This is a genomic window from Bacteroidota bacterium (genome assembly GCA_020161395.1).
Lineage (GTDB): Bacteria > Bacteroidota > Ignavibacteria > Ignavibacteriales > Ignavibacteriaceae > UTCHB3.
This window is the reverse complement of the sequence record JAIUOE010000006.1, coordinates 115,344-173,014: the sequence shown is the minus strand read 5'-3', so window position 1 is coordinate 173,014 and position 57,671 is coordinate 115,344. Positions and strand designations below refer to the sequence as shown.

At 42.9% G+C, this 57,671-nt stretch carries 45 protein-coding genes (1 of these 45 only partly in view); 15 read left to right on the top strand and 30 right to left on the bottom strand.

Annotated features, from left to right (window positions below; translation table 11 throughout):
- Positions 1-222: 222 nt before the first annotated feature.
- The 11 genes from LCH52_11575 to LCH52_11525 all read right to left on the bottom strand — a co-directional run bounded on the left by LCH52_11575 (position 223) and on the right by LCH52_11525 (position 15,981).
- Complete coding sequence (locus LCH52_11575) at positions 223-1,593, bottom strand: sigma-54 dependent transcriptional regulator (protein MCA0389121.1); 1,371 nt, start codon at positions 1,591-1,593, stop codon at positions 223-225.
- The gene (locus LCH52_11570; protein MCA0389120.1) at positions 1,590-5,144 is read right to left on the bottom strand and encodes an FG-GAP-like repeat-containing protein; all 3,555 of its coding nucleotides are present in this window, start codon (positions 5,142-5,144) and stop codon (positions 1,590-1,592) included. Before LCH52_11570 ends, LCH52_11575 begins: the two co-directional genes overlap by 4 nt.
- Before the next feature lie 627 nt (positions 5,145-5,771).
- Positions 5,772-6,956: an ABC transporter permease gene (locus LCH52_11565; protein MCA0389119.1), complete on the bottom strand. Its 1,185-nt coding sequence runs from the start codon at positions 6,954-6,956 to the stop codon at positions 5,772-5,774.
- Positions 6,953-8,125, bottom strand: a complete 1,173-nt coding sequence (locus tag LCH52_11560; GenBank protein MCA0389118.1) for an ABC transporter permease — start codon at positions 8,123-8,125, stop codon at positions 6,953-6,955. The genes LCH52_11565 and LCH52_11560 overlap by 4 nt, the downstream gene beginning before the upstream one ends.
- A 10-nt stretch (positions 8,126-8,135) precedes the next feature.
- Complete coding sequence (locus LCH52_11555) at positions 8,136-9,116, bottom strand: efflux RND transporter periplasmic adaptor subunit (GenBank protein ID MCA0389117.1); 981 nt, start codon at positions 9,114-9,116, stop codon at positions 8,136-8,138.
- Positions 9,113-10,600, bottom strand: coding sequence for a TolC family protein (locus LCH52_11550; GenBank protein ID MCA0389116.1), 1,488 nt, complete (start codon positions 10,598-10,600; stop codon positions 9,113-9,115). The genes LCH52_11555 and LCH52_11550 overlap by 4 nt, the downstream gene beginning before the upstream one ends.
- Before the next feature lie 84 nt (positions 10,601-10,684).
- Positions 10,685-11,269, bottom strand: a complete 585-nt coding sequence (locus LCH52_11545) for a TetR/AcrR family transcriptional regulator (protein MCA0389115.1) — start codon at positions 11,267-11,269, stop codon at positions 10,685-10,687.
- Between the two features lie 457 nt (positions 11,270-11,726).
- Complete coding sequence (locus LCH52_11540) at positions 11,727-12,791, bottom strand: agmatine deiminase family protein (protein MCA0389114.1); 1,065 nt, start codon at positions 12,789-12,791, stop codon at positions 11,727-11,729.
- A 31-nt stretch (positions 12,792-12,822) separates the two neighbouring features.
- Complete coding sequence (locus LCH52_11535) at positions 12,823-13,713, bottom strand: carbon-nitrogen hydrolase (GenBank protein MCA0389113.1); 891 nt, start codon at positions 13,711-13,713, stop codon at positions 12,823-12,825.
- Between the two features lie 51 nt (positions 13,714-13,764).
- The gene (locus LCH52_11530) at positions 13,765-14,667 is read right to left on the bottom strand and encodes a toxin-antitoxin system YwqK family antitoxin (GenBank protein MCA0389112.1); all 903 of its coding nucleotides are present in this window, start codon (positions 14,665-14,667) and stop codon (positions 13,765-13,767) included.
- Positions 14,668-15,981 (bottom strand): toxin-antitoxin system YwqK family antitoxin, encoded by a 1,314-nt coding sequence (locus LCH52_11525; protein MCA0389111.1) that lies wholly within the window; start codon positions 15,979-15,981, stop codon positions 14,668-14,670.
- Positions 15,982-16,973: 992 nt separating this feature from the next.
- On the opposite strand from LCH52_11525, the gene LCH52_11520 reads away from it, so the two are divergent.
- A complete protein-coding gene (locus tag LCH52_11520) occupies positions 16,974-17,708 on the top strand; it encodes a class I SAM-dependent methyltransferase (GenBank protein ID MCA0389110.1) in 735 nt (244 codons plus the stop codon).
- A gap of 118 nt (positions 17,709-17,826) precedes the next feature.
- Positions 17,827-20,211 carry a T9SS type A sorting domain-containing protein gene (locus LCH52_11515; GenBank protein ID MCA0389109.1) on the top strand — a complete coding sequence of 795 codons (2,385 nt, stop codon included), beginning with the start codon at positions 17,827-17,829 and terminating at the stop codon, positions 20,209-20,211.
- A gap of 298 nt (positions 20,212-20,509) precedes the next feature.
- Here LCH52_11515 and LCH52_11510 read toward each other — a convergent pair whose 3' ends face one another.
- Positions 20,510-20,653, bottom strand: coding sequence for a hypothetical protein (locus LCH52_11510; GenBank protein MCA0389108.1), 144 nt, complete (start codon positions 20,651-20,653; stop codon positions 20,510-20,512).
- A 1,529-nt stretch (positions 20,654-22,182) separates the two neighbouring features.
- Between LCH52_11510 and LCH52_11505 the strand changes: the two genes are divergently transcribed.
- The 9 genes from LCH52_11505 to LCH52_11465 are packed head-to-tail and all read left to right on the top strand — an operon-like array spanning position 22,183 to position 32,315.
- Complete coding sequence (locus tag LCH52_11505) at positions 22,183-23,130, top strand: glycosyltransferase family 2 protein (GenBank protein MCA0389107.1); 948 nt, start codon at positions 22,183-22,185, stop codon at positions 23,128-23,130.
- A gap of 5 nt (positions 23,131-23,135) precedes the next feature.
- The gene (locus LCH52_11500; GenBank protein ID MCA0389106.1) at positions 23,136-23,951 is read left to right on the top strand and encodes a class I SAM-dependent methyltransferase; all 816 of its coding nucleotides are present in this window, start codon (positions 23,136-23,138) and stop codon (positions 23,949-23,951) included.
- 21 nt (positions 23,952-23,972) lie between these two features.
- Positions 23,973-26,543 (top strand): YfhO family protein, encoded by a 2,571-nt coding sequence (locus LCH52_11495; protein ID MCA0389105.1) that lies wholly within the window; start codon positions 23,973-23,975, stop codon positions 26,541-26,543.
- Positions 26,533-27,876, top strand: a complete 1,344-nt coding sequence (locus tag LCH52_11490) for a flippase (protein ID MCA0389104.1) — start codon at positions 26,533-26,535, stop codon at positions 27,874-27,876. The genes LCH52_11495 and LCH52_11490 overlap by 11 nt, the downstream gene beginning before the upstream one ends.
- Complete coding sequence (locus LCH52_11485; GenBank protein MCA0389103.1) at positions 27,849-28,508, top strand: class I SAM-dependent methyltransferase; 660 nt, start codon at positions 27,849-27,851, stop codon at positions 28,506-28,508. Before LCH52_11490 ends, LCH52_11485 begins: the two co-directional genes overlap by 28 nt.
- A 3-nt stretch (positions 28,509-28,511) precedes the next feature.
- Complete coding sequence (locus tag LCH52_11480) at positions 28,512-29,141, top strand: hypothetical protein (GenBank protein MCA0389102.1); 630 nt, start codon at positions 28,512-28,514, stop codon at positions 29,139-29,141.
- Positions 29,138-30,049: a glycosyltransferase family 2 protein gene (locus LCH52_11475; GenBank protein ID MCA0389101.1), complete on the top strand. Its 912-nt coding sequence runs from the start codon at positions 29,138-29,140 to the stop codon at positions 30,047-30,049. Before LCH52_11480 ends, LCH52_11475 begins: the two co-directional genes overlap by 4 nt.
- A gap of 4 nt (positions 30,050-30,053) precedes the next feature.
- Entirely contained in the window at positions 30,054-31,034 is a 981-nt protein-coding gene (locus LCH52_11470) for a glycosyltransferase family 9 protein (protein ID MCA0389100.1), read from the top strand.
- A 3-nt stretch (positions 31,035-31,037) separates the two neighbouring features.
- Positions 31,038-32,315, top strand: coding sequence for a 3-deoxy-D-manno-octulosonic acid transferase (locus LCH52_11465; GenBank protein MCA0389099.1), 1,278 nt, complete (start codon positions 31,038-31,040; stop codon positions 32,313-32,315).
- Here LCH52_11465 and LCH52_11460 read toward each other — a convergent pair.
- The 5 genes from LCH52_11460 to LCH52_11440 are packed head-to-tail and all read right to left on the bottom strand — an operon-like array spanning position 32,299 to position 35,708.
- On the bottom strand, positions 32,299-32,844 hold the full coding sequence (locus LCH52_11460; protein ID MCA0389098.1) for a DinB family protein: 546 nt from the start codon (positions 32,842-32,844) through the stop codon (positions 32,299-32,301). The genes LCH52_11465 and LCH52_11460 overlap by 17 nt on opposite strands.
- The gene (locus tag LCH52_11455; protein ID MCA0389097.1) at positions 32,829-33,803 is read right to left on the bottom strand and encodes an isoaspartyl peptidase/L-asparaginase; all 975 of its coding nucleotides are present in this window, start codon (positions 33,801-33,803) and stop codon (positions 32,829-32,831) included. Before LCH52_11455 ends, LCH52_11460 begins: the two co-directional genes overlap by 16 nt.
- Positions 33,790-34,593 carry a hypothetical protein gene (locus LCH52_11450; GenBank protein ID MCA0389096.1) on the bottom strand — a complete coding sequence of 268 codons (804 nt, stop codon included), beginning with the start codon at positions 34,591-34,593 and terminating at the stop codon, positions 33,790-33,792. Before LCH52_11450 ends, LCH52_11455 begins: the two co-directional genes overlap by 14 nt.
- Positions 34,590-35,360 (bottom strand): RNA methyltransferase, encoded by a 771-nt coding sequence (locus LCH52_11445; GenBank protein MCA0389095.1) that lies wholly within the window; start codon positions 35,358-35,360, stop codon positions 34,590-34,592. Before LCH52_11445 ends, LCH52_11450 begins: the two co-directional genes overlap by 4 nt.
- A gap of 24 nt (positions 35,361-35,384) precedes the next feature.
- A complete protein-coding gene (locus LCH52_11440; protein ID MCA0389094.1) occupies positions 35,385-35,708 on the bottom strand; it encodes a DUF971 domain-containing protein in 324 nt (107 codons plus the stop codon).
- 108 nt (positions 35,709-35,816) lie between these two features.
- On the opposite strand from LCH52_11440, the gene LCH52_11435 reads away from it, so the two are divergent.
- A complete protein-coding gene (locus LCH52_11435) occupies positions 35,817-37,478 on the top strand; it encodes a phosphodiester glycosidase family protein (GenBank protein MCA0389093.1) in 1,662 nt (553 codons plus the stop codon).
- Positions 37,479-37,629: 151 nt separating this feature from the next.
- Here LCH52_11435 and LCH52_11430 read toward each other — a convergent pair whose 3' ends face one another.
- Both LCH52_11430 and LCH52_11425 read right to left on the bottom strand, forming a co-directional pair.
- Positions 37,630-38,847, bottom strand: coding sequence for an ectonucleotide pyrophosphatase/phosphodiesterase (locus tag LCH52_11430; protein ID MCA0389092.1), 1,218 nt, complete (start codon positions 38,845-38,847; stop codon positions 37,630-37,632).
- A 103-nt stretch (positions 38,848-38,950) separates the two neighbouring features.
- Positions 38,951-39,349, bottom strand: coding sequence for a hypothetical protein (locus LCH52_11425; protein ID MCA0389091.1), 399 nt, complete (start codon positions 39,347-39,349; stop codon positions 38,951-38,953).
- A 136-nt stretch (positions 39,350-39,485) separates the two neighbouring features.
- Here LCH52_11425 and LCH52_11420 point away from each other — a divergent pair, with 136 nt between their 5' ends.
- Entirely contained in the window at positions 39,486-40,328 is an 843-nt protein-coding gene (locus tag LCH52_11420) for a GMP synthase (protein ID MCA0389090.1), read from the top strand.
- 87 nt (positions 40,329-40,415) lie between these two features.
- Positions 40,416-43,685 carry a PDZ domain-containing protein gene (locus tag LCH52_11415; GenBank protein MCA0389089.1) on the top strand — a complete coding sequence of 1,090 codons (3,270 nt, stop codon included), beginning with the start codon at positions 40,416-40,418 and terminating at the stop codon, positions 43,683-43,685.
- Positions 43,686-43,751: 66 nt separating this feature from the next.
- On the opposite strand, the gene LCH52_11410 is transcribed toward LCH52_11415, so the two are convergent.
- The 8 genes from LCH52_11410 to LCH52_11375 form a co-directional block, all read right to left on the bottom strand.
- A complete protein-coding gene (locus LCH52_11410) occupies positions 43,752-44,273 on the bottom strand; it encodes a heme-binding domain-containing protein (GenBank protein ID MCA0389088.1) in 522 nt (173 codons plus the stop codon).
- A 20-nt stretch (positions 44,274-44,293) separates the two neighbouring features.
- The gene (locus tag LCH52_11405; protein ID MCA0389087.1) at positions 44,294-44,668 is read right to left on the bottom strand and encodes a hypothetical protein; all 375 of its coding nucleotides are present in this window, start codon (positions 44,666-44,668) and stop codon (positions 44,294-44,296) included.
- 145 nt (positions 44,669-44,813) lie between these two features.
- Complete coding sequence (locus LCH52_11400; protein MCA0389086.1) at positions 44,814-46,343, bottom strand: DUF6029 family protein; 1,530 nt, start codon at positions 46,341-46,343, stop codon at positions 44,814-44,816.
- Positions 46,340-46,831 (bottom strand): TlpA family protein disulfide reductase, encoded by a 492-nt coding sequence (locus LCH52_11395; GenBank protein MCA0389085.1) that lies wholly within the window; start codon positions 46,829-46,831, stop codon positions 46,340-46,342. The genes LCH52_11400 and LCH52_11395 overlap by 4 nt, the downstream gene beginning before the upstream one ends.
- The gene (locus tag LCH52_11390; protein ID MCA0389084.1) at positions 46,831-47,559 is read right to left on the bottom strand and encodes a T9SS type A sorting domain-containing protein; all 729 of its coding nucleotides are present in this window, start codon (positions 47,557-47,559) and stop codon (positions 46,831-46,833) included. Before LCH52_11390 ends, LCH52_11395 begins: the two co-directional genes overlap by 1 nt.
- 8 nt (positions 47,560-47,567) lie before the next feature.
- Positions 47,568-48,563, bottom strand: a complete 996-nt coding sequence (locus LCH52_11385) for a PEGA domain-containing protein (GenBank protein ID MCA0389083.1) — start codon at positions 48,561-48,563, stop codon at positions 47,568-47,570.
- A gap of 49 nt (positions 48,564-48,612) precedes the next feature.
- Positions 48,613-51,435, bottom strand: coding sequence for a T9SS type A sorting domain-containing protein (locus LCH52_11380; protein MCA0389082.1), 2,823 nt, complete (start codon positions 51,433-51,435; stop codon positions 48,613-48,615).
- A gap of 62 nt (positions 51,436-51,497) precedes the next feature.
- Entirely contained in the window at positions 51,498-51,932 is a 435-nt protein-coding gene (locus LCH52_11375; GenBank protein MCA0389081.1) for a secondary thiamine-phosphate synthase enzyme YjbQ, read from the bottom strand.
- Between the two features lie 285 nt (positions 51,933-52,217).
- On the opposite strand from LCH52_11375, the gene LCH52_11370 reads away from it, so the two are divergent.
- A complete protein-coding gene (locus LCH52_11370; protein MCA0389080.1) occupies positions 52,218-52,601 on the top strand; it encodes a hypothetical protein in 384 nt (127 codons plus the stop codon).
- A 767-nt stretch (positions 52,602-53,368) separates the two neighbouring features.
- On the opposite strand, the gene LCH52_11365 is transcribed toward LCH52_11370, so the two are convergent.
- The 3 genes in view from LCH52_11365 to LCH52_11355 are tightly spaced (each overlapping or abutting the next) and all read right to left on the bottom strand, a layout consistent with a single transcriptional unit that may run on beyond the window.
- A complete protein-coding gene (locus tag LCH52_11365; protein MCA0389079.1) occupies positions 53,369-54,970 on the bottom strand; it encodes a hypothetical protein in 1,602 nt (533 codons plus the stop codon).
- The gene (locus tag LCH52_11360) at positions 54,970-57,321 is read right to left on the bottom strand and encodes a hypothetical protein (GenBank protein MCA0389078.1); all 2,352 of its coding nucleotides are present in this window, start codon (positions 57,319-57,321) and stop codon (positions 54,970-54,972) included. The genes LCH52_11365 and LCH52_11360 overlap by 1 nt, the downstream gene beginning before the upstream one ends.
- Positions 57,300-57,671, bottom strand: partial view of a cytochrome C gene (locus tag LCH52_11355; protein MCA0389077.1) — the 3' portion only. 1,200 nt of this gene lie beyond the right edge of the window; 372 of the gene's 1,572 nt are visible here — the last part of the coding sequence; its start codon lies off the right edge, out of view; it ends in the stop codon at positions 57,300-57,302. The genes LCH52_11360 and LCH52_11355 overlap by 22 nt, the downstream gene beginning before the upstream one ends.

The window sequence follows — 57,671 nt, the reverse complement described above, 5'->3', positions numbered from 1 at the left end:
TTTAACGCGAAGAATTTTGTGTAAACAAACCGAAATAGGCATAAATGTCCTCCGAATGCGAAACAATTGGAGATTTTGATGAGGTAAAATAAAATACAATTTTACCGGAGTAAAGCAGGATTTTACAATTATTTCAGTTTTGTCAGAATTGAACAAAGCGGAATATGCAAGACTTAACTCCAGGCTTCAAAGGCAGGGTGAAGAATTATACTTTTTGGAGTATCAACCTTTTGAGCTGTGAAAATGAAAGTTTTGTTTGCTCATGCCTGCAAGCAGAGCAGCTTTGGTTTTATTTCCGTCACATATTTTGATAAGTTCTGAAAAATATGACTGTTCAAACAATTTTTTAGCATCTTCAAACGGAGGCAATTCGCCATGAAACTGGATTCTCAATTTTTCTTCATTCCTCGAGTTTGAAAAAAACGGGCTGAAGTTTTCCACCTGAATGACATCCGGATCAGGATTGTCGAACGCTTCCACCATCGCTGAGATTATAGCATTCTCTAATTCTCTCACATTTCGATTCCATTGCAGGCTCTTCAAAAAGGGGATTACATCTTTCGAAAAGGTCAATCGATCTCTTCCATCTTCTAACCCGTGAAGCCGTAAAAAGTAAGGTGCAAGTTTTTCGATATCTTCCAATCTGTCTCTAAGTGGAGGCACAATCATGGTGTTGACCTTTATCCGACTGATAAGGTCTTCCCTGAAATTCCCATTCGAGGACAGTTTTTCCGGGTCTTCCAATGTCGAAAGAATTATTCGTACATCAACGCGTCTGGGTTTAACCCGTGCATCTTCGCCCACTTTTCTGATTGTCCTGAATTGCATAAATTCAAGCAGTTTTATCTGAAGAGCAGGTGATATTGAGGAAAACTCAGAAATATGCAGAGTACCCCCATTGCATATCTCGAGTAAACCGGTTCTCGATTTTCCCGCTCCTGTAAATGCACCCTCTGCATATCCAAATAATTCAGACTCCAGTAATGATTCGCTAAGCGTCTGCAGATTTATGCTTCTGAAGATATTGTTCTTTCTTATGCTGTTTTTATGTATTTGATAAGCAATAATATCCTTACCCGTTCCCGTCTCGCCCAGAAGTAAAAGTGTGTGGTCATGTTTTGAGTGTTTTATTATATCAGAATATATCTTGCTTCCTGTTTCCGAGTTATGGATAAAATTCTCAAAGAAGTGATATTCCCTCTCAATTGCCTGTTTTCTCAGATCCGCTCTACGAATTTCCAATGCCCTGTCTATCTTAAGAACCAATTCGTCCAAGTCAAATACTTTGGGGACAAAGTCATTTGCACCTGATTTCATACACTTCAAGACCGATTGAACATCATTTTGTTCAGATACCACAATTATCGGAATCAGCTGATCAAATTCTTCCCGGATTTTTTTAATGAGTTGAAACCCGGATACTTTGGGTAACTTTAGATCAACCAGAATTGCAGAATAAAATGATGTTTCAATTTTATTTAAACATTCCTGTGAATTTATTGCACACTCTACATCAAATTTATCATTCAATAGTGTGCTGACCAGCCTTAAATATTGTAAATCGTCGTCTACAATCAGTATTCTATCCTTCAAGATAGCTCCTTTTTATCGTAATTTAGCTTTATTTTTATCGTGGTGCCTTGGAACTCTTTCGAAGTAATATCGAGTTCAGCACCCAACTCCATTAAAAGTCTTTTCGCGTAAATCAGACCCAAACCGCGTTTTTCCCCTTTGGTCGAGAAACCTTTTTGGAAAATTTTCTCCATGTGGGCTTCTGATATTCCTATCCCGTTATCTTCTATAATTATTTCTAATTCATCAGCCGTAAATTCAACCTTGATTAGAATTTGTCGTGGAAAATTGCGTGAATCATAGAATGACTCAATTGAATTTTTAATAAATATATTAATACATTCCGAGAGTTTTGTCGAATCGGTGTATAGATAAATATCTTCCTTAATCCTCACGAATTTTACTTCAATCCCGTTAGCCTTCGTTTTTTCGTATGATTTTTCGATTTTACCAAGATAACTGTTTAATATTATCTTGCTCTGGTCGACTGACCTGATCTTAATTTTATTCATAACTTTTCCCAAACGGTCAATAAGTCCGGTCATATTGATGGCTTCTGATGCTATCAGTTTGTACTCACCTCTGGCAATCGCTTTGCCAAGATTCTCGGCAGACTTTGTCATCAATATATAAGTACGATTCAACAACTGAAAATCTTTTCGGTCAAACTGAACTTCGGCAAACATTCTTAAAGAACTTAAGGAAAGCAAAATTTCCTTAATTGCCGGCAGAGTTAATAATTTAAATTCGGAAAGCATTTCATTTAATTGCTCCATGATATAGTTGTTCCTGGAGCCCGTTTCTGAAAGATAAAATCTGACATTTGTCAGTAAAAGTGCAATCGATGAAAGATTGGATTTTCGCCCTTCACCGTGGTTAAACAGATACAACTGTTGAGTTAACTTCGCGACATCAGGCTTGTAGTTCATCCCCTTCTGAGAAAAAATGTCCTGTATTTTTAAAGATGCCAAAACCAGACCCGCTGACAACACGACTGGCAAAATGAACATTCCAAAGGAACCTGCCGTTTGGTCTCGCCATTGAGAGTTGTACAAATCTTCACTCGTGAACAGGTTGACCAAAACTTGAGAGATCACAAAAGTGATACTCACGATGAATAATGATTGTCTAAACGAGAGTTCCAAATTCCTAAAGAATAATTTGTAGTTATTTACATCGTAGTGGACATACCAGAAAAATACGATCGCCAAGAATGTGATTAGCATAATTTTGATGTAGAAGTCTGCCTGCAAGATCATTCTGCGAATTTTTTCAAACATTCTTTTCGAATTACTTATCAGGCTTGAATGCTCGAAAACATCCAGATATGAACTTTCGAGAATATCGACTGTGACGGTATCTCCCGAAACGGGGAAGAAAATCTTAATTTTCGACTTATCCCCTAAAGGAGAGACTTGTATATTCAATTCAGATGATATTTGAGAGCAGTACCCCTCGCCGGTACCTATCTCCTTGAAGAAATAGACAGAATCCTCACTAATTCCCCAGACTTTTACTCCGGCCAAACTGGAATTAGTTTCGACAGGATGAATCTTCAAATTCACCTGACTCACCTCCTTTCTGTTATTTTCAACATACATGTTCTCGTACAACATGGTTAATCCTTTGAATTGACCGACAATCAGATCCAAGTCGCCATCCCTGTTGGCATCAATCACACCGAGTCCGGTACCATAACCTTTAAGTGGATTGATACTTGATCTACTCAGGCTTAATGGTTTCTTGATGAAACTGAATCCTGTGACAGACGAAGAATCCTGATAGTTAAAATATATGAAAGCATTGTCTGTGCAATTAATTGCAATATCAACAAACGAATCACTATTAAAATCAGCCGCAACTGAACCATAAATCGTTGAAGGGTCTTTTTCTTTTAATAAATCAGAAACTTTGCGAAAAACATGTCCCCCCTGGTTTAAATATAACTTTGGAATACTGCCACGGTAACTAACAAAGATATCAAGGAATGCATCATTGTTGAAATCTGCAAAAAGTGCTGAATTTGTGAGAAGTGTGGTGTCTGAATCCAGTCCTAATTCTTCAGCCACATCTGTAAAACCTCCGTTTCTATTTAAGTATAATTTGCTCTTGCTGTTCCAACCAACGACCAGTAAATCTGTCAGTCCGTCATTATTTATATCACCAACTGTGGCATGTATAGAGTTCCCGGCGGAAAGGAGTCCGTACTCTTTAGTTTGATCTTCAAATTCCAAACCATTTTTATTAATCAACAATTTATTGCTCGCGAAAAAATTTGATACGAATATGTCAATCCAACCATCATTATTAAAGTCAGCGAATGTAACAGATTCCGATCTTGAAAAAACAGAGTCCAAATGATATTCTTTTGTGACATTTTGAAAGTAGCCGTTTCCATTATTTAAGAATAATCCACCTCCACTATCCATCGTTGACAGGATTAAATCAGGATGACTGTCATTGTTGATATCAACGAATTTTCCTGAAATATCACTATGGACATTGCCATAAGAATCCCTGGGAAATCTATCTTTGATTTCAATATAATCCTCTGACTTCGAGTCAAATTTTAACAGTCTGTTCGTTCCAAAAGGCTCGACAAACAGTATTTCCTCTTTTTCGTCATTATCGATATCACCAACGGCAATTCCGTAGGTATACCCTAAATTAACAACTTTGCCAATATCAAAATCAGTTGTACTGAGCGTTTTGGAAACGGTATTGGTAGGATATCCATCTTTCTTTAAAGTCCTGAAGAATACCTCTCCGGATGCATAAAGTATCTGAGTCTCTGAGTCCGCTCTTAAAAATTGGTAGGGATGGAATGGTAAGTTGAATCTCCTCGATGTAAACTTATTTTGATCAACCAAATAGAGTTTGAATATTATTCCATCTTCTCTCCATATTTCTAAAATACCAATGGAGCTATAGTCGAAAATAAGACTAAAATTGTCTTTACCCGGGAACAATTTGAATTTTTCTATATCGAAGGTAGTAACCTCATAGTTCTTTCCCTTCACCTGCATTCTAAATCCACTGCCATTTTGAGAGATTATCAGAAAATCATCGTTGTTTGCGTTGATAACTGTCAGTTTACTCCTTTGATCTTCGCCAATATATTTATTTTGAATCAGGTAGCCGGTGACATCTTCAATTTGATCCAAACCAATTCTATATAATAATATCGCTTTGTCACACACAATCAACAATTTGTCAGTGTTGTATTTCAACTGTGAAGGATACACCACTTTCACTCCATCCACTGTATAAGGATTTGACAGACTTTTTTCCTTTACAGTACAGTTTTCACCGGAATTGGTTATTTTAATTCTGTATAATAGCATAAACGAGCAGGCGATAAACTCGTTTTCACTAACGGGATAGAATTGATAGATGGTATTTCGGAATTGATTTTTATCTATCCTGACCAAATCATACAGAACAATCCTGTTATTAACTATTTTGTATTTTGAGAAACATATTTCCCTCGGATCATGAAAATCTCCACCTTGCACAATCTGAAAAAAGGCAAATTTTTTACTGAAGGAAAGGTTTTTAACATTCCAGTTCAATGAAAACAACCTATTGTCTTTATCTTGCAATACCAGATTTTTCCCCTGTATAAAAATATTCTCTGTGTTGATAAAAGGCAGATATTTTTCTATTAGGGATATTGAGTCCAATTCATGATATATAAAATTTGCTGCGGAGTCATAGAGTAAGAATTGAGAATTTCCGGATTGAGTAGTATTGAAGGATGATTCAGTTTTATCGAGAATTGTTCCAGTGGACAGAAGAAACAAGAACAAATTCACAAAAAAGGTTGTACCAATTATCATTTAATCAAAACTTTAATTTTTTTAAGTCCATTGATAAAAGTATATTTTGGATTACGACCTGATTGTCATCGATATTGAGATAAAAGAGTGTCTCGTATACCTGCTATTTTTTTTAACCCGGCATAAATCGGAATCAATTTCGTAAACTACCAAAATAAATTTGGTTTAATACTGATTATTATCTTAAATCGTAAAAACGAGTTGTCCCTTTGAAATTTATTGAAACCTAAACATTTTTAAAGGGTATTTTTTCGCCCCCATTTAATTAAAAAAAGCCCGGCAATTTTCACTGTCGGGCTTTTTTATTTTATCCGTTAGGACTGTGTTTTTTCCCATAGGGAAGGAGGTAAATGTTTATGGTCAGGGGGTTCCTTCCGCCTTTGATACTCGGGCGAAGAGATATTTCATTCTGACATATGTGAGGATTGAATAAGCAACTCCAAGCACTGCAAGATGTTTCAGTTCGGGAATTATGAGCGACACATCCCCGCCCATCCTGAAGGTCTTCATAAAGGCTGATAAAAACGGTTTTAACGGCAGAATATCACCCAGAATTATCAACGGCTCGGGGAATGCAATTTCGGGCCATGCAAATCCGGTCAAAAAGAAAAAGGGATATGAAGTGAATGCAATTATCTGCAATACACCCAGCTTCGACTTAAAAAACGAACCAATCAACACTGTGAACGATATGCTCACGAACAGAAAAAACAGTGTAAGAATCATTGTGTTGAAAACGGGTGCATACGATGGTACTTCAAAGAGCCAATAATGAAATGTTATAAAGAAGAAAGCGTAGACCGCAAAAAAACAGAAGTAGATCAGGGTTTTTCCTGCGATGGCTGCCGAAGTACTGCCGTTTGCATCTCTGTACCACTTCATTACTGTTTTTTCCTCCCTCTCTTTCGCCAGTGACTGAGCAAGCCCGAGTATCAGCGTTTGCTGTAAAATGAGCATCAGCACACCCGGAATAAGGAAATCACCATATGTAAGCATCGGATTGTACATGAACCTGACATCTTCCTTCACGGGTTCCACCAGTTCCTCTGCCTGCTTCCTTCCGACACCTTTTTGATTAAAAACTTTCATTCTGCTCTCAACAGCGTATGCAAATCCAATATCGTTCACTGCTTTGTTAATATCATTCGAGTGAAGAAACCGCTGTGTATTGAGCAGCACTTTTACCGTGTTATGTCTGCCTGATCGAGAATTGGCATCAAAATCCTTAGGTATTACGATCATCCCCTGCACTTCGTCATTCTTCAAAAGTGATTCAGCTTCGTTTATTTCGGAAGAATTGTAAGTTACTCTCAAGAGTTGACCGGCATCAAGATCGTTGATAAACTTTCGGGAGGAAGTGGTGCCATCCTGATCTACCACAACTACCGGGATATCGGTTTCGGTCTTGTTGAAATAGAGTGATGCATAGAAAATCGAGTAAAACAACGGGGCAATCAGCACAAGAATCCGGATATCCGTATCGTGTGACAGATTTACAATTTCCCGTTTAATGATCGCAAAAAAGCCGTTTATCTTCAGTTTCATACTGCAACACCCGCTTTTCTTCGTGCCACTGTCCCCTTTATTCCTGCAATCACCACGATCAAAACAGCCGGTATCAGGATACCAGCTATCTGCATGTTCAATTGATTGCCAATGTCTGACAAATTCTCGCCCATCAGGTATAACCTTATAAATCCATCGAGAAACTGCGTATAGGGGATAAAACGGGCAAACAACTGGTGAGCTTCAGGCATTGCCCAAAGAGGGTAGGTAAGTCCGCTGAAAACAAATGCCGGTGTTGTAAAAAACAAAATTATCTGAGTTGAAAGCATTATATTTTTTATCACAACCGAGACAAGCATCCCAAGCATCAGGCTCGACAAACCAAATAAAAATGTGTAAAAGAACAGTTCCCCTGCACTTCCGCGGAGCGTGATAGAGAAGAGAGGAAAGATGACCCCCAACAGAATCATTACATCCGCTGCACATATTATAATGTATGGAAGTGTCTTGCCAATCAGTCCTGAAACTGAATTGAGAAAAGAATTTCCCTCCTCCACAAAATTGATTTCTTTGTGATTATAAACTGTAGTTCCTGCAAGTGACAGACTCATGAAAATTACAAATACGCATAAGCCCGGCAGGAGGAAATCGACATAGCTGTAGTTTGAATTGTAGAGAATCTGCATGTCAAATCTCACGGGACTGATCACATCCATTGCCTGGGCTTCCGTCATTCCCCCTGATCTGAATTTCTTCAGAAGAACACCACCCGAAATGGTTTTGAATATTTTCGTTGCATCGCTCAAAATGTAATTGCTTTTTATCACATTCAGCCCGTTGGCAAACACAACGGGATGAACCTGCTTCCCTTTTTTGATCTCCCTTTCCATATCCCTGGGCAATGAAATGATCGCATCTATCTCCCCTTTTATCATTCCGGCTTCAGCTTCCTTCAAGGATGCGTAGCCACTCACAATTTTGAAAGATGGCGAGGAGGCAAAATAGGAGACAGCGGTTCTGGAGATTACGCTGTTGTCCGCATCAAGAATTGCAACAGGTATCCCCCTGACCAAGGCACTTTGATAGAGAAAGCCAAAGAACAAAAAGAGAACCGGCGGCAGAATTACCGTAATCACAAACAGTGACCTCGTGTCGCCGATCCTTTTGATCTCGTTTAAAAATGCTTCAACAGTTTTCCACTTTTTCATTCTGCTCATATTACATTTCGAAGTTAACGCTCATTCCGGGTCTAAGTTTTATCGATTTATCCTTCGGTCTTACTCTTACTTCAAAAGTTCTTATCTCAAAATCCGCTTTTTGATTTGTTGGTCTCCAGTTGGCAAATTCTCCCATCGCAGAAATATAGAAAACCTCGAATTCATACTCCTTATTACCCAGAGCAGGAATTTTCCCTTTCATCACTCCCCCTTTTTTCACTCCCTCAAGCATTGTTTCCTTAAGTTGAAGTGTAACCCACACATCACTCAAATCGAGAATAGTGAATACCGGATATCCTGCCGAAGCAATTTCGCCAACATCCACAATTTTCTTTTTCAGTTCTCCTGAAACGGGAGCTTTAATATTCAGCTCTTCCTTGTAGGCGAGCACTTCACTTACTCCACTTTCCGCCTGCATAAAACTGCTTTTTGCCATCTCCTGCTCCTCGGGTCGTGCACCGGCAAGGACGAGGTCATATTTCGCTTTGGCTGCGAGCATTTGCTCTTCAGCAGCTTTGTACTGGAACTCATAAACATCCCTCTCCTGTGCGGAAATCAACTGTTCACCGTAGAGGTTTTGCATCCTGGTCCATGTCTTCGTGGCAAGATCAAACTGAAGTCGTGCCTGGTTATACAGTTTTTCGACTGCTTCCTTCTCCTCGGGTCTCGCACCATTCAAAGCCATTTTATATTTTGCTCTGGCGGCATTTTTAAGATTTTCCGCCTGACCTGCTTTTGCATCGAGTTCCTTGCTTTTAATAGTTGCCAGAAGATCCCCCTCTTTAACGATGGCTCCCTCCTCAAAGTAAATTTCACTTATTCTGCCTGCGATTTTTGAAGCCACATCGATGTCCCTGGCTTCCACCATTCCTGAAATTACGGTCTTCTTTGCTGATTCATACGATTTGTTCAGAAATATCGCTCCTGAAATTATCAATAGAGCAGGAATAAGAAGAACCAGGAAATACTTTATCTTTTTCATTTAATCACCTCACCCGGGTTTGTCCAAATTTTCAAAAAATCTTCCGGCTTTCCGGCAGCCGAGAGGAGTAAGTTACAGTTTTTGTAAAATTCAAATAATGAAGTTTTAAGGTCAATCTCGCTTTTCTCGAGCATCATCTCAGCATCCACTACTTCGATCGAAGTCCCAAGTCCCGTTTCAAATCTCTTCTCGTTGAGGCGGAGATTCTCCTTTGCGAGATCAATTGCCGGGATTCCTTTTTCATATCTTTCCACAGAATTGATCACCGAAGTATAGTGTTTGCTCACGAGCAGTCTGATCTTGGATTGAGCATCCTTTTCGATGTATCCAATCTCCTTGTTCAACAGTTTACTGTTTTGAAGGTTTGTGTAGTCCTGCATTCCGTTGAAAAGATTGAGATTCAGCGACACTCCCACTGCCCACCTTGGTTCTATCGCTGACAGATACTCGGGGTAAAGTTCATACTTTCCGAATGCTGCAATAACCGGCATAAACTTCGACCTCTCCAAAGCAATCTTCTCTTCAGAAAGCTTTTTCTTCAAGTCAATCAGTTTCAGGATTGTATTGTTTTGTCCGGCAAGAAGATGAAAATATTCAGCCTCTCCCTGAAAACCCTTAAAAACGAGACTGTCAGCAACAATTATTTCACTGTTTTCGTCGATTGCCATTGAATTTTTCAGGGCAAGAATTGCAAGTTCAAGCTTTTTTGTATCATCAAAGAGATTTCTCTCTGCGTCAGATACCGCAACTTTCGCCCGCAAATAATTATAGTTGGCAATTAACCCCTCAGCGAGCATTTTCTTTGCCCGCACTTCATGTTTTTGCATTCCTGCGAGGATGTCACGCCTCACCTTTACCAGATCAGAGAGAAAAACCACATTCAGCCAGTTTGCCGTTACCTCGGAAGTAATCTCGTTTCTTACTCTCTTCAGTTCCAATTCCGCAACCTGATATTCGAGTTCCGCGGCGTTGTTGGCTGCTATTATCTTTCCTCCTGTAAAAAGGGGCTGTACTCCGGTGATTGTTGCCGTCCAGTAGTCCTGTTTTTTGAGAGTGCTCTTAAATTCCGGAAGCAACGAATTCAACTGACCCGCATATTTTTGAGTTAATGCCAGTTTTTGTGCATCAGTCAAAGGTGCCTGACCCCCGAGAATCGTGTAAATATTGGCAAACTCAGCCTGATTTTTCGACTGGAGTGTAATCATCGCTTCCCTGATGGGATTCAGGTCAATGGCAATCGGGTCATTAATGTGTGTGAATGAATATCCCAGATTTATTTTGGGGAGATAATTTCCAAAAGCCTCTGTTTTACCGTTTTCTCTTTGCAGAAGTGCGGTTTCCATCTGCTTAATCAACGGATGATTTTTCACTGCAGTTGAAAGTGCACCGGGCAGATCGATTTTTTGTGCTACTTCCTGCGAACTGGCTCTAAAAATCAAAATCAGGGAAAGCAGGAATGTCTGCATTGATCTTTTTATATACATTTCTTGTTTCATTACTTTATAATAATACATAAATCATTATTCATTTATAAACAAGAAGTGCATGGCACTTCTTCATTTCAATTGTTAGTTTTGAATACCTTTTTTGATGAAGGTTTTCACATTTATTCTGATTGCGCTAAGCGGGACGATTCTGGGTTCTCTCGCCCAAATCTCGAGCAACAGTCTGATTCCGCCAAGAATATAGAATCTGAGCACCTTCACATTCAGATTGGGATTGATGCTTTTGTTCTTGATCCCGTCCTGAATTATGAGCTCTGCCTTTGACATGAAATCATGGTAATACATCACTTCCGTTTCAGCGTTTCTCATTACATGGTGCTGTTCATGGACGAATACCATAGCGAGGTCAGGATTATTCGAAAAATTGTCGAAAAAGAGGTCTATCAAATAATCCAGTTTGTCGTTAACAGTAAGGTCCTCTCTGTGAGCGAGTACATCAACTTCCTGATACAGTTTTTTCCAAAGGTTCTCAAAAACCTTAAAGAGAAGGTCTTCTTTGTTTACATAATAGAGGTAAAGTGTACCAATCGATACATTGGCAACTTCAGCAATCTTCGCCATCTTCGCACCATGATATCCCTCTTTTGCAAAGACCTTAATAGCGGCTTCAAGGATGTCTTTCTCCTTGTTTCCTTCTTTTACTCTCATCTTTTCTCCCGAATTCAGAAAATTTATGAATCACTATTCAAATATAATCAGTATAAATACCTCTTGCAACAGTTTAACGGGCATTTTGCAAAATTTATTTATGAATGGTGATTCAGTTATGTGAACGGTTTTTAATTGAAGTTTGAAGTCAGAGGTTTGAAGTTTGAGGGCTGAAAATAAATAGACCCGGGTTTTAACCCGGGGGAACGAATTGCGAAGGCTGAAGGCTGAAAACCAATAGCCCTGGGTTTAATCCGTTAAATTCGTCTCATCCGTGTTCCGTTTTCGTCCATGCTAATACAAAAACGAGAAGAGATAGAGCGGAATCCTTCTGCCGAATCCTGTTTCAATGCCATCGGAAACAATAAATCTTAGGAATGCAATACTAATTTTTCCTGAAAAACCGGGAATGCAATACTAATTTCTATCGAAATATTAGTAATGCATTCCCAATTTGCTACAAATCCAGGTTCTTTCCGAAGGGAATTTCGTGAGTGAGGCAGTGGAGGGTGCCGAGACCCCAGACAAGATCGACAGCACTGATTCCGACAACTTTGCGGCTGGGGAAAAGCTCTGCCAGAATTCCGAGGGCAATCCTGTCGTTTGGATCGTTAAAAGTCGGGACGAGTACAATACCGTTTGCAATGTAAAAATTTGCGTAACTTGCGGGAAGCCTCAGTCCGTCGAAAATTACAGGTTCCGGCATCGGGAGAGAAACGACTTCGAGCTTCGAACCGTTTTCAAGGACTGCCGACTGCAGTCTCTCCCTGTTCTCTTTCAGAAGCCTGTAATTGTCATCTCTCCGGTTTTTCTCTTCACACAGAACCACGGTGGTTGGAGTGACAAATCTGCAGAGGTCATCCACATGACCGTGGGTGTCATCCCCGGCAATTCCGTTTCCGAGCCAGATAACATTTGTGATACCAAGATATTTTCTGAAGGCAAATTCGTAATCATATTTGGTAAAACCCGGGTTGCGTGTCTGGACTACGGGATCGAGCAGACATTCTTCAGTTGTGAGAAGTGTCCCTTTCCCGTTGGTGTCTATGGCACCCCCCTCAAGCACTATCGGCGTATCATTATAGGAGGGTACCTCCCAGGGAATCGCCAGCAAATCCAGTACTTTTTTCGACGAACGGGCATCCTTTTTGTAGTTGTCGTATTTAGCCCAGGCATTAAAAACAAAATCGAATGCATAAACACTCCCCTCTTTTTTTACAAATGTTCCCATGGAATCGCGGGTCCAGTTTCTGTCCATTTGGGTTTTGATGAACACAATTGCCTCGTCATCAACTTCAGCCATCTTAAGTTTTGCCTTGATGGATGCAAGTTGTGTATCGGAAGTGTAAAGCAAAACCACAGTCTCATGAGGCATCAACTTTTTTACTATTTCGGTATAAACCCACGGAATTGGCTCAAACTTCCCGGGCCAGTCTTCCCTGTTGAAGGGCCAGCCGAGAATGGTTGCGGAGTGTTTTTCGAATTCCGCCGGCATCAGGTATTCAGGTCTCTTCTTTGTCATCGTTTATGCTTTTTTGATAAGGGATGGTTATTCAATTTTCAAGAAATCTTCTGGTAATATCGCCATAGGCATCTGTTCTCCTGTCACGGAAGAATGGCCAGTTTCTTCTTATGTATTCGATCCTTTCGAGATCAATCTCAGCCACCAAAATCGCTTCCTTGTCCACGGGAGCTTCGGCAATAATGACTCCCTGTGGATCGGCAAGGAAAGATGATCCCCAGAATTGGATCCCGGGTTGTTCGGGAACGGGATGTTCAAATCCAACACGGTTAACCGCTGCCACATAAATTCCATTTGCGATTGCGTGTCCCCTCTGCACCGTCATCCAGGCATCCCTCTGCTGTTTTCCGTGCTCTTCAATTTCATAAGGGTGCCAGCCGATTGCAGTAGGATAAAAAAGAATTGAAGCCCCAAGCATTGAAGTGAGCCTTGCTCCTTCAGGGAACCACTGATCCCAGCATATCAGAGTGCCAACCTTGCCGTATTTTGTTTTGAAGGCTTTAAATCCAAGATCCCCGGGGGTAAAATAGAACTTTTCGTAATAAGCAGGATCATCGGGAATATGCATCTTGCGATAAATCCCCTGCACCTCACCATCATCGTCGATAAACACCAGACTGTTGTGATAAACCCCTGCAGACCTTTTTTCAAATATCGGGACAACAATATAAGTGCCCGTCTCTTTGGCAAGTTTCGTAAATGTTTCAGTTGAAACACCGGGAATTGTCTCCGCCAGATCATAGAGGTCAATATCTTCCTTTTGACAGAAGTATTGCGATCTGTAAATTTCCGGCAGACAGATCACATTCGCCCCTTTGGTTGCAGCTTCTCTTACAGCATCAACTGCATTTTTAACATTATTTTCAAGGTCTTCACCAATTTTTAACTGTAAAAGACCGACATTAAACTTGCTTGAGTTCAACTCTTTCTCCTTCTCAAAATTTCATTTTCAGAGGTAACGGTTTCGCAACAACTAATAAGACTTTTCGGAAATAAGTTTTCCGGCTTCGTCATACTCTTTTGTACTCTTCAAAACCCCTTTTTCATACGAATCAACCGACCAAAGGGTGCCGTTTTCACGGAATATTTTTGAATCTCCATGCAGACGGTTGTTTACCCACGACTGTTCTGTCCAAAGCTTTCCCGACTCATACCATGTCTTTGCAGGACCTTCCTTCAGGCTGTTTTTGAATGTTATCTCACTCAGTTTATTTCCGTTCTCAAACCAGGTGACATGAACTCCCTCGGCTTTGCTTCCGACATAGTTTTTTTCAGCTTTCTTTTTGCCGGATGGATAGTACTCCTTCACCATGCCGTGTATTTTGCTTCCACTGTAGGGGTATTCACCCTGCAGTTCTCCTGTCTCGTAATACCATTTTGTAATCCCTTCCTGCACACCATTTGCATACAGCAACTCACCCTTCAGTACTCCCGTATCATAATACTCGGAGGAAATGCCATCGAGTTTACCGTAAACAAAATTTGACACGGATTTTATTCTCCCGTTCAAATGAAATGAAAGATAACTTCCTGAAAAAACACCGTCTGTGTAGGAGCCCTCTTCCCGGATTCTGCCATCTGCATAAAATGTTGAGAAATTACCGTTTAACTTGTTATTTGAATAGATAAAAGATTCCTTGAGTATGCCTGAAGAATCATAGTTGAAAGCCGGTCCTTCGATGGAGCCGTTTTTCCAGGTCATCACAGATGCAAGAATACCTGTCGGGTAGTATTTTCTTACAACTCCGTCCAGTTTTCCATTGAAATAATTGGCTGTTTCTTTCGGAATACCGTCGGAATATCTCGAAACCTTCTCTCCGTTTTGTGCGAAAACCGGAAGTGAAATTAATAATAAAAAGATGAAATATCTGCTCATTTAATATCCAAATATGTATGTCAAATTGCCTTTGGTATCGTATTCGCGGGCTGTCTTGAGTATTCCGCCTTCATAAAACTCCTCTTTTTTTACCATCCCTTCGGGATAAAACTCCTTCAGGGACCCCTCAAGCTTTCCATCCTTGTAAAATGCCTCCCGCCAAAGAACCCCGTCCTCAAGATATGAAAGCTGTCTGCCGCTGAGAACCCCGTCAAAGTAATTTTCTATGACACGGGTAAGTCCGTTTTTGTGGAATCCCTTGTATTCGCCGTTCAATTTATCATAAAGATAGGTAGCCCTGTATCTAAGTGAACCGTCCTCATCATAAACGAGCATATTTCCGTTTTTTTCACCGTTGGCGTAAACAGCATCAGAGAGAAGTGCACCCGACTTATAAAAATTCTTGACTGAACCTGTAATTTTTCCATTGAAAAGCTCCGCCTCCTCCTGCAGCACTCCATTTTCGTGATACTTATATATCCACCCCGTTAGTTCCCCGCGCGAATAGGTGTTTTCTTCTTTCAGGAACCCGCTCAGATAGTATGACCGGAATTTCCCTTCCCGAAAACCGTTTTTAAGCGGAACTTCGTCCTGCATCACTCCGTTTGGGTAGAAATTCCTTTCAACCCGCTCTTCTTCGGAAAACTTGCCGTCCTTGTCATAACGGATTCTTGATACGAGGAGGTCGGCTTCATAAAGTTCGCGAACTCTTAGTTTCCCCACAATATCATAATAGTATGCATATCCGTGTTTTTTCCCAAACTTGTAATCTGCCATGGCAGACATTTGTCCACCTTCAAAATAGACAATGGTCTTCCCTTCCTGCAGTCCGTTTACGAAAGGTCGCACCACTTCTTTTTTACCGCTTTCATAATATACCGTCGAGACCCCTTCGAGTTTACCGTCCTTGTAATACCACTCGCCCTGAAGTTTGCCGGACTTGTAGTAAGTGAGGACGAGACCCTCCACTTTATCGTTCTGATAGTTTTCCCTCGCCCACAGTTCACCTGTTTCGTAGTACCAAAGTCCCTCACCTTCTCTTTTTCCATTTACATAATTCCAGGTGCGGTTCAGAACGCCGTTTTCGAAGTACCAGTTCGACTTCCCTTTCTCGACTCCGTCCTTGAATACCCACTCTTTCCAAAGAACTCCGGTTGGATAAAACTCATGGAAATAACCGTCAAGTTTTCCGTTCAGGTACTCGCCTTCTGTCTGTATTTTGCCGTTTGGGTAGAGTGTCTTCTTTACCTCCTTTTGGGGCTGTGCCGCAATGAGAAAAGGGAGAAGAGATATCAATAAAAGTATTTTTTGCATCTAATCGGGATTTTTATAAAATAGCCGTGCAAAATAACCATTAATGAGAAGAATATAAATTCATAATTAAATGACTGTAGGAGGGAGTGATCCGGACTGAGGCAGGGTGGCAAAACCAGAACGAAAGGGTATCTGCGAAAAGGCTATAAGCTTTTTTCGTTCATTTAGTTGTTCCTTGGTATTTGGTTACCGGAATTGTAGTTGGAATTGGATATGATGCGGAGGGATACAACCCGTTTTTAAATAAATATATTTTCTGCTTTCAATAAGGTAGAGTGTGCAAAATTCCTTTTTTCCGAAAACTCTGTAAAATTTTTCAAAATTTTGTTTATTACAGATTTTATTCGTAAAATTGAGTTGACAATCTAAATTAATGAAAGGCCCAAACTGGAATCGACTAACCTGTTGAAAACCAATCATTAAAGTTAAAAAGCTGCCTTTTCAAACGAGCATTTTATTTACATTCCCCACAGCCCAATGCTGTCCAAATCTGAATGAAGGTCGCATTAAGTTCGATTCTTGTTATATATTGCCAGTTTTGTCCGTCTTGGGATAAGCTTCTCTATTCCCATATGATCATAGTCTCCCAGAGTGATGTGCATTCCAAGTTCAATCCTTTATCGTCAGTTCGACTTCGAAAATATTAAAATACCATGCTCACCACTTGTACTTATGTTGTAATTCCTTTGCTATAGTTGTTGAATTATGTTTATTGACCAAATTTATTACTGTGTGAGATGGGATTAGCTTTCGTACTTGCTTGTAAAAACTTATGTTTTCCAAGATTCGGCTTCCTTTTTCGATTTTTTTTAGGCTTTTTTCATAACAAAAATCGTTTTTTCGCTTTCCGGGAAGCGTCTTTTTAGTCTTCATCTTTTGGACAGGTTTGGTTTGGACTCCTTTAAGACCGAATATCAGCCTACCCGATTTGCCAGGTCTGAATTAATATTCTTAAATTGTATATTGTTTTTATTTAAATTTTTGGAATTCGTATGAAATCACTTCTTATCAAATTATATTTCATCAGAAAAATCAAGGGTCTCTTCATGAGATTCCGCTTGGATTTCATTTTTAATCCTTTAACCGGAATTGTGTTGTTTGTTTCATATCTTGCGAAGCTTTCCAGATGGAGAGCAGCAAACAAAAACTTGCCATTTAATGATTTTTATAACGGTAGTGTGAAGTATCAGGAAAGATTTAAGCTTCATGACTTTGTCTTCGAGAATCAAAAACTGAACCGGCCAATCGCTTATCTGGAATTTGGTGTGGCAGACGGTATTTCTCTCGAATGGTGGTGCAAGAAGAACAACCACCCTAACTCCGTATTCTATGGTTTTGATACATTCACCGGTCTTCCTGAAGATTTCGGTGTTATCAAAAAAGCCGATTACGACCGATCGGGTGCATTCCCCAATATCAACGATGAAAGAATTACATACATTGCAGGTTTGTTTCAGTCAACCCTCCCTTCCTTTCTTAAAGAATTTCGTTTTGATGACAAGCAGATTGTATTGCATTTGGATGCTGATCTATACTCATCAACTCTTTATGTGATGACAATGCTTGCCCTCCTGCTTAAGCCTGGGGACTTAATTATTTTCGACGAGTTCGGCGTTCCTCTCCATGAGTTTAGAGCTTTTATCGATTTTACGGAAGCATATCCAATAAAATTCAAACCAATTGGTGCCGTGAATAACTATTTGCAGGTTGCGTTCATTATCGAATAATTAAAAAAATATAAATAGTTGGTTAAAAACTGTTGTTTTTAATAACACATCTAATTATGTTGAAATATCATTTTTTTCTTTTTTGAGATGATCACTTTAAAACTTAATGGGAGGTGTTATGAGAAACATCGTTATGTTTCTTTTTATTCTTTTTACAACATGCTATCCACAAGGTTGGATAAGACAAGACAATGGAATTACCGCAGATATTAATTCCGTATACTTCGAGAATGCTTTAGATGGTTTTATAGCAGGTACTTCATGCAAAATTTATAAAACTTCAGACGGTGGTTCATCTTGGATCAGTACCGTCACAGGCCAAAGTGAAACTATAAATGGTCTCAGTTCAAATTCCAAGGGAATTTGGGCGGCAGGCAACAATGCACTCCTTTTGCTTTCTACAGATAACGGTTCCTCATGGGTTCGTCAGAACCTCCCCTCAAATAACAGACTCAATTCGATTGCTTTCTCCGGAAACACAGGATTAATTGCAGCCGACAGTGGCAAAATCTTCAGAACCACCGATGGCGGCGAGTCGTGGGATCTGATCAATCTCCCGTTAGCTGCTTTACGATCGGTTTCCATTAATGGTACCCGGGCGGTTGTAGTTGGAGGCGAGGTTTCACCGAGTCAAACAATGTTTGTTGCGATCTCGACTGATTCCGGGCTGAACTGGCAGGTTGTCTATAACACAAGCAGCTATACCCTGACAAGTGTTCAAATGGTCAGCCAAAGTGTCGTGTACGCGGTTGGAATCCGGGGAACAGTCCTCAAATCAACTGACGGCGGGAATACATGGAGTGGATTGCCTACCTATACCACTCAATGGTTATACGGTCTCCATTTCCTTGATGCGAATAATGGTTATATTTGCGGTGGGAATGTAAATTCCGGCCTCATTCTGAAAACCACTGATGGGGGTACTTCTTTTGAGAATGACATCCCTTCTGGAAGCAAGTGGCTCTATTCAATATATATGCTCAAAGAGACAGAAGGATTCTGTGTTGGTGCTTCAGGAGGAAAGTTGTACCGAAAGACGACCAGTGAATCGACATGGGGTCAACTTGACACCAAAACCCCTTCAACTCTAAATGATGTCTCATTTTATAACGGCTATATCGGACTCTCGGTTGGAGATACGGGTGTGGTGGTTACAACCTCAAATGGTGGTGACTCTTGGAATTTTGCATCGGTTCCAACTTATAACGACTTGAACTCCGTTGACAGATATGACACAGCTGTAGTGGTAGTTGGCGATTCCGGTCTCGTTCTTCGATCGTTCGGGAACGGGGCAATTTGGATGAAAGCAAACTCGCCGGTCGGACCTGATTTACTGGCAGTTGATCTGGTGTCTTCCGGTGTCGGTTATGCCGGCGGACGGAATGGCAGTTTGATAAAAACTCTGGATGGTGGTTTGAGCTGGCAGACTTTGGTTTCACCTACAACCATGCCAATCAGAGGCATCAGTTTTGTTGATGAGTCCGTCGGCTATATTGCCGGAGGTGATTTTGTAGGCGGACCCGAAGGAACAGGATTCCTCTATCGGACTACTGATGGCGGTCAGTCATGGCAATCAATGCTTAGTAACATACCAATAATTAACGCGGTTAACACCGTCGGAAACCTCAAAATCTTTGTAGTGGGTCTGAAAGGCTTCGCTGCTTCCTCACCTAATGGTGGGTTATCATGGAATCTTATGAATCTGAATACACAGCATTGGCTTTACGCCATTGACTTCCTTAATGAAAGCATCGGTTATGTTTCTGGCGGAAATGTGAATACGGGTATGGTTTGGATGACAATTGATGGCGGAGTCTCATGGCTGGAATATTCTTTAGCATCAGCCCAGTGGCTTTACGGTATAGATGTCATACCGACAAAAGTTTATACCTGTGGATTTAAAGGCAAAATGCTCAGAGCAACTGTTGGACTTGTACCTGTTGAACTTACCTCATTCGTCGCAGATGTTTCAGATCAAAATGAAATAGTCCTCTCATGGATCACCCAGACCGAAACAAATAATCTCGGATTCAATATTGAGAGAGACAAAGGAGCCGGTTGGGAGAAGATCGGATTCATCTCAGGTAACGGGACTTCAACCTCTCCGCATGTTTATCAATTTTCTGATCGCGGGATTCGATCTGCAGATGTGACACGTCTTAAGTACAGGCTGGTTCAGATGGATTATGATGGACAAATGAAATATAGTGATGTAATCGAAGTAAATCTACCAGGTACAGAATCCTTCTCTTTACTGCAGAACTACCCGAATCCTTTTAATCCGGAAACCAGTATTAACTTCAGCATTCCCGTAAGGTCTCATGTCAAAATGACGCTTTATGATATTCTTGGAACTAAAATCGCCGAGATTGCTGACCGTGAATATGGTCCCGGATTACACTCTCTTCAGTTTAATGCAACTGACCTCCCGAGTGGAATATATTTCTACGAGATGAAGGCAGGGAACTTTAGAGAAGTGAAAAGAATGAATCTTTTGAAGTAACAGATCCATTCTCTCTCTACATTATTTTAGAATTTCAGTACCACGGGAGCTCCCGGGTACTGAAGTTCTGAATTTCTGAGGATTTGAGGTTCCGGTGTACTGAAGTTCCGAATCTCTCCATCCCCTATTAAAGCCGTCCAAAAGAAAACCAAGTAATCGATAAATATTATAAATAAACATCGCGGACTGACAATATCTAATTAATCCGATTTGGAACCTCACTTTAACCACTCAATCCGGAAAATATAGTAAGCCAGTCCTTGGGTTTTCTCTCCATCCCTCTTAATGGGTTATCCAATCATTGATAAATATCAGACTTCGCAAATTGACAAAATACTATACTCACCATTTGAACATAGGTTGGCATTCCTTTGCTATTATGGTCTGAATTATGCTTTTTGATTGAATTTATTGCGATATGAGACGGGATTAAATTTAGTATTTGCTTGTTAAAAATTAAATTTAATAGGGTTCGCCTTTCTTTTTTTGTAATTTTTTGATTTTTTTACTAATATTGCGTTTTTTCTCTTTCACAGCCAGACTTTGTATTTCTCATCTTTTGGGAAGGCTTGGGGACAGAGGGTCATTTCCCCATTTTCCTTTTCGTCACTAAATCTTTATTTCGTAAATTGTTAGGTTGAATAATTTTTATTTTACATAAAGACAAATTGTAGTAATAACATAGGACACAGATAGTTCGTGGAAAAGGAAAAAGAAGAACAAAAGAATGAATTGCTGAACGAACAGAAACCTGATGCTGCCAAAGAGCAGACTAAAGAGGAAAAGGTTTCAACTGTCAGTGGGGAAGAAAATATTAAGAGTGAAGTAAAGGGTGAAGAAAATATTGGAGCAAAGCTCAACAAAAGAAGTCAGAAAGAGGAGAATGAATCCGCGAAATCAGAAACTCCGGCTCCAAAAGAGATTCCGGTTATTGTTTCAACTGAAAAAGTGATTCTGCAGGAAGAAAACAGCCATGTTTACAGAATAAAACCCCGCACTGAAAGTGATCCTCTCCCGGTGAAAACTGCACCAAAACAGGAGGAAATTCGCGAGATTAAGATGGCACAGAAGAGTGAAGCTCCTGCTGAGGTTTCTGAAACTGTAAAACCGGAAGCACAGCCAAAGGAAGAATCGATTTCTGATTCAAAAGAGACTTCTGCAACAGCGATTGAAAATGAACCTGTAATTGTTCCAAAACCGGAAGTTGAAAAACACGCTGTAATGCGTGGAACAGCTTATGTTGAAACACCGGCTGCTCAGGAAGCACCATCTCCCATGGGAAATGAATTCCCCTTTCAGGAGGAGCTCGATAAGGTCGAGAAGGCTCTCGAAAACAAGGAATCCGTGGAACCGGCTACACCTGCTGCAACTGAAGAGGCAACCCCTGATGAAGAGCCTAAAGTTGCCACAAATCAGAGAAACGACCGCAGACAGGATAACAGAAACCGCTCTGGAAACAACCGCGACAACCTGAGAAATCCTCAACGCAACCAGCCAAGGCAGCCTCTTGAGAAGAAAGAAGTGGTACCCGACCCGACCATCGTGAAACTGAAAGTTGACAAAGGACTGGTAAAAACTCCGATTGAAATCGAAACCTCTGTTACTGCCAAGGAAACACCCGAGAAAAAAGAAGTGGTTCACACCCACGACCGGAAACAACCTGTCAGAAGAGACAACAGGGACAGAGAACCCGTGGTTCGTCAGGACAACAAAGATAAGGAACAACCGGTACAAAAACAGGAGAGAGTCGAACGGGAACCTGTGGTTAGAACCGAAAGAGTTGATCGGGAACCAGTCGCAAGACAGGATAATAAGGAAAAAGAACAGCCTGTCCGCCAGGAACCAAAGGAAAGAGAACCCGTTGTCAGACAGGATAACAGGGATCGCGACAGAACCATGAACAGGAGAAATCCACGGGAACCCTACAGAACCGGACAGCAGCAACAACAACAGCCTCCTCAGAAACCAAGAATGAGAACCACATTTACCAAAATTTCTGTGGTCATCCCCCTTTATAACGAGGACGAGTCACTCATACATCTGGCAAACGAGTTGAAAGCTGTGTTCAGAGATCTGCCTATTCCGGGCGAAGTGATTTTTGTTGATGACGGTTCAACCGACAAGTCACTCAGAATCATCAAAGACATTTGCAGGACTGATCAAAGATTCAAGTATATCAGTTTCCAGCAGAATTTCGGAAAATCCGCCGCTCTTAATGTCGGATTCAAGGCTGCCAAAGGCGATGTAGTTATCACCATGGATGCCGATCTTCAGGATGATCCACACGAGATTCCAAACCTTCTCAAAAAACTTGAAGAAGGTCACGACATGGTCTCGGGATGGAAAAAGAAGAGACATGATCCGTTCATCAAGAAATACACTTCACGGCTCTTTAACTTTGTAACCGCTAAAATGAGTGGAATAAAAATCCATGACTTCAACTGCGGTCTGAAAGCCTACAAAAAAACTGTGGTCGAAAACCTCAATATTTACGGCGAGATGCACCGTTACATACCAATCCTGGCTAAATGGAAAGGTTTTACCGTGACCGAACTCCCCGTAAAACACAGCCCGAGAAAATTCGGCGTCACCAAATTCGGCGCTTCAAGATTCTTCAAAGGATTTGTGGATCTGATCACGGTTACTTTTATCACACGGTACATTAAACGCCCGATGCATCTTTTTGGATTCTTCGGAGCACTCGCTTTTATGTTCGGTTTTGTGATAAATGGCTACCTTTCATATGAATGGCTGTTCGAAAATCAGTCGTTGAGCAACAGACCGTTGCTGCAGCTCGGTATGCTTCTCATGATCGTTGGTGTACAGTTCTTCACAACCGGACTTCTGGGTGAAATGATGGTACACAACTTCCAGACAGAGAAGGAATATTCGATCAAAGATTCAAATGTTCGCGGTTAAGAATCATGCATTACGATCCGGTAAAAAATGTATTCGCAGCCATAATCAAAAAAATCCCTTTCACGAGAGTCTTGTTCTACAAGACTCTCGACCTTATGTTCCTCCGTTCCTGGTATGTAAGAAGAGAACTTAAAAAACTTCGTGACAGTGCCGGAAGCAAACAACTGAACATCTACGATGCCGGAAGTGGCTTCGGCCAGTACACCTGGTTTATGTCGAAAAACATGACCCCCTGCAACATATACTCTGTTGATGTGAAAGAGGAGTGGATGGAAGACTGCCGGCAGTTCTTCAAGAGTGCCGAGGTGAAAAATGTTTCTTTTGGAGTTGAAGATCTCACTAAAATAGCGCATAAGGAAAAATTCGACCTGATTGTCTGCGTTGATGTAATGGAACATATCGCCGATGATGTCACGGTGTTCAAAAACTTCTACAATGCCCTTAAGCCGGGTGGTTTCGTGCTCATCAATTCTCCCTCCATTTACGGCGGAAGTGATGTCCACGAAGACGATGACGAAAGTTTTATCGGAGAACACGCCAGAGACGGCTATTCAAAGGAAGAACTGACTGAAAAGATGTCACCACTGGGATTCGAACTGTATCAGTCAAAATATACCTATGGTTTCTGGGGCGACAAAGCCTGGCGACTCGGTATCAAGTATCCCATGATCATGCTGAATGCATCAAAAGTATTTTTTATACTTCTGCCGTTCTACTATCTTTTTACCCTCCTGCCCGTTCTTTTCATGATGTATGCCGATTATTCATCGGATAACGAAAAGGGCTCGGGTATAAATTACATTGCGACTAAAAAGAAATAAAGTTTCCCAACCGGAGTTTTAATGGCAAAAAAGACACAATCCGTAAAAGAATTACGAAAAAAAGAAAAAGAAATCACAGGCTTCGATCTCGATTCACAGGTACCCGCCAAATACTTGAATGCGGCTGTTATCGGACTTGTGGTCGTTATATTCCTGATCTTCCTTTCCCCTCTCTTTTTTCAGGGAAAGATATTTCAGTCGGGTGATATCATCGCCTCCGAGAGTGCAACTTCCTATCTGCAGAAAGACAGGGAAGGTTTTACTCTTTGGAATCCATATATATTCACGGGTATGCCTGCCTATGCTTTGTCAGTGGGATACACATGGTTTAACCTGATATATGTTGCCCTCACCTCGGTTCGTGAATCGTTTACGGCAATTTTTGGTAATGACTTCGTCCGCTGGGCTTTCTACCTTATAGTTCTCGGGATAACCACCTATTTCCTTATGAGGATGCTCACTAAAAATACGATGGTGAGTCTTTTCACTTCCCTTGCGACTGCCCTGTCGACAGGGCTTGTGGTTTTCCTCTACATCGGACATGTAACCAAACTCACTTCACTTGCGTTTTTCCCGGTAATTTTTCTGATCTTACTGCGAAACCAGCAAAAAATAAGGCTTTTGGACTTTTTTATCCTGACAATAGCCTTGCAGCTAATAGTTCAGGGTTTCCATGTCCAGATAATCTTTTACATTCTCTTTTCAGTCGGGTTGTTTTTCCTTTTCTACCTGATCTGGTCGGTTGTGAAAAAGGAGACAGAACTGCGGAACAACACGCTAAAATCTGCGGGGCTTTTTATTGCCGCATCTCTAATTGCAATTGGCATACAAGCCGACAACCTTACGCAGATTTATGAATATACTCCGCACTCAACCCGCGGAACCACAAGCATTCTCGACAAGTCTTCCCAGGCAGGTGGTGAAGAGGATAAAAGCGGCTCTTCAGAATATTACAAATACCACACCGACTGGTCCTTTTCGCCGGGTGAAGTGATGACTTTTATCATTCCTTCATGGTATGGATTCGGAAACTCCGAACAGATGATTCAGGGACAGAAATACAAAGTGAACACCTACTTTGGACAGATGCCTTTCGTCGATGTGGCGATGTATATGGGAGTTCTTGTCTTCTTCCTCGCCCTGTTTGCCGTCGTAACCAGATGGCGTGAACCCTTTGTTATGTTTCTCGCTATTCTAGCTTTTCTTGCGCTCCTGATATCATTCGGACGAAATCTTCCCATTTTGTTCGATCTGATGTTCTACTTTCTTCCTTACTTCGACAAGTTCAGAGTCCCTTCAATGATTCTTGTTATCCCACAGATGGTGATGCCGGTTCTCGCAGGACTTGGCTTGATGAAGATACTGGAGTTGAAAAATGATAAAAACATCAAATACGAAAAACTTGTTATGGGAATGGCAGGTGTTTCATCTGTGCTTTTCGTCTTCTCACTGCTCGGCAAATCCGGTCTGGTTTCATGGGTTTCGACCCGTTTTGCCATGTCGGAAAAAGCTGCCCAGTACCCAAAAGATGCAATCGCAACAGTGGGTAACCTGGCAGGCGAAATGTTCGCAAATGATGCAATTATCAACTTCCTGATTCTTGCTGTAGCATTCTGGCTTGCATGGTTTTTCCTGAAAAACAAGGTAACCGCCCTTCTTTTCACTTCAGTTGTGGTGATTTTGTGCGTTGCCGACCTTTGGAGAGTCTCTTCAAGGGGTGCTGAGTACACCGATTCCCCTTCAAAGAGTATCGAATTTGCAGAACCTTTCTATGTAAAAGCCATTAAAGATCAAAAGGACGCCCCGACAAATCCCTTCCGGATTCTCAACCTCAAACAGGACGGATCAAAAGGCTCCATTCAAAGCAATGGTAACTTCAATGCCTACTTCCTCCTTGAAGATGTTTATGGCTACTCGGCAATTAAACCAAGAAGATATCAGGACTTCCTCGATATAGTGAAAAGCCCGGCAAACGAGACCTTCCTCAATATGACGGGGACAAAATATATTGTTCTCGATCAGCCCGGAATTCCTTTCGAAGGCTGCGAGGTAATCAATGCCGATACCCAATCCGAGAAAAAAACCTATCTCGTCAAGAACAACAAAGCTCTTCCCCGAGTCTATTTTGTGAACAGAGTCGAGAAGAAAAAACCGGTCGAGTTCCTCGAGATGGTACGGGATAACAAGTTCAATCCCGCAGAAGTTGCGTTTGTTGAAGACAGGGATGTGAAGGTTGACCCCAAGGATTCGACTGTAACCGCAAAGATTACAAAATACACCGATGAGATTCTCGAAGCTGATGTCACCACTTCCGGCAACAATTTCCTCGTATTCAGCACCACCTGGCACAGCAAGGGGTGGAAAGCATACGCCGATGACAAAGAGGTGGAGGTTATAAACGCCAACCACAATTTTATGGGTATTGTCGTTCCAAAAGGGACAAAACACATAAAGTTTGAATATGCCCCTGTCAGTTTCTTCATGGCAAAATATCTTGCCCTTGGTCTGAGCTCCTTTGTTACATTTGGCTTGATAGTCACTTTGATTCTGGGCTGGCTGAAATCGAAGAAAAAGGAAGAGGTTGCAAGCTAACACCAAAATTAATTTCGGATCCGAATCGTTCAGGAAGTATTTCGCAAATACTTCCTGGATGTTCGCCGAAAGGGTGATTAAGCTCCTTCTGAGTTTTTTTATCGGGATTATTCTCGTAAGATATCTCGGTCCCGAACAATTTGGTGTCCTCGCCTACGCAGTCAGTTTTGCCCTCCTTTTTGCAAGCATCGCAAATTTTGGACTTGAAAACATTCTCGTAAGAGAACTCGTCAAGTTCCCCGAAGAACGAAACACAATACTTGGCTCTTCCTTTTTTCTCCGGATAATCGGCTCAACAGGAGTGATACTGATTACTGTTCTTGCAGTTAATCTGAACGGGGAGGACTCTAATACCGCGTTGCTCATCTATCTTGTTTCTGCCGGTACCGTCTTTCAGGCATTTCATGTCATAGAGTTTTATTTCCAGGGAAAAGTTCAGGCAAAATTCTCAGCTTCAGTACAGTCGTCCTCGGCAATTATTGCTTCCCTTCTGCGGCTTTTGCTGATTCTTCTCTCGGGAAGCCTTGCAATGTTCGCCGTGGTTCAGGCTTTCGAACCGATTCTCATCGCAATCGGATTCGTCATTGTCTTCACCTGGCAAAAGGAAAACATCCTGAAGTGGCGTTTCAAAAAGGAAGTGGCTGCCCGCCTTTTCCGTGATGCCTGGCCCCTCATTCTTGCCGGACTTGCAGTCTCCATCTACATTCGTGTAGGCCAGATTTTTATTAAAAACATGCTCAGCAGTGAGCAAAACGGCTATTTTGCTGCCGCCGTCAGACTCTGCGAGGCATGGTATTTTATTCCTATGGCGATTTCGAGTTCCCTCTACCCTGCAATTGTTAATGCAAAGCAGATGAGCGAGGAAGTTTACCGCTCCCGCATGCAGAAGCTTTACGATCTGCTTGCGTTCATTTCAGTTGCAATTGCAATACCGGTTACTTTTCTTTCTGAAGAGATAATCACTCTACTTTTCGGAGTCAAGTTTCTGCCAGCAGCCCCGGTACTCACAATCTATATCTGGGCAGGTGTAGGTACATTTCTTGGGGTTGCAAGTTCGCAGTATCTTGTAACTGAAAACCTTACCAAAGTTTCCTTCATGAGAACCCTGATCGGTCTCATCCTCAATGTAATCCTTAACCTGATTTTTATCCCGATTTGGGGAATCACAGGCTCCGCACTGGCAACATTGATCTCCTATACCGCAGCTACCTTCGGACTTGCATTCCACAGACCTTCGGCTCATCAGGCAGGCATGATGATTAAAGCACTATTAATGATAAATCTATTTAAATTGGCTAAAGAAAAATGGCACTCCCTGTTTCAAAACAAATAAGCACCGTTCTCAAACTTTTTACTGAACCAAAAGTACTCAAAGCTCTCCTTTCATTCAGAGCAATGGGGTACCTTTACGACACAGGCTGGATCAGGTCGCTTATCGCAAAAATGCCCGTTGATGTAAACGGCGAGGCGATTCCCTGGGTAACGCTCAGCTTTTATGAATTCATGAAAACACGGATGAAAAAAGATTTCGATGTTTTTGAATTCGGATCGGGAAATTCCTCCCTCTGGTTTTCAAAAGTGGTGAACACAGTTACCGCAATCGAACATGACGAGGCTTGGTTCAAAAAAATGAATCTCAACCTTCCGAAGAATGTAAAAATCATTCTGTCAAAAGATGACTCCGCCATCTACCCGGGTGAGCTTTTGAAGTATGATTATAAATTTGACATCATCACGGTGGACGCGAACCACAGAAATGAATGTCTTTTCGTTGCTCCCGAACGACTAAAGGAGAAGGGTGTGATTATTCTCGACGATTCCGAACGGGAAGAATACCTCCCCGGGATTAACTTCCTTCTCGGGAAAGGATTCAGGAAAATCGACTTCTACGGCATCGCCTCCGGATTCATTCATCATAAGGCAACTACTGTCTTTTACAAACAGGGTAACTGCCTGGATATCTAAGAGATGCCTTCAAAACTCAGAAAAAAACTGTATGCCATCTCCGGTCCGGTGCTTAAGCCGTTCTCACTAATGGCATGGTTTTTCTATTCAAGGCTGGCATCAAAAATAAAAATTGTTATCGGAAGTGGTGACACCCTCTATTGGGGATGGTTTCCGACCGACATAAAAACTCTTGACATTACAAAAGAAAGTGACTTCAGACTCTATTTCAGCAGAAAAAAAATCGATTTTGTCCTCGCCGAGCATGTACTCGAACATCTTGATATTAAATCGATAGAGTTAATGGCAATGAATATCAAAAAATACTCGAATCCGGGTGTGAACATTCGGGTTGCAGTGCCCGACGGGTTCCATGCAGATCCCGCTTATATCGAACATGTAAGACCGGGGGGAACTGGTCCCGCCGCCGACGACCACAAGCACCTTTTTAACTTTAAATCACTCACTGATTTATTTGAGAGATTTGGATACAGGCATCATCTGGTGGAATACTGGGATGAAAAGGGGGTTTTTCACTCGTTTTACAGCAATGGCACAGAGAAGGGACACATTAAACGGTGTCTTCTGAATCACAGAAAAAACAGTGACGGCAAACCACATTACACTTCATTAATTGTTGATTTTTCACTATGAGTTTCGCACCCGTTGCACTCTTTGCCTACAACAGACGCCTCCTTCTGGAAGCAACTGTCAATTCGCTCGCAGCCAACATTGAGGCAAAAGAGACTGATCTCTTCGTTTTTTCAGATGGCTGGAAGGGAGAGAAGGATAAACCCGCCGTTTTGGATGTGCGGGGATATCTGAAAACCATTCAGGGGTTCAAAAGTGTAACCATTTTCGAAGCTCCGGAAAACAGGGGGCTCGGGAAATCGATCATAAATGGAGTCTCGGAAATGATCGAAAAGTTTGGCGAAGTGATAGTGCTCGAAGATGACCTCCAGCTCTCCCCCTGGTTTTTAAAATTTATGAATGAAGGATTAAACCTCTACCGGAATTCCGGCAAGGTAGCTTCAATTCACGGTTATCTCTATCCCGTCAAGGCGACACTTCCCGAAACATTTTTCCTCAGGGGAGCCGACTGCCTCGGATGGGCTACATGGGGAAGAGCATGGAAACTGTTGAATACCGATGCAAAGTTTCTCTATACTGAAATTCTCAATAGAAAAGAGATGGACATCTTCAACTTCAACGATGCAGCATTCAAGGAGAGAATCCTTCAGAGGGTAATCGCAGGAGAGAATGATTCATGGGCTGTAAGGTGGGATGCCTCCATCTTCCTGAACAGGATGCTCACTCTTTACCCCGGAAAATCCCTTGTCCATCATCTCGGTGCTGACGGAGCAGGCACAAACACAAAAAAAACGAGAAAACTTGATGTGATTATAAGCGATGAACCGGTGAAGATGGTGAAAATTCCCGAGACACCTTCACAGGAAGCATGGCTTGCCATAGGGAAATTTTATTTGTCTTTCAAGGCTTATAATCCCTTTAAAAGAATTAAATTCTATTTAAAATCTAAAAATTTAGTACCGCATCGATAAAAGAATGAAGAATATCCTAATCATCAGACTAAGTTCTCTCGGAGATGTCCTGCTGACCACACCAATCGTCAGATCCGTGAAAAATCACCTCCCCGGTGCAGGTATCGATTTCCTGGTAAAGGAAGAATACCGCGATGTGTTGCAGTTCAATCCGTTTCTGCAAAATGTCATCACTTATCGTGAAGGTGAATCTCTCGATACGCTTTCGGGTGGCATCAATTATGATCTCGTTATCGACCTTCAGCACAGTATCAAGACGATAAAACTTACTTCCGGTATCGACAAAAAGATCAAATTCAAGAAGTCGAACATTAAGAAATTTCTCCTCGTCAACTTCAAACTCAACATGCTCGACGATTATCCGCAGATTCCTGACCGGTATGCCCTCTCAATAAAACAAAGTGGCTATATACCTGATTTCGCACTTGATGACGAGGGGCTCGATCTCCATTTCTCGCGCGTCGAGACTTCCCTGCCAAAGGGAAGGGACTATATCGCCATCGCTCCCGGTTCCAAACATTTTACCAAAAGATGGCCCGAGTACCACTTCACCAGACTTTGCGAAATGATAATTGATGGCGGAGCGACTCCCGTACTTATCGGCGGTACCGATGACCTGAAGATTTGCTCTGCAATCGAAGAAGCTGAACCAAGGGTAATTAATCTCTGCTCCGAAAATGAACTCTACCGGATAGCATCGATACTCTCGGAATGTAAAGCTGCTGTCACATGCGATTCCGGTTTGATGCATCTCGCCTGCGCAGTAAAAACTCCCGTTCTGGTAATTTTTGGTTCAACCGTTAAGGAGTTCGGATTTACTCCCTACAAAAACAAAAGTATCGTTATCGAAAACGAGTCGTTACCATGCAGACCCTGTTCACACATAGGATTGAGCAGTTGCCCGCAAAAGCACTTCAAATGCCTCGTTGATATTCAACCGGCAGATGTTTATGAAAGTCTCTCAAGGCTTGTTTTCGAGGACTGACGCTTGCTGATATTTTTTTACAACCTTCTTTTTATTCCCTTCTTCTCTCTCGCAATGAGAATTGCAGGTGTGTTTAATCAAAAAATAAGAAAAGGGCTTGAGGGGCGACAGGATGTCCTAAAAAAAGCCTCCTCAAAAGTTGAGAAATTTGACAAAAGTAAAATTACCATCTGGTTTCATTCCTCATCCCTCGGTGAATTCGAACAAGCCAAACCGATTATCGAGAAGCTCAAAAAACAGGGGAATGTAAACATCTTTGTTACCTTTTTCTCGCCGTCGGGTTACGACAATTCGATGAAATACCCGCACGCCGATGCAGTTACATATCTACCTCTGGATTCTCCTTCCAATGCCGATAAATTTGTAAAGATTATCAACCCGTCACTAGCAATTTTTATGCGTTATGACATCTGGCCCAATTTTATCTTTGCACTCGATAAAAACAATGTACCTGCTTTCCTGGTGGATGCAACAATGCGGAGTGACTCAAAAAGGCTGAATCCTTTCCTGAAGCCGTTCCATACCCTGCTTTACAGTAAATTCAACTATATCCTTACCATTTCCGATTTGGATCTGAAAAACTTTCTTGCATTCAATCTTGACAGGAACAGAATTCTGAAGATTGGCGATACAAGGTTCGACAGAGTCCATGAAAGAGCCCTTATTGCCCGGGAAAGGAAACTGATCAGGGACGATATACTGGAGGGGAAAAAAGTGATTGTCGCAGGAAGCATCTGGGAGGAAGATGAGGAAGTCCTGCTCCCCGCTGTTAAAAAACTGTTGAAATATCATCAGGAAACGGTTGTAATTCTGGTCCCCCACGAGCCCACCCTGCTCCATCTGGAGAAACTGGAAAATGAATTTGCCGGGATTGAGCAAACCATCCGGTTCTCATTCCTGAACACTTACAACAACGAGAGGGTAATCATTGTCGATTCAATCGGTATCCTGATGACTCTCTACTTCTACGCCGATATTGCTTTTGTGGGGGGCAGTTTTAAATCGAATGTTCACAACACTCTCGAAGCTGCGGTTTACGGCATCCCCGTGATTTACGGACCTAAAATCGGGAACTCACAGGAAGCAGGAGAACTCGCACAATCGGGTGGCGGTACGATTGTGCGAACAAAAAAGGAAATGTACAGGAAGATGCGAAATTTTATCGCGGATGAAGAACTCAGATTAAGAACCGGAGAAAAATCCCGCAACTTTGTGATGGGGAATACCGGAGCAACAAAGATTATCCTCGAAAAAATATCGGAAGTTATTTCACTCCGTTAATGCCATATCTCTCCTTCAGTATCATTAAATGATGCTGAAGATGACCTGCCAGAACATATATGATCGAATTAACTTTGTTTTTATAGCCACTTGCAACCCCACCTTTGACTACATCCTCAGCAGAAAACGATGAAAAAAGAGTAATATTCGATTCCCGAAGTGCTGCAAATTCTTTCAGAAGTGACTGTAGCGACCTCTCTCCGAACCTTCCGGCGGGAGTATATTTATTCTCATCGTAGCCCGGCAACGGCTGGGTTTCACCTCTGGCAAAACAGAGTGCCCGGTAACTGAATATCCTTTCGGTATCAATACAATGACCTATCACCTCTTTTACCGACCACTTCCCCTCTGCATATCTGCGATTCTGTTCCTCCTCGCCAAGTGCTGAAAGGGAGGCAATGACAGTTGTCAGTTGCTCTTTGAGGGTTACGAGGATCTCTTTCTCCCTGTCAACATGCGAAAGATAGTTTTCGTAATAGTCAGGATAATCCCCCGGTTGTGGAAAGGGTATTGTTACTTTGTTTTCCATATTTTCACCTCTTTGTTTATTCCATCACCAGTCACACCGCGAAACATCGAAGCGGTGTTGAATGCCATTACAAAATTCCCTGATTTATCAACCGCAATTACTCCGCCATCCTTCGGTTCGAGTGTTTTGTTTATCACTTCATTACAGGCTTCCTCAAGACTCATGTTCTTGTATTCCATCAAGGCTGAAATCCTGAAAGCAACATTATATCTGATGAACTTTTCACCTTTTCCCGTTGCCGATATTGCCAAAGTGTTGTTGTTTGCATAGGTACCCGCACCAATGACAGGAGCGTCACCAATCCTTCCGGCGAGTTTGTTGTTCAATCCGCCTGTCGAAGTGGCGGCTGCAAGATTTCCTTCCATGTCGAGAGCGACTGCGCCAACTGTTCCCTTTGATCTGGCATCTTTCCATATTTTCTGATTGTGGTCGGTATAAAAATAATCCGCTCCCACCGGAACCAGTCCGTTCAGCTCCGCAATTTTCTCTGCACCTGCTCCGGTCATCATCACATGACCGGTTTTCTCCATTACAACTCTTGCGGCAGCTATTGGATTTTTTATATGCTCCACAGCAGCAACGGCTCCCGCCATCAGGGTTTTACCATCCATAATAGCGGCATCAAGTTGGGCAATTCCGTCACTGTTAAGCACGGCACCCTTCCCTGCATTAAAGAGGGAATCATCCTCGAGTACCTTTACCACAGCTTCCACTGCATCCAGACTTTTGCCCCCCGCCTTAAGAATTTTTTCTCCGGTATCCAGTGCCTTCTCGAGACCTGCCAGATATTTGTTTCGCAACTCAACGGGAATATCCTCCGGCACAAAACCTGCTCCACCATGAATTACAAGCATATACTTAGGTTTTTCGGCTTGTCCGTTCCCTTTAATACTAAAAACAACGGTCAAGGCGATCAGAGCAAAAGTGGAAACCACCACAAATATTCTACTGATCTTCATCTTCATCTTCCTCGATGGAAATTAATTTGATATCGTCAAGAAAGGGGAATTTCTCCCTTACCCCTTGCAGATGCTCAAGATCAATCTCTGCTATTCCGATTCCCTCTTCACTTCCCATCATTATCAATTCCTCACCCATTGGTCCGAAAACGGAGCTGTTGCCGGTGTAGTTGAGTTTTGGATCCGATCCTGTTCTGTTTACAGCCACGAAGTAACATTGGTTTTCGATGGCTCTCGCTTTACAAAGGGTTTTGTAATGGTCTATTCTCGCCTCGGGCCAGTTGGCAATATTTACAAGTATTTCGACTTTGTCGAGTGCCATAAACCGGAAAAGTTCAGGGAAACGGAGGTCGTAGCAGATTGAGAAACCGATGTGAAAATCTTCAGCATAATGATTTATGTAGGCAAAACCACCTGCATAATGCTTTGCTTCATCCCCAAAGGTAAACGGGTGGATTTTCCGGTATTTGTCTTCGAGCACTCCCTCACGGTTAATAAACATCAGCGTGTTGAAATATTTCTTTTTCCCTTTCTCCACAATTCCCGCCACCACATTGGTCTCAAATTCCTTTGCTATCGAGGAGAAGAAATTGAAGGTTTGCCCGTCAACATATTCTGCGAGTTTTGCGGTTTCCATGCTGAAACCGGTAAGGCTCATCTCGGGAAACACAATAAGATCAACCGGCTCTGTAAGACTCTCGAGCTGTTTCCTGATCTTTACCATGTTTGCTTCTTTGTTCTCCCACTCGGGTGAGTACTGGAACAATGCGATTTTAATAAGTTCACTCATCGTGTTTTGTTTCCTGTTTCGTAAAATTTGTTCAAAATAATCCCGGCTGCAACTGCAACATTGAGGGATTCCGCACCCGGTATACCGGGAATTCTTATTGAATCATCTGCGATCGATGCCAGTCCGGGAAGCACTCCATGGCTTTCGTTTGAGAGGACTATTACGGTTTTTGGTGCCGGATTAAAATCCCTGATATCCTTCCCGTTCAACTGCGAGGTTACAATTCTGTATCCCGATTCCTTCAGTATCAATAAGGTTCTTTTATCGCTTTCGAAGTGAAAAGAGCCTCTGAATATCGAGCCCATCGAAGAACGGACTACCTTGGGGTTGTAAATATCCACACATTCCGGAGAAAGAAGAATCTCCCTGAAGCCAAACCAGTCGGCAGTTCTTAATATCGTGCCCATATTCCCGGGGTCCGCTATCCTGTCAAGATAGACAATTACCGGAGCCGTTTTATCCGTTTTTTGAGGTGTCGGCACCCGGAAAACCGCTACAACTCCCTGGCTGTTTATTGTATCAGACATCTTGTTAATCTCGGCTCTTTTTACAGCCTCATGTCTCACACCAAGTTTCATTGCCTGAGAGATAATATCCGTAATCTCATGAAATGCGTCGTGTTCATAAATCACTATCTCACATTTAACCCCTGATGCAAGACCCTCACTAACCTGCTTGTAACCCTCCACGATGAACAGGTTAAATTCTTCACGGTATTTCTTCACCTTTAGTGATGAAAAAATTTTTATTTCGTTTGCGGTGACCATCAACTGTTCTCTTCCGAAAAGGGTTTATTCTGCGCTGCTGTCAAGGGAAGAACGACTGATTAACTCGTCGATATATGCCCAGGAATATATCCCGGTATCGTGTCCGTCTTTCCACCTGATTTGAATGGCATAATCGCCAACGGGTGCAATTGCAGCCACCTTGTACATTTCAGGTGTCTCGATTGTTATTCTCTGCGGCTTGAATGTGGTGTAGAGGATAGTTTCACCTTTACAGTTTGCACAGGGGCACTCCTCCCTGAACTGCTTCAAGGGGAAACTGATTTCCCTGTTATCCTGCCATGTAAAATGTATCTTTCCTTCTTTGATCTTGATCTGACTGGGCTTCATCTTTTTCTCTGTTCCATAATTGTACAATTCCGTGAGCAAATAATATATTTCATATCTGAAAATTAATTAATTTATAGTTTAGTTACCAAACTAATTAGAGAGCCCGGAATGTTTAAGCGATATTTTTTACTTTTTTGTATCACCAGTCTTTATGTTTACACCCAGCCAATTTCGTTTACAAATGTCACCTCCAACTACACCCTTCCTGCGGGAGTAAAACTGATACTCGGTGAAAGAACCACGAACCCTAAACTGAAATTGTGGTATTTTGATGTGGATATGAACAGAACGAATGTCGCAATTAAACCTTATTTCAATCCTGCAGGCAGGGAGGGAATCACCTCCTTTGTCCCCAGAATGGGAGCAATTGCCGGAATCAACGGCGGATATTTTGATGTAAACACCGGTGCATCGTACTCGGCTCTTATCGAACCCGGTGTTGTAAAAGCAAAAAACATTGCCCAACTTACCCGACCTGCCGGTACCTACTACACCACCCGTTCCCTATTCAGTTTCACAGATACAAGGGAATTTTCAGTAAACTGGATCTATCATTTTGGTAACAGACCCATCGATATTTACACATATGCAGCCCCCACTCCAAATACCGAAACGACTCCCGCTCCACAGCCGGTTATGGCTCTTGGCAACCAGTATTATGAGATTCTCGCAGGAATTGGCGGCGGACCCACTTTGGTAAAAAACGGACAAAAAAACATTACCTATACCGAAGAAGTCTTCTTCGGATCAGGTGTCGGAAGCACCATCCGTGACCCGAGAACCGTTGTCGGTTACACAGCCGACAGACATGTAATAATGATGGTGATCGACGGAAGACAGGCGGACAGTGAAGGGCTCTCCCTTCCCGAGGCTGCCGACCTCATGATCTCCCTTGGATGCATTGAAGCAATGAACCTCGACGGTGGCGGTTCCACACAGATGTCAGTCGGTAACCAGCTCGTTAATCTTCCCGTCGGAGCGACATACCAAAGACCGATTCCGACCATGCTCGCAATCGTTAATCCCGATTCTATCAACCTGCTGCCGCCTCTTTTCTATATAAGTAAAATTGACAATGTCGATTCAAATATCGTAAAGACGGGCACCTGGACAGTCTCCAATGTCGGCGGCTACTGGGGAACCACTCCATCTCTGAATGCAAACGCAGGCAATGGTGAGACATCTCTGAAATGGAAAATGAAAATCACAAACGAAGCCAAATATGATGTCTATGCATGGTGGGTGGCTGCTTCCAATCGTGCTTCAAACGCACCTTACATAATCAAACATAAAAACGGTACCGACACAGTAAGAATCAACCAGTCGATCAATGGAAGCCAGTGGAACAGAATCGGGACATTCACTTTCACAAACGACCCGTCTGAAGGTGTCACCCTCTCAAATAAGGTGGATACCGCAGGTAAAGTGGTTAACGCAGATGCCATTAGAATAATCTCTTTCGACAGTGTACTCGTTTCTGTCGAAGACCCCGAACCCGCTCTCCCTGAATCATTCAGGCTAAATCAAAATTACCCGAATCCCTTCAATCCTTCAACCATAATATCATTCTCCCTTCCGGAGTCGGCAGATATCCAACTCTCCATCTTCGACATTATGGGGAGAGAATTGAAAACTCTTTATCGGGGTTACAAATCTGCGGGTGCACACCAGGTCGAATTCGACGGCTCAGATTTCGGCTCAGGAGTCTATATCTATCGTCTGACCTGTGGAAATCTGGCAAAGACGGGGAAGATGGTGCTTGTCAAGTAGAGTTTGAGAGACTTGAGAGACTCGAGAAACTCGAGAACTTGAGAGATTTGAGAAACTCGAGAAACTTGAGAAACGGACACAATTTAATACTCAAGTCTCTCAGGTACTCTAGTCTCTCTGGTACTCTGGTACTCTGGTTTCTCGAGTCTCTCTAGTACTTCCTCAACACAAACCGGATTCTCTCAGCTTTGCCGTCTATACCGTTTCTGACGGGGATGTTATAGATTTCACAGAGGAGGGGATAAATATCGATGTTCCACAAGGTACCTGTCCGGAAATTCTTTTTGAAGGAGGGACCCATGGCGACAAAATAGCCGTGCATATCCATCACATCCTTTTCATAGCCGTGGTTACCTTTTGCATCCCAGCGCTCAAAACTTTTTCTTCCCTTTGTGTTCCCTGCTTCCCAGCCTAAATCTGTTATCAGGATAATATCAGAAAACATTGGATTGTTTGTGAAGTGGTAAAAATCAGGTACGACTTGTTTTTTGTATACTTTATAGTGATTTTCGTTTGCCTTTAGTCTTCTGTAAGCCTCTTCAATACGGTCTTTTTGCGGCTGGATGAGACAATATGTGCCCCAGTTCCAAAGCTCGACCTTTTCATCACCGAGTATCTCTTCCACATCAATATACTTCGATTTATCAACATTTGTCATACCGTGATCACTTACAAAGATCAGGTTTGTCGAATCAAGAAGGTTTATTCTCTGAAGTTCGCTTGTCAGAATCCCCGCCATACTGTCCAACAGGGAGATCGCATAGTTTGTGCTGTCAGAGTCAGTCCCATGATCGTGGGCATAAGTATCTGTGGCATCAAAATAGATGGTAAAAAACTTCGGTCTTTCGCCATACGGAAGTTGTAACCATTTAATGATTCCGTCAATCCGTTGGGTGTAGGGTAAATCGTGGTCATAATTTTTGTAGTATCGTGGTCGCCTGTATTCCAGCTCCACTTCAGAACCGGGCCAGAAAAAGCTTGCTGCTGTAATTCCGTTTCTTTGTGCAGTCTCCCAGAAAGCTTCACCCCTGTACCATCTTGCATTCCTCACCTGAACCGAGTCGTTGATTTTATAAGTCTCTTTGTAAACAGGGTCATAAAATGTGTTTGCGATGATACCGTGATTCTCAGGATACATTCCTGTGATGATTGAGATATGGTTTGGAAAGGTTTTTGACGGGAAAACAGGTCGCAGCGATAAAGCTTTTACACCGTTATTGGCAATCTTCCAGAGATTGGGTGTAATGCCTCGATCCATATAATCGTGCCTGAATCCGTCGAATGAAACAAGAATTGTATAAGGCTGTTGTGCAAAAAGAATACTGCTCGAAACCAGAAGTATAAAAAAGGTTCTGGAGAAAATGTGCATCTAAAAATCCCGAAAATTGATCTTTAAATATACGATTTTCCATCCTGAGGAGTGCACGGTCACTTGTGAGACAGCGACCTGAAATTAAAGAAGTGACTCCGGTTCAATCAGAGAAATATTCCACAAATCGCCCGAAACGGAATGTGTAGATGCTCTTGTTGTCCTTTATCTCCACATCCCTTTTCCCCGCGTGAGAATAAACTCTATGCCCAAGACTGATTAATCTACTGACAGTATAATATGTAAAACGGAATTCCCCCATTACCAAAAAATCGGCATCAAGGATATCTCGACCTGCGCTCCCGCACTTCTCTTTTGCGAGATCATAAAACTGATTAAAACACTCACGAACCTCCGCGTTCTCCCAGTCGGGTGATATAAGAGGAAACGGAATATCGATAATACTGCTCCATTGCAGAAGTGCTGCCGCTGTCTGTTCTTCACTCCAAAGATGGCTCGGATGGTTTGTGTAATTGATTAAAAGTTTCTTCCGCTGTGACATTTGCGCTTTTCCCAAAATTAGTGTTGTAATGTTATACTTTTAAAGAGTAATAAAAAAGTGGATTTTCCGAACCGTGTTATTGGTTCAACTTCGTTAAATTTGCACATTCAAAAAAATTAAAACAGGAACCGGAATATTGCCCGAGAAAAAGATCAAAATAGCCATAATAGACCTCTATAACGGAGAACCCAATCAGGGAATGAGATGTATCCAGGATCATATCTATGAAATCGACACCCTGTATGAGGATGTCCCGATAGAATACTCCATTTTTGATTCCCGCCTGAAGGGAGATGTACCCGCCATGGATCACGATATTTACATCTCATCCGGCGGTCCCGGAAGCCCGTTTGAAGATTCAGGCAGAAAATGGGAGACCGACTATTTTAATCTCATCGACAAAATCTGGAACCACAACCAAAAATCTCAGGACAAGAAACATGTTTTCTTTATCTGTCACTCATTTCAAATGATGGCAAGGTTTTTCGAACTGGGTGATGTGGTGCAAAGAGAGAAAAAGTCGTTCGGAATCGTCCCTTTTGCCCTTACTGAGGATGGCGATCAGGATTCTGTATTTTCGAATCTTACCGATCCGTTCTACGGCGCTGATTTTAGAGGCTGGCAGGTCATCCACCAGAACAAAGCCAAATTTGACTTACTCGGTGCAAAAGTTTTAAGCATGGAGCTCGAGCCCGCAGCTTTCTATATGGAACCTGCAATGATGGCAATCAGAATCTCTGATGAAATAATCGGTACACAGTTCCACCCCGAGGCTGATCCGCCAAGTATGTACTACCACTTCAGACAGCCCGAAAGAAAAATCCAGGTGGTTGAACAGTACGGCGAGAAGGCTTATTACGACATGATTGCACACCTTGAAAATCCTGTGCAAATCAACCATACAAAGAAAACCGTGCTGCCCGGATTCTTTAAAAACGCAATTGAATCACTTCGGATTAACGCTCATTCATTAGTTTGACCGTTCTTATAATATTTTATCCCGTGACGGCTCTTTTTCGTAATTTAGCTGTCATGGGATTTTTTTTATTTAACAGGACAAAAAACAATGAAAAAATCGTTTATCCCCTTATTGTTTCTGACTCTCACAGGTCTCGTATTCTCTCAGGAGTCCCACACACCTGATGCTCTGATGCTTCGGTTCCCCGACATTTCTGGTGACAAAATTGTCTTTCAGTATGCCGGTGACCTGTACACTGTTCCCAGAACAGGAGGTACAGCCATTAGACTGACTTCCGTACCCGGGAACGAAATCTACGCAAAATTTTCTCCCAAAGGTGACAAAATTGTCTTCTCCGGAAATTATGACGGCAATGTGGATGTGTACCTGATACCATCATCGGGTGGAGTTCCTGAAAGACTCACTCATAACCCGACACCTGACCTTGTGAACGACTGGTATCCTGACGGAGAGAACATCCTCTTCCGCTCACAACAAAATTCCCCTTCGTACAGATACAACAAACTCTGGAAGCAGTCAGTCGCTGGTGGTATGCCCGAACTCCTCCCTCTCGAATATGGCGAGTTCGCGTCTGTCAGCCCTGATGGACAAAAAATTGCGTTCCAGACCCTCGCTGTCGAAAGCAGAACCTGGAAAAGGTACCGCGGTGGCATGGCAAGTGACATTTGGATTTACGATTTCAAAAACAACACCTCTGAAAAGATCACCGACTTCGATGGTTCAGATGGCATCCCGATGTGGATTGGCGATATAATCTATTTCCTCTCCGACCGCGATAACAACAAGAAATTGAATATCTGGGGATACAACACAAAAACCAAAGAAACGAAACAATATACCTTCTTCGACGAATATGATGTTAAATGGCCCTCAGGCGGAAACAGCGACATCGTTTTCGAAAACGGAGGCAAGCTTTTTGTTCTTAACCTGACGACCGGAAAATCTGCCGAAGTGAAGGTAACAATCCCTTCAGACCTTCCGCAGGTTCGTCCCGCTTTGAAAAATCTCTCTAAAATGATCTTTAATTTTGACATCTCCCGCGACGGTAAAAGAGCTGTGTTCGAAGCCCGCGGTGAAATTTTGACAGTTCCTGCCAAGGATGGTGTGACCAGAAACCTCACCAACTCCTCCGGTGTCGCTGAAAGAGAACCGACATGGTCACCGGACGGAAAACACATAGCATATTTCTCCGACAAATCGGGTGAGTATGAACTCTACATCAACCAGGCTGACGGCAAAGGGAGCGAAAAACAGCTCACCAAAACAGGTGTGGCTTTCAAACAGGGAATAGTCTGGTCACCTGACAGTAAAAACATCGTCTTCAACGACAACTTTGGCAACATCTATATCTACTCGATTACCCCCGATAAACTCACAAAAATCGACAAAGATGAATTCAATTACTTCTTCACCTTTGCCTGGAGTTCCGACAGCAAGTGGCTTGCTTACGACAAACGGGTTCAATACAGCTCGTCAGCCATCTTTATTTACAGCATGGATGAAGGAAAATCGAAAAGGATTACCTCGGATTTTTACAATTGTGCAAATCCTGTCTTCGATCCAAAAGGTGACTACCTCTATTTCTACAGTCTGAAAAACTTTGAACCCAATTACTCGGATCAGGACAACACCTGGATATACGATAACTCGGTCAACCTGTATGCCATGACTCTTCGTACCGATGTGAAAGATATCTTCGCTCCCAAAAATGACGAAGTGGATGTGAAGGAAGAGAAAAAGGATGATGCTAAGAAGGACACTCTTAAAAAAGATGAGCCAAAAAAAGACGAGGCTAAAAAAGAGGAAAAATCTGTAAAGATCGAATTCGACAACATCGAAAAAAGAACTGTCCTGATCAAAAAACTTGGCAATGCCGGCGCACTCGCCGCTGCCGAAGGAAAGGTATTTTATATCCAGTTCCCAAAAGCCGATTCTTGGATGACAGGTGGCTCTCTCTTCCAGTTTGATCTTGATAAAAGAGAACACAAGGAAATTACCTCGGGAGTCACTCAGTTCAGACTCTCTGCCGACGGCAAGAAAATCATGGTTCAGACCCCCGAAGGTGCCTACTCCATAATAGACCCGGCTCCGGGTGCTAAAATCGCCGACGGCAAGCTCGACCTCTCAAACATGACTGCAACCATCAACCCGAGGGAAGAATGGAAACAGCTCTACCGGGAGGCATGGAGAATCGAACGGGATTTCTTCTATGATCCCGATATGCACGGACTGAACTGGGAAAAAATGGGCAAAAGATATGAAGCTCTCCTTCCCTATATCGTGAACAGAAGTGACCTTAACTATGTTATCGGCGAACTGATTGCCGAGTTAAATGTTTCACATGCCTATGTTAACGGCGGAGATCTCGAAAATCCCAAATCAACCTCGGTTGGTGTACTCGGCTGTGACTTCGAAGCAGACAAAAAAGCAGGCTATTACAAAATCGCTAAAATCTATGAAACCGCTCCTTGGGATGCCTCCGAAGTAAGATCACCACTGTCAGCTCCCGGTCTTAATGTGAAAGAGGGTGACTACATCATCGCCGTAAATGGTCAGGCACTCGACATGAAAGCCGATCCATGGAAAGCGTTCCAGGGTCTGGCAGACAAGACTGTTGTCCTTACCATCAACTCCTCTCCTGCGAAAGAGGGTGCAAGAGATATTCTTGTAAAACCTCTTGGCAATGAGCAGACACTCAGATATTATGCCTGGATCGAAAAGAACAGAAAATATGTCGATGAGAAAACCAACGGCAGAGTTGGATACATCTATGTGCCAAGCACCGGAATTGACGGGCAGACCGACCTCTACCGCCAGTTTATGGGACAGGTAAACAAAGATGCACTTATCATCGATGAAAGATTTAACAGCGGTGGTCAGATCCCTGACCGTTTCATCGAACTCTTGAACAGAAAGCTCTACAATTACTGGGTAAGAAACGGCTTCGAGGACTGGCAGACACCATTCGTCGGCAACTTCGGACCAAAAGTGATGCTGGTTAATGGCTGGTCCGGTTCAGGTGGAGATGCCTTCCCTGCATACTTCAGAGCTGCGGGTCTCGGTAAGATTGTAGGAAAAAGAACCTGGGGCGGTCTCGTCGGTATCACCGGCACTCCTCCACTCATAGACGGAGGTTCCGTAACTGCACCTTCTTTCGGCTATCGCGAAATTACAGGCGAACTCGGTATCGAGGGCTACGGTGTCGACCCTGATTATGATGTTGAAAACTTCCCTCACGAACTCGCTAAAGGAAACGATCAACAACTTAATAAAGCAATCGACCTTATTCTGGATGCACTAAAAGCTAATCCGCCTAAAAAGCCGGGTAAAGTAAAATATCCCGACAAATCGAAATAGTGATTAATAAAAAAAGGCTGCCTTCAGTTACGGGGGCAGCCTTTTTAATATCAATTTTACCGGAAGCTATTTTCCCTTTGCTTCTTCCATTTCTCTTTTTTCCCTGCCGTTAAGCACTTTTTCACCTTTCTTCACTTCGGATTCGGTTTTTTGACCTCCCTGTTTATTCAAGCCAAAGGTGGCTCTCAGACCTTTTATCAATTCTGCCTTTTCAAGGGGGGTCAGTTTTGCTTCGGAGTGGATCAGTAAATAGTCAGAGGGAGGCATACTTCCTTTTTCTATCTCTTCAATTGCTTCTTCAGGTTTTTTGGTACCGACGGGATACTCGGAAAAATAGAAATGGCGCCTGCCGTTTTTCACATTGTTAAATACTTTCCACGATGCCGGTGCAATGTATGAGTACCAGGGCCAGTTTGTTTCGGCACTGTGACAATCGAAACAGGCTCTTTTAGCCAGCTCTCTCGTCCGAGGTGAATCCCATGGAGGTTCAGATCTTACTTCGGGATTGGTATGATCTACCTGAAATATCTGAATAACCAAAAAGATGGCACCCAGCGAAATGCCGGCATATTTAAGTACTTTTTTCATTTGAAGTTAAATTATTGTGATTAAAACTTTATCTTTTCGTAAGTACCGTCGAGACGGGGAATCAACTGTGTATCGATGAAGAGAGCAACTCCGAGTCCCAAGGCATAAAATACAAAATCGAGAGGATCGAATACGGACCCGAACACATTTATTTCCAGCAACTGGGCAACCTCGATTATGGACGCAAAAAGGAATATAATAAATGCCTTGGCAAATTTATTCCCGCTTACTTGTTTGAAGAGAACGCTTAAAAAATATGCGGCTATTACACCGGTAGTCTCAAGAGCGTAATTGTTCATGAATCCCTCAAACGGTCCACCATAACCATCCAACAGGAGATAATAGATCACTCCGATGGCAGCAATAAAAATCAGTAAAAGGATAAACCGTATCAAATTCTGTTCCTTTGGCTCTTTGTACCGGGAAAGTTAAACATTAAAGGATTCATTTTTTTAATTGTATGATGCAATATTAAGAAAGAAATCCCTTTTTACAAAATTTTTATCACCGGTATCCAAAATTTAAACCCGGATAACCCGTTTAGAACCTGTTCACCATCTTTATCTCGACACCTCTGAACTCGGGTTCATACCGGCAAACACCTCCGATACATATTATTCCTGCTTCCCTCGAGCCCGCGAGCAGACTTAAGTCGGTGTGTTCCCCTATCTTGATCGTCCCTTGAACATAACTCCAAAGTGTTCTGACAGTATTTCCGGGGTTCGGTTCTCTCGTCTTCATTTCTGCAACAAGTGCAATCGAATATTTTGGTGACCTTAAATATTCCATCGTGAAAACATCGGAAAAATAATCCTCAAGGGTTGTTCTGTTGTTCGACTGCTGATGTTCGAAAATAAACCTCAGGGTGTTTCGGGGGTCAATTGAATATCTGATATCCAAAACGCCGGTGTAGTTTTTTGTATTTTCGTCGAGTTCCTCGTTGTAACCGAGTGCAATTGTGGTTTTGAATTTTTCCGACCATTCGTTTGAGTACTGTCCGTAAATCTCTCTCAATTTAACGCGAGGTTCCAGATTCTGTCCGTAAATCCTCTGAATGTATGAATCCTTGTCGAGTGTTTTCGCCTCCGAGAACTGAAGGAGCAGGGAGGAGTTGTCACTTAAATTTGCATTGGCTTCCACCTGATAACCCTGCTCATTGTCAGCATCAAGTGTGGAAGGATGCCGGTTAAAGAGTTGGTAGCTGTAATCTTTCCGGGTGGCAGGGGGCTGATTGTAATTTATCGTCTGATCAAAAGATCTGAACCCGAAATTATCGTAATACTTGTATTCCCCTGTTATCGAAAAGATGTCGTACCAGTATGATGCGGATGCATAAATCCCCTTGCCGGCAAAACTCTCCGAGCTGTTAAAAACAGCATTCTGAATGTCAGCGTTCTTCTTTACAGCGTATTCGAAGTACCCGTCAAATGCACCAAAAGATGTCTCAAGACGCAATGAACCAATATCTGTGCGTGAAACATTATCAAATTCAGGTTTGTTTGAAGCGAGCGTTACACCTCCTTTAAGCCACTTCAGTCCGCGATACTCAAAATCGGCAAGATAAAGAACATCTTTTCTCTCGTTGTTTGAGTTGGCAGCCGAACCCGCAAGCGCCGTAAGTCTGAAATTTCTGTAACCTGCCTTAACCAAAACGCCCTGCAGGTTGTTGTCAAGCCGGAGATTCCTGTCTTCATAGCTTCTGAGCACCATGCCTCTCCCAACCAGGGCATAGTAGTTTCCGGCGGTTATTTCAAAGTTTGTCTTTTTATCACCGAAATTGACAGTAAAGTACTTAAAAGCGAGATCGGAATATTTTTCCTTTCCTCTGCTGATTGCAGGACTCGGGTCGTTAGGAAGGAATGATTCATATCTGATTCCCGCTGAAAAATTTTCGTATCTGTAGTCAAGGTTAAGCCAGTCTTCAAATATCGATATCTTTTTCTCAAAATCATACGAGGCTTTTGTCTGATTTAGAATTGTTACCCCTTTCGGTAGTCTGGGGGCGGGAATATCCTGAGTAAAGACAGTAAACGGTATGGTCAGCAGAAGCAGAAAAACTTTATTCATCATTCACTTCCCAGCAATTCGATTATCTTTTCTTTCAGTTGTATCTCATCCCCTTTTTTGTAGCCTGAATGAGAATAAACGACTTCACCTTTTTTGTCGATCAAAACTGTATGGGGGACATCCTTTGCATAAAACAATCTTGCCACATCGCCGTTCGTATCGAGAAGTACCGGAATTGTCATTTTCTTCGATTTGACAAAGGGTTCAACTTTCGCAACGGTTCTCTCGCCGTCAACCGAGATGGCGAATCCCTTCAGACCCCTGCCGGCAAGTTCGGAATAAATTTTCTCAACTTCCGGAAGCTCCTCCATACACGGTTTGCACCAGGTCGCCCAAAAACTGATGAGAACCACACTGCTGTCACCGTGGTCCCGCAGTGCGACAGCCTCTCCTTCGAGGTTTTCCAGTGTAAAACCGGGAGCCTTCTGACCGGTCTGAGCAAAAAGGCAGCTTGCCAAAAGAACTGAGAACAGGATTATTGACTTAAGCATTATTTCTCCAGTATCATTTTTCCGGTTGTAACAAGACCACCCGCTTTGAGCCTGTAAAAATAAACCCCCGATGAAAGGTCGCTTGCATCAATGCTCACGCGATGTTCACCCTCTGACATATACCCGTTCAAGACTTCCTTCACATTGATCCCAAGTGAGTTATAAACTGTCAGTGACACATCCGAACTCTTCGGAAGCCTGAATGATACCGAAGTGGAGGGATTAAAGGGATTGGGGAAGTTCTGATCGAGCCTGAAACCGCTAACAAGGTCAACATCTTCCACTGATACGGGCATGGTTCTTCCCGTCAACTCAACGGTATAGAATTCTGCAGGCTGGTTCATGTTCACAGCTTTTACTGTGACTGTCCCGGTTCCATTAATTGTTGAAGTAAAAATATGTACCGAGAAATCCCTGGTTTCCATCGGTTGAAGTGGTGAACTTGAGAAATCGGGGGTGGTGGCAACACTGTCCACAAACGGGGCAAAACATCCCAAATCAAAACACATCGACGATGTCCAGTCCTGATGAGGCAGATTTTCCCGGGTCCTCACGATATAAATTGTCTGCGGGGAGTTGGTCAAATTTCTGAATGTAAAATCAAAGACGAGCTCGCAGCCGAGTGAGTCGCTAAGAACTGTATGATTTGGTGTGAATTCAAATGTCTGTGCCGCGGTTACTGCCGGAAAAAGCAGAAAAACCAAAGCCAATAAAACTGATTTACGCATCTTGAAAGTTATCTCTTGGAAATTGCTGACTGATATATCTCTTTTGTGGTTTTGTTTTGCAGGAATGCCACCACCCTCAACTTCGACAAATCCCAGCCGCTGTTGATGGCAATTGAAAGTTTGAAGCTGAGCTCCTGACCATTTCCTGTGAGGTGAGGAATTATCCCCCCCGAACCGGAAAGAAATCCACGGACTACATTATGAAAGAGAGTTTCACCATTTGAACCCGGTGGTGTTGTGAACGAGGTTTCGGTCTGAATTGCATAAACATGCATGACCGTCTCATTTGAATCAACCTGCGGCAGGTCGAGGATTTTTATATTCACCGTGGAATAGAGAACTCCTCCCGAAGTGGAATCTTTGATGCTCATCCTGAAGCGCGCAGGGGCACCAAGCTGCTGATCAACATACTGCTTTATCTGGTTTGAATCGCTTGATACGGGCTTTAGTTTCCCGTCTATGTATGTGGTCGGCGTGGAAAATATTTTGTAAAACTGAGCCCGGTTATCTATCGAAGCCTTGTTCGCCTGATAAAAGGGATCCTGAGGGGAAGGGTAGTTAACATGATATTTGATCATTATGACATTTTTATCGAGCAAAGTACCGGTCTCGAGTGAGCGCAATATCCTGTTCGAAGTGACACAGGGGACACAACTGACATTTGCAAAATCTTCAATGATCACGAGCTTTTGCTCAGTCACTGGTGAAAGATTGAAAGTCTCCTCTCCCAGCGAAAAAGCTCCAATCACAATATTCCGTGTCTCGGAGACATACCCGTCCTTCTCAACTCTTAGAGCATGTGATCCCGCCTTTGCAAGAAGAGTATCGGGAAGTGTCTTTCCGGTATTTACTCCGTCAAGAAAAATTGCAGCCCCCGCGGGACTTCCCTTTACCACAATTCCACCGGTAACATCATCCTCAATTTTAACAGGGGGTGTAGTCTTACACCCCTGAAAAAATAAAAATGCTCCCAAAACGACGAAGAATAGCGACTTCGGTCTCAAACACTCCTCAGGTTATTTCTATTCACAATGTTTATTCGTTCCTGAAAAATCACTTCAACAGGATCATTTTTTTGCTCAAAACTGTTCCCTCAGAGACTAATCTGTAAAAGTAAATCCCGCTCGAGAGACCCGCTCCGTCAAAATCGACATTGTACTTCCCCTGCGACATCTGCTCATTCACCAGCACTTTTACAAGCTCACCGACAGAATTGTAGACTGCCAGATTTACCATCCCCGACTGTGGAATGCTAAAGCTGATTTTAGTCGATGGATTGAAAGGATTCGGGAAATTCTGATCCAGATTAAAATCCACCGGAAGTTCGTTCTCGTCTTTCTCGAAAATCGATGTGGCGATTCCCGGTTCAGGAGTCGGAAGTTTCTGTGTTGTGTAAATTTTGAATTCACCGGGAAGGAGCGAAACCGACATGTTGACATCGGAAACGGTCATCGAATCGCCCGAGAAGAAATCGTACCACTTCCCTGTGTTCTGGAAACCGGGATTGTAGCTCGCCTGTGTAACACCAAAGTTTCCTGTGATAACCACATTCATCTGTGAGTGATTTATCTTTATTGTCTTTAATGCCGTAGCAGCATCGATTGTAAAATCGGTACTGCTGAATGCGTCATAGTTCTTTTTCAGATTAATCAGCTCTGCCCAGGTTTTGTAGAGATTGAGCCTTCTGCCGTCAGAATAATACTCCCACTTTACAGGCTTGGGGTCTGTCTTGCATGCATCGGTACCACAAGGATAGAATATGGAAACATCATATGCAAGTTCACCAAACTGCCAGATCATTTTCGGTCCGGGAACTGTAAAGAAGAATGCTCCTGCAAGTTTCTCCCTCGCAATGGCTGTCGAAAGACTTTTCACATTATATCCGCCACTCGAAGCACCATAAAGGAGATTTTTCGCCATCGTTCTCTCTTCATCGTGCGATTCCATGTATCCGACAAGTTTAGGGGAACTGAAATTTCTGTTTTTCCAGGAGATGCCGCTGAAGTTCGACTTGTTGTTATCGTGCCATCCCATTGTGGCTTCATTGTAGTTCGAATTGTGGTTGCCCCAAAGCATCATACCTTCATTAGCGAGGGCAATTTCTTCACTGTTATCGGCAAAATGCTCGAGAATTACATAAGAATTGGGGTCAACTGTCCAGATTTGCTGTGCCATTCTCTTTAACAGATTGATACGCGACTGGTCATATTGTCCCCACTGACCGACATTGCTTCCGCTGTTGGTCTGTGTAAATCCTTTTGAGAGATCGAATCTGAAGCCGTCAAATTTGTATTCTTCAATCCAGAATCTGTTTACTCTGTCCACATAATCTTTGGTTGCCTGACTCTCATGATTGAAATCGTAGCCGACATTGTATGGATGTCTCGCTATTGGATTAAACCACGGACTGTTGGCAGCAGGTCTGTTGTTGGCAGCATCCCAGTAGAGACGCACCATGGGGTTAAGACCAAATGCATGATTGAGCACCATATCCAAAACAACTGCGATGCCTCTTTTATGAGCTTCGTCAATCAGTTTTTTAAGCTCGTTTTTTGGTCCGTACCATTTATCAACTGCCATATGGAACATCGGGTTGTAACCCCAACTGTTGTTCCCTTCAAATTCCATTACCGGCATCAGTTCAAGACAGTTGATTCCAAGTCTCTGAAGATATCCGAGGGTATCTGTAATCGATTTGTATGTCTGTTCCGAAGTGAAGTCCCTGATGAGCAGCTCGTAAACCACGAGTTTCTCTTTGGGTGGTTTCTGGAAATTTGTTACCTGCCACTGGTACGGAGTCTGACCGGGTTGCATAACCGAGACGACATTCGAAGTGAGACCGACAGGATAAGGGATCAAACCGGGATATCTTACGCTGTCAATGTATTTGTCGTTCCAGGGATCAAGCACTTTTTCAGAATATGGATCGCCGATTTTGATGGCGTTATCAACAAAATACTGGAATCTGTACTCCTTACCGGGTGTTAGGCCATTCAAAGTTACCCAGTATCTGAATCCGTCGGGAGATTTGTAAAGCTCGTATGCGGGATCGATTTCCCATCCGTTCATGTCACCGATAAAATATACAAACTGCTTTGTCGGGGCATACAGCACCATTGTTGCCGAAGTGGAAGAGGTGTAGTTTATACCATCCTTCATTCCCGCCGGGACTGCCTGCACAGGAGTCGCTCCTCTTACTACATAGTAAACTGAATCATAACCTTCGCCTCCGGTACCTGAAATGGCAACCGCTTTAATTCTGGTTTTTCCGATCTGAGAGGCGGTAAGCTGGTAAGTAATCGAATCGTTGTTTACCGAAGCCACTTCTGAACCGTTCAAAAACAGTTTCATCGTCTGCGTTCCTGCAGCGCCAATTGCGAGAACGGGCACAGAAGTGTTCTGCGCAATTATACCCGAAACCGCGGGTTGAAGAATTGCTGCAGTCTGCCCGGGCTGCGAGAGTGGAAGAAAAATGTCGCCACCATCCGCAGTCTTGCCGGTCAGGGTTCCGGCTGCATTTCTAAAAACAAAAGCGAGCTGAAGTATCGTCTCATTCGCAGGGACATTGTAATACTGCCTTATCTTGAAAGCAATTTTCCACTTCGTTCCACCAACAAATGTAAGCTGTGTCTCGGGAGTGTTCTGTCCCCAGTTGGTTTTTACATAGCGCCAATCGGAGGGTCCTGTGCTTTCCGTCGTGATCACACCCGTGTGAGCGTAAATGGGAAAAACATTCGTCAAGCCTGCATTTCCTTTAGAAGCATCATATATAATTACAATCGAATCCTCGGGAGTGGCAAAATACGGCGTCCACTCCAGTTCCTGCGCATAAACTCCGGATATAAACAACAACAGTGCAATAATTACTTTTTTCATTTTGTCTTACTTTTTATTTTCAAAAAATCCAATAATCAACCTAAAACTTCATACCTCAAACTTCAAACTTCATTATTTTTTTTCGCAATAAACTGATAAACCACCGTTCTCTCCCTTGGCCTGGTATCAAAATCGATAAAAATCACCTGCTGCCAGGTACCGAGAGTCAGTTTCCCGTTTATGAAAGGAATCAGGAGTGACGGACCCTGAAGAGCCGCCCTGATGTGGGAGTGTCCGTTCCCGTCGTGCCAGGTCATATCATGGTGATATATCTTTCCCGAAGGAACCAGTCTGTCCATAAACTCGGGATAATCTTTCAACAACCCCGGTTCGAATTCTATTGTAGTCAGTGCCGCTGTAGAGCCCGGTACAAAAAGGTGAACGCTCCCCTCAGTGTAACCGTTCTCTTCAATCATTTTTTCAATGTCAGCAGTTAAATCTTTTATGTCCGAGTTTCCATTTGTCTGGAAATGCATTTTGCCTGTAAGAAATTCCATGATCTTCACTTAATATTTATTTACCGATTTAAAAAATAAAGATAATTAAAGCCATGAGCAAGAGAAAAGTGCTTGGAGTTATGAGTTTTGATTTATTAATTATTAATTGGATGTGAAATGCGTATTTGCAGGTTTTGAATCATTGTTTTGGCTATAAAGATGGCGTCTTGTGTTAAAAAGTTAACAAATTCGATTGTTCGTCTATGAAAATATTACATTTTTTTTACTAACTTGAGAAAGGGGAATAATTATTTTTAATCATTAACCATTTTCATGAGGTCCCTTATGAGAAGATACCTTTTCCTCCTCGTTTTTTTGCTCTCCGTTGCAACTTTTTCTCAATCAATTACCTTCTGTGAGGGTGTCACTGAGAAAGGTGCTCCAATAAAAGCCTCGGAAGTTTTTAGCATCTCCGCAAACGGCAGTTACTTCTACTTCCTGGTAAAACTTCCATATACCGTAAGTTGCGAGAAAGTCTCCTTCGAAATCTATCGAATTGAAGAAGATTACGAGTCGTACGAAACAACCATAACCATGGTTACAAAACCAGACTGGGCATGGTTCTACAAACAGGTAACCTTTTACCAGTCCGGCTGGTTCAGAGTCTATGTAAGAGATTGTGCAGAAACCGTCCTCACTTCAGGAGTGGTGCAGGTAAAATTCAAATGAATTTGAAGGCTGAGGGCTGAATTTCTGAAGGCTGAGGGCTGAATTTTTGAGGTTTGAGGTTTGAAGTTTGAAGTTTGAGGGCTGAATCCTGAAATGTGAAGTTTCAGGTTTGAGGTTTGAAGTTTGAAAACCAATAGCCTGGGAATTCATTCCCGGGTAGAATCAGGGTTTTAAAACTCACCGCAGAGACCGCAAAGAGAGATCACTTGACGATATCCACAACCTTTAACTTCAGAAAAGGAGCGACAATCGTCTCGATTGTCCTGCCAACAAAATTGAGCCCTTGCGGCGACATATGGGTAGAATTATTTTTTTCTACCCATACATGACCCCATCCGGGGCAAAAATTCCCATCCGTGAAATCTGTGTTGAATCCGTGATATCCGTGAAACCATTTAAAAATCCCTCTCTGCGTATTTCTGTCTAATCTGCGTGTACCTGTCCGCCGTGGTGGATCAGCGTCCCCTACACACATGCCGCCACAGGGGCTCAAAATTCCCATCCGTGAAATCTGTGCAAAATCCGTGATATCCGTGGAACCATTCAAAAATCCCCCTCCGCGAAAATCTGTCTAATCTGCGTGTACCATGTCCGCCGGGGCGGATCTGCGTCCCCTACCCATATGTCGCCACAAGGGCTCTTTTTTTGGTAATCGCCATATTTCTACCCATACATGACCCCTGCCGGGGCCAAAATCCCCATCCGTGAAATCTGTGCAAAATCCGTGATATCCGTGGAACCATCCCCAAAAACAGCTAATAGCTAACCTAAAATCTTGTGGTAAAATCCACAAATATTCTGCTGAAGGTGCTGGATTCTTCGAAGACTCCTTCATAGTTCAGGGAAAGATCAAACTGTTTGCTGATTGTCCAGTTAAGATCGACGGAGAGGATGTTTTGTGCCAAAGTTGAACCTCCGGCGGGGAAATTGTAGTCAATTCTTCGGAAACCAAATGTACCGAATAGGTCTTCGATAAGATCTCGTGAGTATGTAATTCCATAATTAAAGCCATCGACATAGTTGCTTTTTAGATAACTTACATTTGCACCGAGGTAACCGGCAACATAAGGGAGATTGGTAAAATATGCACTTGCACCGAAATCCTGCGATACCCTCTTGTCGTTACCCATGTTTCTGACTCCGGCTCTTAGGGAGAGTGAGACATTTTTGATTGCGGTGGTGTTGAAAACAGCGCGAAGTCCCTGCATCGTTTCGTTTATCAGAACCGAGTCGATAAAGGTTCTGTAAGACTCGTAGTAGATGACATTTTTTCTTCTATCGTAAGCGAGAACAAAATTGTATTCCCTTGAGAAGGCGTACCGTATCGAGGCGAAGAAGTTGGTGAGACTCGGTTTGGTTTTCCCCTCACCTGCTTCAACCGTATAGAAATCGATCTCTGATGATGCAAACAACGAAACGGAATTGGATGGATTCGAAACATGCTGCAGATAGATAAACCGGCGGTCGGTCTTAAAATCGTTCGTCTGATTCACTATTCCGAAAGAATTCTCCATAATGCCTGTTCCAAGCGAATCGGTGTGGGCACCATACGCACCAAACTGAAAAAGCTTGAAATTGTAGCCGTAATCTTCGATGTTCGGTCTGCTTCCCGCAAATGCACCCGCAGACCACTTTTTGTTGAAAGACCTCTCATAGAGAATACCGTCTATGGCACCTATGTTTGCAATTTTCCGGTAGATGAATCTTCCCGCATTAAAGAAGGAAAGGGTATCAAGTTCGTACTGCATTTTGAAATCATAAACCTTTAGTTTCCTGCCGAGGTCGTGCCCTTCCCTTCCCCAGTCGGAAGTGAGATAGGAAAAAGTTGTGTAGGTTGAAAATGAAACTGGACTGCCGCTTATTTTGTCGGCATTAAAGGAAAAAGCATACCGCCACCTTTGATAACCCGGAGCTCCCGACATGTTGCTCATATCTGTGGATGACTGAACAGAGAATCTCCCTCTGTAGTTTTTCTTCTGAATCAGAGGACCGGCACCCTTGTCCACCTTCCCTTTGTTATACACAAATTTTTCTTTTGTCGTATCTGCAACGGGTTTTTCCTCCTCTTTTTTCACAAAGGAGGGATAAGCCCTGAGCACCATATCCTTTTCAATTTTCAGGGTACCCGCTTTACTTCCGGCAACCGACTTGCTGCTGGTAAAATTTACTATTACTGCCGGCACTTCCTTGCCGTCTTTCACCAGCCAAAGGGTATCCTTCTCAAAAATGCCCTCTGTCAGTTTGAACTCAACATAAATATTCTGCGAGGAGACATAAGTAACTTTCCCTTCTCTAACCTCTCCCGTTTTCTGGGCGAAAGAAGTTCCGCTTAGAACCAAAAGTGAAACAACCAATAATGAAATTCTCATCAGTCTATCCTCTCCAGTTTTCTCGGCACACCATTTCCGGCTTTGAATGAGAAAGTGGTGTGACAGTTCCAGCATTTCCTGTTTGCAGGGGAACTCTTGTGAGCGATTGTCACTTCCTCCTGATGACAGGTTATGCACTGCGGCTCTGAATTTGGTCCCGAGTGGCATTCTTCACAAATCACATTTTTGTGTTTCCCCGATACGGGATAAAATGCGTGATCAATCCTCTGCGGAGCGAGACTTGAACCGCGCGGGTGGCAGTCGTAGCATCTCTGCGAATTCCACGAGTAGTTTGCAACCCCTTGATGTTCGCTGTTCATCGATGCCTGGTTGTGCTCGTGACAATCGATGCAGGAGAAAGTCCCAAAGTTCGCAGCGTTTGTGTGACAGCTCAAACAGTCGTTGTTCCATTTGTTTTTATGTTTTCCTGAGTAAATCGGGAAAAACTGAACATCATGGTTATAAGTCGATGGTTTCCAGGCTACGGAAGTGTGGCAATCTTCACAGATCCTCGGGAAGTGCGGCGCAACATGGTTAGGATTGACAGCTCCCTGATAGTCCGCTGCATGGCACGAATTGCAAAGTGTGGAAGTGTTGCTGTACCCCGAAGTGTGGCATTGTGCACATGTGGCTGTGGTATGCTTACCCGTCAGTTGGTATCCCACAATGGAGTGGTCGAAAGTTGCCGGTGCCCAGCCTATATCGGTGTGACAGTTGGAACAAACCTGCGGATAACTCTTCGCCACATGATTGGGATTTGTCGCCGACTGGTAGTCGGGTGTGTGACAGGTCGAGCACTCATTTGTGGTTGCGGTATAGGTGATCTGATGACACTGAATGCAGGTTTTTCCGGCATGCTTGTTTTGAAGGGGGAATCCTGTTGCCGTGGTGTGGTTATAGGTGGTGCTTGCCCAGGCAGTTGTGTTATGACAATCGGTACAGGTATGTGAAAAACCCGCAAGTGAATGATTCAGCTTTGTTGTCTGATTGAACCCCTGCTCATGGCATGAGAAACACTGGTTTGGCGTATTCGCATAACCGGAAGTGTGGCATCTCGCACAGTCTGTGGTTATGTGTGCCCCCGTTAAAGAGAATGGTGAAGTCTGATGGTTAAACGCACCCTCCGATGTACCTCTCGGATGACACGAATAGCACGCTGCAGACTCCCATTTGTAACCCTGAATGCCCTGGTGCTCGCTGTTCATGGACGCCTGATTGTGCTCATGACAATTGGTACAGGAGAATTGCTTGTAACTCGAAGAATTAGTATGACAGTCGCCGCAACTGTTCCATTTGCCACGGTGCTTTCCTGAATAAATCGGGAAATAGGGACCGTCATGATCAAACTGAGCAGGAGTCCATCCTGCTGTTGTATGGCAGTTTTCGCAGGTATTCGGGAATTGAGCCGCCGTATGATTCGGGTTCTGAGTAGCATTATAATTTGACTGATGGCAACTTACACAGGTTTTTGGTGTCCCTGCATATCCCTGGGTATGGCAGCTTGCACATGTAACCGTGGTGTGCTTCCCTGTAAGAGGGAATGTGGTAAGGTTATGGTCAAACTGTGCAGGTGACCATGCATTGATGTTGTGGCAAACCTGACACTGTTTGGAGAAATTGCCAGCCACATGGTTGGGGTTTCTCGTCGCTTCATAATTCGGTCTGTGGCAACTGTAACACTCTTTCGAAAGTCCCGCAAATGTGCCCTGAGTGTGGCAGTCGTAGCAGCTTGGTCGTGAATGCCCGCCTGTCAAGGGGAAGAAACTGTGGTTTACATTGGAACTGCGCCAGTTGGTAGCCTTGGTATCGTGGCATGTTGTACAGTCTGTCGAAAATTTCCCGTTTGGATGGTTCGGTGCCAGTGTGGCATAATAATCTTTTGAGTGACAACTGTAGCAATCAGTCTGAACAGGTTCGAACTGCCTCACTTCGTAATTTTTGTGACACATTCCGCAATCTGCAGTCTGATGTTTTCCAAAAAGTGGAAAACGGCTCCGCTCGTGAAGAGGAAGTATCGATTTTACAAGCCAGTTTGCAGGTGTATGGCAACTCTGACAATCGTTCGAGAGGGTGTTGCCATGAACAGTCGTATGACAGCTTACGCAGTTTTGAGGTGTCCTCTCAAATTTTAAAGTTGTATGGCATGCCTTGCAATCAACTGATGAGTGCTGCCCCTGAAGAGGAAATTTAGTCTTTGAATGGTCAAAATCGAGTTTCTTTACATCAATCTTCCAGTTCTGAGGATTGTGGCAGTTACTGCAATCCTTCCCCTTCAGATCACCGTGAGGAGATTGTGCATTGAGACCGGTGGCAAGGACCAGCGCAAGAATTATGAGTGACAGGCAGCGCATTTGAAATCTTCTATCTTGTATTTGATGAACCTGACCCCGTCGCGGGTCGTTTCTTTATGGCATTTTTGGCAATCCAGCAGTGAATGTGCTCCCGAGAGTGAAAATTTGGTCTTCTCGTGATCAAACTTCTCAGGAAGCCAGTTTGCAGTGGTATGACACTTGAGACAATCGTTCTTTCCTGTCTCTTTGAACTGGTAGTTGTGTACCTCTTTATGACAGCTTTCACAGTTGGTTTCCAATGAAGCAAACTCTCGCACAGGAGGAGTGGCTGTCTCATCTTTTTTGTGGCAATCGTAACATTTTCTGTTGCTGTGCTTCCCGGTCAACTGAAAATCTGTTTTTTCGTGCTC

Coding starts and splice junctions, on each gene's coding strand:
- LCH52_11565 (MCA0389119.1), bottom strand. CDS start 6,956: ATGAAACTGAAGATAAACGGCTTTTTTGCGATCATTAAACGGGAAATT.
- LCH52_11560 (MCA0389118.1), bottom strand. CDS start 8,125: ATGAAAAAGTGGAAAACTGTTGAAGCATTTTTAAACGAGATCAAAAGG.
- LCH52_11555 (MCA0389117.1), bottom strand. CDS start 9,116: ATGAAAAAGATAAAGTATTTCCTGGTTCTTCTTATTCCTGCTCTATTG.
- LCH52_11550 (MCA0389116.1), bottom strand. CDS start 10,600: ATGTATATAAAAAGATCAATGCAGACATTCCTGCTTTCCCTGATTTTG.
- LCH52_11545 (MCA0389115.1), bottom strand. CDS start 11,269: ATGAGAGTAAAAGAAGGAAACAAGGAGAAAGACATCCTTGAAGCCGCT.
- LCH52_11540 (MCA0389114.1), bottom strand. CDS start 12,791: ATGACAAAGAAGAGACCTGAATACCTGATGCCGGCGGAATTCGAAAAA.
- LCH52_11530 (MCA0389112.1), bottom strand. CDS start 14,667: ATGAGCAGATATTTCATCTTTTTATTATTAATTTCACTTCCGGTTTTC.
- LCH52_11525 (MCA0389111.1), bottom strand. CDS start 15,981: ATGCAAAAAATACTTTTATTGATATCTCTTCTCCCTTTTCTCATTGCG.
- LCH52_11520 (MCA0389110.1), top strand. CDS start 16,974: ATGAAATCACTTCTTATCAAATTATATTTCATCAGAAAAATCAAGGGT.
- LCH52_11515 (MCA0389109.1), top strand. CDS start 17,827: ATGAGAAACATCGTTATGTTTCTTTTTATTCTTTTTACAACATGCTAT.
- LCH52_11505 (MCA0389107.1), top strand. CDS start 22,183: ATGAGAACCACATTTACCAAAATTTCTGTGGTCATCCCCCTTTATAAC.
- LCH52_11500 (MCA0389106.1), top strand. CDS start 23,136: ATGCATTACGATCCGGTAAAAAATGTATTCGCAGCCATAATCAAAAAA.
- LCH52_11495 (MCA0389105.1), top strand. CDS start 23,973: ATGGCAAAAAAGACACAATCCGTAAAAGAATTACGAAAAAAAGAAAAA.
- LCH52_11485 (MCA0389103.1), top strand. CDS start 27,849: ATGGCACTCCCTGTTTCAAAACAAATAAGCACCGTTCTCAAACTTTTT.
- LCH52_11480 (MCA0389102.1), top strand. CDS start 28,512: ATGCCTTCAAAACTCAGAAAAAAACTGTATGCCATCTCCGGTCCGGTG.
- LCH52_11475 (MCA0389101.1), top strand. CDS start 29,138: ATGAGTTTCGCACCCGTTGCACTCTTTGCCTACAACAGACGCCTCCTT.
- LCH52_11470 (MCA0389100.1), top strand. CDS start 30,054: ATGAAGAATATCCTAATCATCAGACTAAGTTCTCTCGGAGATGTCCTG.
- LCH52_11460 (MCA0389098.1), bottom strand. CDS start 32,844: ATGGAAAACAAAGTAACAATACCCTTTCCACAACCGGGGGATTATCCT.
- LCH52_11455 (MCA0389097.1), bottom strand. CDS start 33,803: ATGAAGATCAGTAGAATATTTGTGGTGGTTTCCACTTTTGCTCTGATC.
- LCH52_11450 (MCA0389096.1), bottom strand. CDS start 34,593: ATGAGTGAACTTATTAAAATCGCATTGTTCCAGTACTCACCCGAGTGG.
- LCH52_11445 (MCA0389095.1), bottom strand. CDS start 35,360: ATGGTCACCGCAAACGAAATAAAAATTTTTTCATCACTAAAGGTGAAG.
- LCH52_11440 (MCA0389094.1), bottom strand. CDS start 35,708: ATGAAGCCCAGTCAGATCAAGATCAAAGAAGGAAAGATACATTTTACA.
- LCH52_11435 (MCA0389093.1), top strand. CDS start 35,817: ATGTTTAAGCGATATTTTTTACTTTTTTGTATCACCAGTCTTTATGTT.
- LCH52_11430 (MCA0389092.1), bottom strand. CDS start 38,847: ATGCACATTTTCTCCAGAACCTTTTTTATACTTCTGGTTTCGAGCAGT.
- LCH52_11425 (MCA0389091.1), bottom strand. CDS start 39,349: ATGTCACAGCGGAAGAAACTTTTAATCAATTACACAAACCATCCGAGC.
- LCH52_11415 (MCA0389089.1), top strand. CDS start 40,416: ATGAAAAAATCGTTTATCCCCTTATTGTTTCTGACTCTCACAGGTCTC.
- LCH52_11410 (MCA0389088.1), bottom strand. CDS start 44,273: ATGAAAAAAGTACTTAAATATGCCGGCATTTCGCTGGGTGCCATCTTT.
- LCH52_11400 (MCA0389086.1), bottom strand. CDS start 46,343: ATGATGAATAAAGTTTTTCTGCTTCTGCTGACCATACCGTTTACTGTC.
- LCH52_11395 (MCA0389085.1), bottom strand. CDS start 46,831: ATGCTTAAGTCAATAATCCTGTTCTCAGTTCTTTTGGCAAGCTGCCTT.
- LCH52_11390 (MCA0389084.1), bottom strand. CDS start 47,559: ATGCGTAAATCAGTTTTATTGGCTTTGGTTTTTCTGCTTTTTCCGGCA.
- LCH52_11380 (MCA0389082.1), bottom strand. CDS start 51,435: ATGAAAAAAGTAATTATTGCACTGTTGTTGTTTATATCCGGAGTTTAT.
- LCH52_11375 (MCA0389081.1), bottom strand. CDS start 51,932: ATGGAATTTCTTACAGGCAAAATGCATTTCCAGACAAATGGAAACTCG.
- LCH52_11370 (MCA0389080.1), top strand. CDS start 52,218: ATGAGAAGATACCTTTTCCTCCTCGTTTTTTTGCTCTCCGTTGCAACT.
- LCH52_11365 (MCA0389079.1), bottom strand. CDS start 54,970: ATGAGAATTTCATTATTGGTTGTTTCACTTTTGGTTCTAAGCGGAACT.
- LCH52_11360 (MCA0389078.1), bottom strand. CDS start 57,321: ATGCGCTGCCTGTCACTCATAATTCTTGCGCTGGTCCTTGCCACCGGT.